This is a genomic window from Burkholderia sp. Bp8963 (assembly GCF_003854275.1).
Lineage (GTDB): Bacteria > Pseudomonadota > Gammaproteobacteria > Burkholderiales > Burkholderiaceae > Burkholderia.
This window is the reverse complement of record NZ_QTQP01000054.1, coordinates 1-49,626: the sequence shown is the minus strand read 5'-3', so window position 1 is coordinate 49,626 and position 49,626 is coordinate 1. Positions and strand designations below refer to the sequence as shown.

44 protein-coding genes and 4 pseudogenes are annotated in these 49,626 nt (G+C 62.4%); 21 read left to right on the top strand and 27 right to left on the bottom strand.

The features are described from left to right. Positions 1-123: 123 nt before the first annotated feature. From DID96_RS31020 to DID96_RS30985, 9 genes and pseudogenes are all read right to left on the bottom strand, one after another. A pseudogene (locus tag DID96_RS31020) lies at positions 124-483 on the bottom strand (RNA-guided endonuclease InsQ/TnpB family protein); the annotation flags it as partial. Then, a complete protein-coding gene (locus tag DID96_RS39440; protein ID WP_311767773.1) occupies positions 420-575 on the bottom strand; it encodes a helix-turn-helix domain-containing protein in 156 nt (51 codons plus the stop codon). The gene DID96_RS39440 and the pseudogene DID96_RS31020, both read right to left, overlap by 64 nt. 135 nt (positions 576-710) lie before the next feature. Then, a complete protein-coding gene (locus DID96_RS31015) occupies positions 711-1,247 on the bottom strand; it encodes a GNAT family N-acetyltransferase (RefSeq protein ID WP_124603039.1) in 537 nt (178 codons plus the stop codon). Positions 1,248-1,417: 170 nt separating this feature from the next. Further along, positions 1,418-2,164 carry a transporter substrate-binding domain-containing protein gene (locus DID96_RS31010; protein ID WP_124603038.1) on the bottom strand — a complete coding sequence of 249 codons (747 nt, stop codon included), beginning with the start codon at positions 2,162-2,164 and terminating at the stop codon, positions 1,418-1,420. Positions 2,165-2,460: 296 nt separating this feature from the next. Beyond that, positions 2,461-3,915 carry a DEAD/DEAH box helicase gene (locus tag DID96_RS31005; protein WP_124603037.1) on the bottom strand — a complete coding sequence of 485 codons (1,455 nt, stop codon included), beginning with the start codon at positions 3,913-3,915 and terminating at the stop codon, positions 2,461-2,463. 196 nt (positions 3,916-4,111) lie between these two features. Beyond that, positions 4,112-7,156, bottom strand: a complete 3,045-nt coding sequence (locus DID96_RS31000; RefSeq protein WP_185732421.1) for an EAL domain-containing protein — start codon at positions 7,154-7,156, stop codon at positions 4,112-4,114. A gap of 265 nt (positions 7,157-7,421) precedes the next feature. Beyond that, positions 7,422-8,243 (bottom strand): N-acyl amino acid synthase FeeM domain-containing protein, encoded by an 822-nt coding sequence (locus DID96_RS30995; protein WP_124603035.1) that lies wholly within the window; start codon positions 8,241-8,243, stop codon positions 7,422-7,424. Between the two features lie 209 nt (positions 8,244-8,452). Further along, a complete protein-coding gene (locus DID96_RS30990) occupies positions 8,453-9,205 on the bottom strand; it encodes a DUF817 domain-containing protein (protein WP_124603034.1) in 753 nt (250 codons plus the stop codon). 70 nt (positions 9,206-9,275) lie between these two features. Continuing rightward, on the bottom strand, positions 9,276-10,127 hold the full coding sequence (locus DID96_RS30985; RefSeq protein ID WP_124603033.1) for a helix-turn-helix transcriptional regulator: 852 nt from the start codon (positions 10,125-10,127) through the stop codon (positions 9,276-9,278). Positions 10,128-10,310: 183 nt separating this feature from the next. Here DID96_RS30985 and DID96_RS30980 point away from each other — a divergent pair, with 183 nt between their 5' ends. From DID96_RS30980 to DID96_RS30965, 4 genes are all read left to right on the top strand, one after another. Continuing rightward, positions 10,311-11,195, top strand: a complete 885-nt coding sequence (locus DID96_RS30980; RefSeq protein ID WP_124603032.1) for an SDR family oxidoreductase — start codon at positions 10,311-10,313, stop codon at positions 11,193-11,195. A 12-nt stretch (positions 11,196-11,207) separates the two neighbouring features. Then, positions 11,208-11,399 carry an SDR family NAD(P)-dependent oxidoreductase gene (locus DID96_RS30975; protein WP_124603031.1) on the top strand — a complete coding sequence of 64 codons (192 nt, stop codon included), beginning with the start codon at positions 11,208-11,210 and terminating at the stop codon, positions 11,397-11,399. 146 nt (positions 11,400-11,545) lie between these two features. Further along, the gene (locus DID96_RS30970) at positions 11,546-12,175 is read left to right on the top strand and encodes a LysE family translocator (RefSeq protein ID WP_124603030.1); all 630 of its coding nucleotides are present in this window, start codon (positions 11,546-11,548) and stop codon (positions 12,173-12,175) included. A 513-nt stretch (positions 12,176-12,688) separates the two neighbouring features. After that, positions 12,689-13,048, top strand: coding sequence for a septal ring lytic transglycosylase RlpA family protein (locus DID96_RS30965; protein WP_260464061.1), 360 nt, complete (start codon positions 12,689-12,691; stop codon positions 13,046-13,048). Between the two features lie 87 nt (positions 13,049-13,135). Here the strand turns inward: DID96_RS30965 and DID96_RS30960 are convergent, their stop codons facing one another. Then, positions 13,136-14,041 (bottom strand): LysR substrate-binding domain-containing protein, encoded by a 906-nt coding sequence (locus DID96_RS30960; RefSeq protein ID WP_124603029.1) that lies wholly within the window; start codon positions 14,039-14,041, stop codon positions 13,136-13,138. 166 nt (positions 14,042-14,207) lie between these two features. On the opposite strand from DID96_RS30960, the gene DID96_RS30955 reads away from it, so the two are divergent. The 3 genes from DID96_RS30955 to DID96_RS30945 are packed head-to-tail and all read left to right on the top strand — an operon-like array spanning position 14,208 to position 15,948. Then, complete coding sequence (locus DID96_RS30955) at positions 14,208-14,750, top strand: sugar ABC transporter (RefSeq protein WP_124603028.1); 543 nt, start codon at positions 14,208-14,210, stop codon at positions 14,748-14,750. Between the two features lie 7 nt (positions 14,751-14,757). Next, complete coding sequence (locus tag DID96_RS30950; RefSeq protein ID WP_124603027.1) at positions 14,758-15,084, top strand: hypothetical protein; 327 nt, start codon at positions 14,758-14,760, stop codon at positions 15,082-15,084. A gap of 18 nt (positions 15,085-15,102) precedes the next feature. Beyond that, a complete protein-coding gene (locus DID96_RS30945; RefSeq protein ID WP_124603043.1) occupies positions 15,103-15,948 on the top strand; it encodes an MBL fold metallo-hydrolase in 846 nt (281 codons plus the stop codon). 70 nt (positions 15,949-16,018) lie between these two features. Here the strand turns inward: DID96_RS30945 and DID96_RS30940 are convergent, their stop codons facing one another. Continuing rightward, positions 16,019-17,512: an MFS transporter gene (locus DID96_RS30940; protein ID WP_124603026.1), complete on the bottom strand. Its 1,494-nt coding sequence runs from the start codon at positions 17,510-17,512 to the stop codon at positions 16,019-16,021. 32 nt (positions 17,513-17,544) lie between these two features. On the opposite strand from DID96_RS30940, the pseudogene DID96_RS39635 reads away from it, so the two are divergent. From DID96_RS39635 to DID96_RS30930, 3 genes and pseudogenes are all read left to right on the top strand, one after another. Next, positions 17,545-17,742: pseudogene (locus DID96_RS39635) on the top strand (GntR family transcriptional regulator); the annotation flags it as partial. A 168-nt stretch (positions 17,743-17,910) separates the two neighbouring features. Beyond that, positions 17,911-19,053 carry a PLP-dependent aminotransferase family protein gene (locus DID96_RS30935; protein WP_260464059.1) on the top strand — a complete coding sequence of 381 codons (1,143 nt, stop codon included), beginning with the start codon at positions 17,911-17,913 and terminating at the stop codon, positions 19,051-19,053. A 370-nt stretch (positions 19,054-19,423) separates the two neighbouring features. Then, complete coding sequence (locus DID96_RS30930) at positions 19,424-19,777, top strand: BON domain-containing protein (protein ID WP_124603024.1); 354 nt, start codon at positions 19,424-19,426, stop codon at positions 19,775-19,777. Positions 19,778-20,151: 374 nt separating this feature from the next. Here DID96_RS30930 and DID96_RS30925 read toward each other — a convergent pair whose 3' ends face one another. The 5 genes from DID96_RS30925 to DID96_RS30905 all read right to left on the bottom strand — a co-directional run bounded on the left by DID96_RS30925 (position 20,152) and on the right by DID96_RS30905 (position 26,131). Further along, the gene (locus DID96_RS30925) at positions 20,152-21,165 is read right to left on the bottom strand and encodes a sulfurtransferase (RefSeq protein ID WP_124603023.1); all 1,014 of its coding nucleotides are present in this window, start codon (positions 21,163-21,165) and stop codon (positions 20,152-20,154) included. A 356-nt stretch (positions 21,166-21,521) separates the two neighbouring features. After that, a complete protein-coding gene (locus DID96_RS30920) occupies positions 21,522-23,150 on the bottom strand; it encodes a hypothetical protein (RefSeq protein WP_260464058.1) in 1,629 nt (542 codons plus the stop codon). 325 nt (positions 23,151-23,475) lie between these two features. Continuing rightward, on the bottom strand, positions 23,476-24,120 hold the full coding sequence (locus tag DID96_RS30915) for a response regulator transcription factor (RefSeq protein WP_124603041.1): 645 nt from the start codon (positions 24,118-24,120) through the stop codon (positions 23,476-23,478). A gap of 43 nt (positions 24,121-24,163) precedes the next feature. Then, positions 24,164-25,102 carry a S1C family serine protease gene (locus tag DID96_RS30910; protein WP_124603022.1) on the bottom strand — a complete coding sequence of 313 codons (939 nt, stop codon included), beginning with the start codon at positions 25,100-25,102 and terminating at the stop codon, positions 24,164-24,166. Positions 25,103-25,273: 171 nt separating this feature from the next. Then, positions 25,274-26,131 carry an oxidoreductase gene (locus tag DID96_RS30905; RefSeq protein ID WP_124603021.1) on the bottom strand — a complete coding sequence of 286 codons (858 nt, stop codon included), beginning with the start codon at positions 26,129-26,131 and terminating at the stop codon, positions 25,274-25,276. Between the two features lie 119 nt (positions 26,132-26,250). Here DID96_RS30905 and DID96_RS30900 point away from each other — a divergent pair, with 119 nt between their 5' ends. Next, positions 26,251-27,216 (top strand): LysR family transcriptional regulator, encoded by a 966-nt coding sequence (locus DID96_RS30900; RefSeq protein WP_124603020.1) that lies wholly within the window; start codon positions 26,251-26,253, stop codon positions 27,214-27,216. Between the two features lie 131 nt (positions 27,217-27,347). Then, positions 27,348-28,010: a dihydrofolate reductase family protein gene (locus DID96_RS30895; RefSeq protein WP_124603019.1), complete on the top strand. Its 663-nt coding sequence runs from the start codon at positions 27,348-27,350 to the stop codon at positions 28,008-28,010. A gap of 80 nt (positions 28,011-28,090) precedes the next feature. On the opposite strand, the gene DID96_RS30890 is transcribed toward DID96_RS30895, so the two are convergent. Continuing rightward, on the bottom strand, positions 28,091-28,891 hold the full coding sequence (locus DID96_RS30890) for a hypothetical protein (RefSeq protein ID WP_124603018.1): 801 nt from the start codon (positions 28,889-28,891) through the stop codon (positions 28,091-28,093). Between the two features lie 540 nt (positions 28,892-29,431). Here DID96_RS30890 and DID96_RS30885 point away from each other — a divergent pair. Further along, the gene (locus tag DID96_RS30885) at positions 29,432-31,780 is read left to right on the top strand and encodes an EAL domain-containing protein (RefSeq protein WP_124603017.1); all 2,349 of its coding nucleotides are present in this window, start codon (positions 29,432-29,434) and stop codon (positions 31,778-31,780) included. Between the two features lie 301 nt (positions 31,781-32,081). Then, on the top strand, positions 32,082-32,570 hold the full coding sequence (locus tag DID96_RS30880) for an NUDIX domain-containing protein (protein WP_124603016.1): 489 nt from the start codon (positions 32,082-32,084) through the stop codon (positions 32,568-32,570). Here the strand turns inward: DID96_RS30880 and DID96_RS30875 are convergent. The 8 genes and pseudogenes from DID96_RS30875 to DID96_RS30845 all read right to left on the bottom strand — a co-directional run bounded on the left by DID96_RS30875 (position 32,567) and on the right by DID96_RS30845 (position 41,701). Next, positions 32,567-32,944 (bottom strand): TetR-like C-terminal domain-containing protein, encoded by a 378-nt coding sequence (locus DID96_RS30875; RefSeq protein WP_124603015.1) that lies wholly within the window; start codon positions 32,942-32,944, stop codon positions 32,567-32,569. The two genes, DID96_RS30880 and DID96_RS30875, sit on opposite strands and share 4 nt — an antisense overlap. Before the next feature lie 330 nt (positions 32,945-33,274). Beyond that, on the bottom strand, positions 33,275-34,399 hold the full coding sequence (locus DID96_RS30870; RefSeq protein WP_124603014.1) for a DUF2827 domain-containing protein: 1,125 nt from the start codon (positions 34,397-34,399) through the stop codon (positions 33,275-33,277). Beyond that, positions 34,393-35,520 (bottom strand): DUF2827 domain-containing protein, encoded by a 1,128-nt coding sequence (locus tag DID96_RS30865; protein ID WP_260464056.1) that lies wholly within the window; start codon positions 35,518-35,520, stop codon positions 34,393-34,395. The genes DID96_RS30870 and DID96_RS30865 overlap by 7 nt, the downstream gene beginning before the upstream one ends. A gap of 47 nt (positions 35,521-35,567) precedes the next feature. Further along, on the bottom strand, positions 35,568-35,978 hold the full coding sequence (locus tag DID96_RS39140; RefSeq protein WP_260464055.1) for a YadA-like family protein: 411 nt from the start codon (positions 35,976-35,978) through the stop codon (positions 35,568-35,570). A 1,914-nt stretch (positions 35,979-37,892) separates the two neighbouring features. Next, positions 37,893-38,705, bottom strand: a pseudogene (locus DID96_RS39630) (ESPR-type extended signal peptide-containing protein); the annotation flags it as partial. Positions 38,706-38,724: 19 nt separating this feature from the next. After that, the gene (locus tag DID96_RS30855; protein ID WP_124603011.1) at positions 38,725-40,245 is read right to left on the bottom strand and encodes a tetratricopeptide repeat protein; all 1,521 of its coding nucleotides are present in this window, start codon (positions 40,243-40,245) and stop codon (positions 38,725-38,727) included. Positions 40,246-40,413: 168 nt separating this feature from the next. Beyond that, positions 40,414-40,701, bottom strand: coding sequence for a hypothetical protein (locus DID96_RS30850; protein WP_124603010.1), 288 nt, complete (start codon positions 40,699-40,701; stop codon positions 40,414-40,416). Positions 40,702-40,762: 61 nt separating this feature from the next. Next, positions 40,763-41,701, bottom strand: a complete 939-nt coding sequence (locus tag DID96_RS30845; protein WP_124603009.1) for a LysR substrate-binding domain-containing protein — start codon at positions 41,699-41,701, stop codon at positions 40,763-40,765. Positions 41,702-41,889: 188 nt separating this feature from the next. Here DID96_RS30845 and DID96_RS30840 point away from each other — a divergent pair, with 188 nt between their 5' ends. The 5 genes from DID96_RS30840 (at position 41,890) to DID96_RS30820 (ending at position 46,006) form a co-directional block, all read left to right on the top strand. After that, positions 41,890-42,549 carry an RraA family protein gene (locus DID96_RS30840; protein ID WP_124603008.1) on the top strand — a complete coding sequence of 220 codons (660 nt, stop codon included), beginning with the start codon at positions 41,890-41,892 and terminating at the stop codon, positions 42,547-42,549. A 22-nt stretch (positions 42,550-42,571) separates the two neighbouring features. Then, complete coding sequence (locus tag DID96_RS30835) at positions 42,572-43,252, top strand: RraA family protein (RefSeq protein ID WP_124603007.1); 681 nt, start codon at positions 42,572-42,574, stop codon at positions 43,250-43,252. Next, positions 43,252-43,899 (top strand): RraA family protein, encoded by a 648-nt coding sequence (locus tag DID96_RS30830; RefSeq protein WP_124603006.1) that lies wholly within the window; start codon positions 43,252-43,254, stop codon positions 43,897-43,899. The genes DID96_RS30835 and DID96_RS30830 overlap by 1 nt, the downstream gene beginning before the upstream one ends. Beyond that, the gene (locus tag DID96_RS30825) at positions 43,896-45,113 is read left to right on the top strand and encodes a pyridoxal phosphate-dependent aminotransferase (protein ID WP_124603005.1); all 1,218 of its coding nucleotides are present in this window, start codon (positions 43,896-43,898) and stop codon (positions 45,111-45,113) included. The genes DID96_RS30830 and DID96_RS30825 overlap by 4 nt, the downstream gene beginning before the upstream one ends. A gap of 68 nt (positions 45,114-45,181) precedes the next feature. Further along, positions 45,182-46,006: an alpha/beta fold hydrolase gene (locus DID96_RS30820; RefSeq protein WP_124603004.1), complete on the top strand. Its 825-nt coding sequence runs from the start codon at positions 45,182-45,184 to the stop codon at positions 46,004-46,006. On the opposite strand, the gene DID96_RS30815 is transcribed toward DID96_RS30820, so the two are convergent. Both DID96_RS30815 and DID96_RS30810 read right to left on the bottom strand, forming a co-directional pair. Then, positions 45,986-46,426, bottom strand: a complete 441-nt coding sequence (locus DID96_RS30815) for a nuclear transport factor 2 family protein (RefSeq protein WP_124603003.1) — start codon at positions 46,424-46,426, stop codon at positions 45,986-45,988. The genes DID96_RS30820 and DID96_RS30815 overlap by 21 nt on opposite strands. A 36-nt stretch (positions 46,427-46,462) precedes the next feature. Further along, complete coding sequence (locus DID96_RS30810) at positions 46,463-48,484, bottom strand: NADPH-dependent 2,4-dienoyl-CoA reductase (protein ID WP_124603002.1); 2,022 nt, start codon at positions 48,482-48,484, stop codon at positions 46,463-46,465. A 152-nt stretch (positions 48,485-48,636) separates the two neighbouring features. On the opposite strand from DID96_RS30810, the gene DID96_RS30805 reads away from it, so the two are divergent. Both DID96_RS30805 and DID96_RS39130 read left to right on the top strand, forming a co-directional pair. Next, entirely contained in the window at positions 48,637-49,173 is a 537-nt protein-coding gene (locus tag DID96_RS30805; protein ID WP_124603001.1) for a PadR family transcriptional regulator, read from the top strand. A 230-nt stretch (positions 49,174-49,403) separates the two neighbouring features. Further along, positions 49,404-49,626, top strand: a pseudogene (locus tag DID96_RS39130) (hypothetical protein); the annotation flags it as partial.

The following is a 49,626-nucleotide window of genomic DNA, read 5'->3' as shown; positions in this document are numbered from 1 at the left end:
TCTTGGCCAAATCAAGTCCGATTGCGCTAATCTTGTCCATGACGCCTCCCCCCACTCAGTGGTTGACCAACACTCCCACTTTGGCACTTCTGATGCCGCCGTGGGCGGGAGGCGTCCATTTCATTAGGCTATCCGGGCATCGTCCTGCCCTTCCAACAGCTGCAATCCTCGTGTGAGGATGTTCATTGCGCCGACCACGTCGGCGTGCGCTTTGTAGCCGCATGCAACGCAGGCGAACTGCGCCTGTGTCCGGCGATTGTCCGAGCTCACGCAACCGCATGCGGGACAGGTCCGACTCGTGTTCTGCGGCGGCACGGCGATCAGCCAGCCGCCGTTCCACGCCAGCTTGTATGCCAGTTGGCGGCGGAACTCGAACCAGCCCTGGTCGAGGATGCGCTTGTTCAAGCCGGACTTGGCCTTCACGTGCTTCCCCGGCGCTTCGACACTGCCTGCCGCTGATCTGGACAGGTTCCGCGCTCGTAGCGCGCCTTCTGCAACGCCAGTGCCTTGTTGAACACGAAGCGACACGCTCCGGCGAAGCGGCGCATGTCGCGCGCCTGTTCGCCGGTCGGCATCAGTTCGAATCGGAAGGCCTGGAGACGTTGCATACGCTGAGCGTATCACCCACCACTTTTGCGTTGTCAAGGACGCCTGCGGCGTCCGCGCCATCCTTCTCCGACCTGAAGTCCGGGGCCTGCCGCGCTTCCCGGTCAATCGGCTGCCAGCCTCGAGTAGAGAGCAAAGTCTCCAGGTGCCCCGCGCACCATGCGATAGCTGCGAAGAAGGCCTTCATATCGATATCGGCAGCGTTGGAGAACTTGCGCCGACCGCACATTGCTTTTCAACACGGTGCCCTGTACGCGAACAAGTCCGTAAGCGTCGAATGACCAGGTCGTTACGGCATCGCAAACCGCGCTGGCAATTCCTCTGCCCCAGTAGACCGGGGAAAGATCGTAGGCAATTTCTGCCGTACTATTCACATCGGAAATGGTATGGAACCCGATCGTACCGATCAGCTTATCGCCACTATTGTCCACAATGGCAAGGCGCCGTATGGACTGAGGTGAGGCCGACTCGATCGCATCAAACATCGGCAAGAGATCCTCTCGCGATTGCAGGTTCCAACTCGTATGTTCGACGACATGTGGTAACGCCAAATATGCGTACCAGGCGTCCACGTCTGAGCGTTCAAGCTGCCGAAGCGAGATGCCGGGGTACCCCGAACTGGGCGTCATGTCGATTCTCATCCTGCGGCCTCAATCTATCGCTTGATTTTCATTTTGTCCGGGTGGGACTTGATTCGTCGTAGCTGGATGAATTGTCTACGATTCAGGCGAGCACGTGACTGTCGCTTCATGACTGATTCTGGCCTTCGGGTATGCCTCGCACCCATGCCCCCGCTACACCAATTGCTTACTCATCGCGCCGGCCCACATGCATTGACAAGTGCAGGCTCCAACTCGTTGTTCGTCAGGCCGTATTTCGCCATGCGAGTTCGATGATCGTCGCTTCCCAAATACAAACGAAGCTGCTTGTTCACCGCATCAAGCAGGCGCCCATTGCCCTTATTGAACGAAAATGCCCCGACTGGCGGGCGTTGACGACCGATGCCGACGGTCTCATGCGAAACGGCCTCGAATTCCAGACCGCCAATACGAGTTGAAAGTACGCGATTCCCCACGGCTGTGCTCGCATACGCATCTATTTCACCAGAGCACAGTGCGTTGATTGCATCGGATTGCTGTTCGAATATGACGAACTGCTCCTCACGCACACCCGATGCTCGAGCCGACTCGTGTTGCACCTGTCCGGTGATGATTCCAAGGCGGGCATCGTGCCGGGCGGCCACTGCTGAATAACTGTCAAGTGATTTCGGATTCCCTGCTCGAACGAGAAATCCGTCGCTGATCGCCCAGACCGGCAGACTGAACGTGACCTGCGCGGCGCGTTCGGGTGTAACGAAAAGTGGGACATTCATATCCCACCGGCCCATCCGGACTCCGGGGAGCAACTCGTTGAATGTTGTCGGATGGTGCTTGATGCTAGTGACGCCAATCGCCGTCAGGACCTTTTCCGCCAACTCGATGTCTGCTCCCGTCGCCCCCTGACCTGATTCGGTCCAGCCGAACGGGGGTTCTTCTATGTATGCGATCGTAACTTTCATTGAGCTTCTCGCAGAAAGGGAACGGACGAGTCAGTGGGGCTGTCGGCAATTCTACTGCGGTAGACGAACGTTACGTTGCGGCCGAACCCGGACCGACAACGAAGGTCCACCGCAACGTTGGAGGCCGCGGACGCTGAGGGCGGTCGACGCCCCCGAGCGGTCTCACACGCTGGCGCGGGAACGACATCCGCTTCCGGGTGCGGATTCAACCCGTCGATGCAACACACTTGAAGCCGCCTGCCAGCGGGCCGCAAACCTCCAGCCTGCTCCAGGGCTGGCGTTACTCAACCCACGGATCAGGGCTGGCGTTTGCCGCGGCCACCAGCGGGTTTGCCAACCGGCTTGCGTGAACCCGCAGCAGGCTTGCTGGCGGGTTTGCTGCGTGGCTTTTGCACGCTGAAAGGACTACCGCTGGACAAGCTTGTGCCGCTTGTGCCCTTCCCCGCGGCCCCAGCGCGCTGCGCCGCAGGCTTGCGTTTGTTTTCGCCATTTTGCGGGCGCGTTTTTTTGCCGAGCACCTGCGTGGCGCCCGGCGCAGCTTGCGGCACTTCGGGCTTCTTGGGCTTTTTGGGTTTCTTGATGAGCTCGCCCGTCGCGCTGGTTTGCGGCACGCGGTGTTCAGCTTCGAAACCCGGCTCTTCTTCACGGGGCAGCGTTTGCCGGATCAGCGCTTCAATCGCCGCCAGTTGCGGTGCTTCATCGGCACACACAAGTGACACCGCCACCCCGCTGGCGCCTGCGCGGCCGGTACGGCCAATACGGTGCACATAGTCTTGCGCGACGATCGGCAGATCAACGTTGATCACCAGCGGCAGGTCGTCGATATCCAGCCCGCGCGCAGCCACATCGGTGGCGACCAGCATATTTACTTCGCCGGTCTTGAAGCGCTCCAGCGCACGCAGGCGCGCGGGTTGCGGTTTGTCGCCGTGGATGGTGTCGACCGCATAGCCCGCTTCATCCAGCATGGCCGCCAGGTATTCCACGCCATTGCGGGTTTTAACGAACACCAGCGCGTGTTCCCAGTTGTTCTCAGCCACAAGGTGCATGAAGAGCTCAGGCTTGTTCCTTTTATCCACCGGCACCACCCACTGCTTGATCTTGCTGGCCGTGACATTGGGCGGGCTGACGCTGATATTGACCGGGCCGCGCAGAATGCCCGCCGCCATCGCGCGGATATCATCGGTAAACGTGGCAGAGAACAGCAGGGTCTGGCGCTGAACGGGCAAGGCAGCAAAGACGGCGTTGAGTTCGCGCGCGAAGCCCAGATCCAGCATGCGGTCGGCTTCATCCAGCACCAGCGTTTGTACTTGATCGAACTGCACTGCGTTCTGGCGATTGAGATCCAGCAAACGGCCCGGCGTGGCAACGAGCACGTCCACGCCTTTGCGCAACTTCATCATCTGCGGGTTGATACTCACACCGCCGTAGGCGGCCATGAATCGCAAGTCGAGGCCTTTGCCGTAAGCGATAAAGCTTTGCAGCACTTGTTCCGCCAGTTCACGCGTGGGCACCAGCACCAGAACACGCGCGCGGTTGCTGGCAACCGCCGGGCCGTGCTGCACCAGCCGTTGCAACAGCGGCAGCGCAAACCCCGCCGTTTTGCCCGTGCCGGTCTGTGCCCCAGCCATGACGTCCTTGCCACTGAGCACAGCAGGAATCGCCTTGACCTGCACCGGCGTAGGCGTCTGGTAATTGAGGTCCTGAACATTACGCAGCAACGGATCGATCAGGCCAAGCGAGGCAAAGGACATGGACGTATTCTGGGCTAAAACCGCAATTCTAGCGGTTACCGCGCCGGCGAGCCGTACTCCACCGGTTTGCCGGGCCGAATGAACTGCAGCTTGACGCCATGTTCGTGCGCCCAGGCGTCGACTGGCCGGGCTTCTGATGACCGGAAACTCGCGAGGGAAAACCCTCGAAAGCATAGGCGCGAAACACACCATGCAACTAATGCAGCCGGTCCGGGGGACCGTCGTCGTCGGACCGATGAAATTCTCGCTTCCCGATCAATGCCAATATCGCCGGATCTTCTATGAAGTCCGCTGCCGAGGTCGCGGCAAGAATCGTCTCTGGCGATTGGGGGCGCGCGATGCCGAAACCTTGCACGAAGTCGACGCGCATGCTCTGCAGTACTTCGAGCGTGGCTGCATCTTCCACCCATTCCGCAATGCTCTGCATGCCGAGATTGCGCGCGAGGCCGATGGCTGCTTCGACGATGGCCGCGTTGGCAGACAGATGATGGATGTCACGCACGAATCCGCCGTCGATCTTCAGCGCATCCGCCGGCAGGTCACGGAGATACGGAAACGACGTGTAGCCGGAGCCGAAATCGTCGAGCGCGACGCGTGCGCCGAGCCGCTGGAGGCTGTCGATCAGCCTCCGGGTATTGTCCAGATCATGCAGCGCGACGCCTTCGGTGATCTCGATGCAGAGCATCGGCACCACGTGCCGATAGCGCCGGAAAAGCGCGCCAATCTCGGAGACGAAGTGCTCGTCGTTTAACGACGCGCCGCTCACGTTGACCGAAATGAAGCGCGTGCGCGTCAGCTTCGCACGATGGCAGTCGATCCACTCGAGTATCGTTCGGATCACCCACTGGTCGAGCGCGGAGATCGTGCCATTGGCTTCCGCGGCCGCGATGACACGCGTGGGTGGAATCGTGCTACCGTCCGGCGCGCGCATCCGCAGCAATACCTCGAAGTCGAGCGCATCGTATGGCGCTTCCATCGACATGATGGGCTGCATCGCAAGGAAGAACCCCTCGCTTGGCAAATCGCCGCTGAAAGTTTCGATCAGGCTCAAGTCGCGCGCACGCTCACCGAAGATTGTCGCATTGCTGCGATACGTGACCACGCGGCCGTTACCATTACGTTTCGCGTCGCGGCACGCGGCGTCCGCCATCGAGATGGCCTCTTCGGCGCGCAGACCTGGTGGTGATTCGATGACGCCTGCCGACGCCCTGACCTGGAATGCACGCTTGCCGATCCGGTACGGTACGCCGCCAATGGTTTCGACCATCTTCTGCGCAACCATTGCCGCGTCTTCGAGTGGCGAGGCGCCGAACAGAATGACGAACTCGTCGCCCCCAATGCGGCCGATACGGTCGGCCGGAGCGAGTTCGCCTTCCATGCGCTGCCGTACCTGGCGCAATACCTCGTCGCCGATGTGGTGCCCGTACAAGTCATTGATGAGCTTGAAGCGATCCAGGTCCAGGTAGCCGATGATGCGCTGTTCGCCAGTCAGCACCGCCTGTTCGGTGATGTCGTGCATCTCGCGCTCGATCCCGCGGCGGTTCAGCGCCCCCGTGAGCGGGTCGTGCTCGGCAAGATAGCGCAGTGTCTGGACTGCCCGCTGGCGCTCCGTGACGTCCTGAATGGAGCCTTCGAGCTGGGTGCCGGCATGAGCGGCACGCACGAGATAGTGATAACGCGTGGCGCCGGCTGCCTCGGATGGATCGTCATCGGTCGCTTCACCCCCAGGCGGCGTGGCATCCCGGGCCAACTCGCGCTCGACGGCGTCGCCACTTGCCATCGCCTGGTCATAGAGGGGCTTCCAGCTTCCCGGCGTGAAGTATTCGTCCCAATGGTGGTGCGCGTCGCTGGCCCGCATCCCGAGCATGACTTGAAGCGCGGGATTGAAACGTGCAAAGCTGCCGTCGGCGTTTAGCGTGAAGAGTCCGACTGGCGTAAGCGCGTACGTTCGATTCAACTCGGCCTGCATGCGCGCGCGCTGTTGGCGTTCCGATCGAATCTGCTCGGCGATCGCAAACGCCGCCATCAAACTCGAGATGAGCGCGGCGGTCACATTGTTCAGGCCATGAATCAGAATTCGCGTCTTGAACGCCGCCGTCGCGACTTCCGACAGGCTCGCAAGCAGCGTCACCGCGAGCGCGGCCCCATACCACATGGCCGTGCGCGACGGGGCGTAGATCAGCAACCGGCCGAGCATGAACACCACCACGCCAATCGCGAAGCTTGCCGTGACCCACATGAGCGGCAAGTACATCGGCACCGGTAGTGCGATCGATGCGGCGAGCAGCACAAAGCCAAGCCCAAGCACCGCGCGAAACAGCCGCTGATAGCCGATGCGCGGCAGGTCGTGGCGAAACAAGGTGGCAAAGAGCGTGCAGGTCAGGATGTAATAGACCGGCACGGTGATCTTTCGAACCAACGAAACCCAGCCATGGGGAATAGGCGAGCCGAGCCACAATGTGTCCCAACCCATCGAGATGGCGCCGAGACGAAGGTTGCCAAATAGCCAGGCTGCGAACAGTACATACACCCAGTCACGGTTGATGAATGCCGCGACGAGCACGAACACAGCGAGCGTGGCAAGGCCGCCTTCGAGCAGACCGGCACGGCGGTAGAAGGTATCGTTGGTTACTTTTTGTTCGGTGTCCGACAGGTAGGTTGCGCTGATGGCGGCGGGACCGCTGAAGACGGCACGGCACAAAGCTTCGGTACGCTGGCCGAGCATGAGCGAGACGCCGTTGCCGGAGCGTTCCAGATTGCCGGATATCGCGCGCTGGTCCGATACCTGACCCAGTGGCTCGAGGCTGGTTCCGTCATAGCAGGCGATCTGCTGGATATGGCGAGACGGGAATCGCAGGACGACGCGCGACGCGGGCGAACCGTCCGCGGGCGGCTGCGTGGCGCCGGCCAGGTGAGTCGGGACGTTCGCAGCAAACCAGAATGGTGTTTCGCTTAGCCGCGTGTCATATTGATCAATCGGGCGCGTGCGTTTCAGGGCAGCTGCCGCCGTTGAGGCGTCCAGACGGCCGGCCGGATCGGCAAGCACGCGCAGCGCGACCGGTGTGCCGACCGGTACATCGGCAGGGGCACCGGGATTCAGCAGCACGAGCAGGGACAGCATGCCGATCGCGACCGGAACCGCGTAATACGAAAACAGGAAAGAAAGCGTCTCAATCGTCGACGCAGTTCGGTCGACACCGCCGCCGGTGAAAGAAAGGTGTGCGCGCCTTAGCGTTATCATCCGTTGTTTTCCATGGACCGGCTTCCAAGTCCGGGATCTTTTACCGACGCCAATCAAAGTGGCGCCCATCCAGGTCGCGCGGTCACACATGAATCTCGTCACGGGTCACCGGCCGGGGCGGTTGTGCCCCCGACCAGCGACCCATCTGTGAATCGCGGCATTTCCAGCACTGCATCCCCGTGCACGCCATTGTACGACCTACCGATGGCGTGCCACCCAATCTTCATGAGATACAGCGCTAGTGTTCACCCCTTTCTCGTACTGGTCACCGTGTAGCCCAGGCAGGGCCCGCGCGCATCGCCACGGCCCCCTGCCCGAGCGCGGCCGGCACCGGCTCTGGCACCGGCTCTGACCAGGCCAGCGACGGCGCGGCAGTCAGATCGATATCCGGGTGATGTGTCATCATCATGAACGTGTAAAGCGAGTGCTGGGCGCCGCGCCAGAGCGCCTCCGCACTACCCGGCTGGAATGCCATGACACGGTGCGGGATGTTTTGCGCATGGGCGAGCGGCCGGAACTCCTTCTCACCAAAGACATCACAAAACAGCAGCCCCGCATAGATCCGGTCAAGCGGCGTGCGCGCCGCCACCACCATCCAGTCGATCTGCTCTTGCAGGCAGTACAGATAGAACGCCTTGAAAAGCGCGAGGCGCACCATCCGGCCGGGCTCGCCGGTCTCCACACCGAGGCGCGTCGCCCCAATCAGCCGCCCCGACACCCAGTCGGGCAAATCGACCGACTGTTCAAGGGATAACGGCTGGAAACGGTTGGACTGAAGTCTCATCGTCCCGACCGGGCGACCGGAGAGCTTCGATTCGGCGAGCAAGATCAGGCCGCCGGGATCGCTGTCGTAAGTCTCCGGCTGATCCATCGTGCGTGCAAAATCCGGGACGTGGCGCTGGTAAGCAGCCTGGCGCATCTGAAGGGCGCGCTTCATGCTGTCGCCGTCGGCAACGACGCGCACGGCAAACGGCAATCGTTCGACGCGGCGTCCCGGTCGGGGAGCGCCGGGCTGCATCGTGGGCACCATCGATGCTGTCAGAACCGGGCTCGGCTGGGAAATAACGTCTGCGTGGGTTTGGGACATGCTCAGTTCCTTTTTGAGTTTCGCTGTGGCCGGTTGGCCGCAGCGCCTCGGAGCTTCGCATGACATATCGCCCGGCAGCTTTGCAACGGGCATTCAGCTTCAACATCGCGTCGGGCGCTTCGTGCGTCTGCGCGAGTCAAGGCCGCTGAAAGGATCGAATTGAATGGGCGATCCCGGAACAACAATCCATGCCAGGACGTTCAGGTTCCTCATGCAGTTGGCACGTGAATCCGCGCTTTGACATGCTTCAGATTGGCCACGATCGTGAACGTCATGACAATCAACAGCGACCACGAGCTCCACTTGCCCGCACTCACCGTAGCCCACGCGCCGATCTGATTGGGATACCGCCAAATTGAAAAGAACGTACTGATGTTTTCGGCGACCCACAGAAAGAACCCGATCAACACGAAAGCCAGAAGCAACGGCATCTTTCTGCGACGATCCAACGGGCGGAAATAAACCGTCGTGCGCGCATACAGTCCGGCCAATCCACATGCCAGATACCAGCGGTAGTCACCGATGTAGCGATGTGTAAAGAAATTGATATAGATCATCACCGCCATCGCACCCGCCATCCAATACGGTGGATGATGCCGCACGCGGAGTTCCAGAATCCGCCATGCCTGAATCACATAGCTGCCGACCGCTGCGTACATGAAACCCGAAAAAAGCGGAACACCCCAAATTTTCGTATACGCAAAGTCGGGGTAACTCCATGACTGGATTCCTTTCGATGTCTTGAATACCTCGAGCCCGAACCCGATGACGTGGAACAGACTGATGGCCTTGATTTCATCGAGAGATTCGAGTCCGGCCCAAATCATGACAGCCTGCATCGCCAGAGCAATCATCTGTCTACGCTGCCCGGGGAAGTTCAGCACAGACGCAAGTGTCAGCCTGATGAAGGCGCAAGTGGTGCGAACGGACCGCGGATCGGCTGCGCAGACTGCGTTGCGCATTGCAGAGTTAGTTATATCGCTGGCGGGTACCGTCGGTTGCAACGTCCGACAGGGTTTTCCGCTGGGCCGGTCAGTGGGATGCCTTTTGATGCTTTTCGATCAGCGAGCGAACCACGTCGGTGTCTGCGGGCGTCGCCGGGGAGTAGATGACCATGCTGAGGTCGGGACGGCCATCGACGACGAAGGACGAATGCTCGAACACGAGCGGTCCGCCCTGTGGATGCAGCAGTTGTTTAGTGCCTTCACCGAAGGAGCGAACGTCATGGGTCTTCCACAGCATCGCGAACTCTGGACTGGCACGGCTAAGCTCCTCTACCAGCGCCGCCACGCTCGGAGCCGCGTCGGTCGCTGCCGCGCGTGCCGCATCGGCCCGGAAGACCGACACCAGGAGCCGCGCAACGCTGTCCCAGTCGGACTGAAAGTCTCGGACCTGCGGATCGCAGAAGATGCGCCGCAGGATGTTGCGCTGTGACGGTTCCAGCTCGTCGTAGTTGAACACAACCCCTGCGGCGTGATTCCAGGCAACGAGATCCCAGGTCAGCGTCTTCACGTAGGCCGGACTATAGACCAGCGCATCGAGCACGCGCTGAATGCGTGGCGAAATGCTTTCGGTTTCCTGATAACGGACTTCCGGCGGTCGCCCCAAGGCAAGCAGGAAAATATGCTCGCGCTCGGCATCCGTCAGCATCAGCGCGCGCGCGATCCGGTCCAGCACCGCGGCGGACGGCGGTCCGCCGCGCCCGCGTTCGAGCCAGGTGTACCAGGTCACGCTGATGTTGGCCCGCTGGGCCACTTCCTCCCGACGCAAACCGGGCGTGCGTCGCCGCCCGCCGGCAATCCCGAAGGCAGCAGGATCGAGCCTGGTGCGGCGATCCTTCAAATAGGCCCCAAGGGCGTTGTCGTTTGTGGCTGGTGTGCTCATCCGGTTAGGAACTATACCTGTATAAGTTAACTTCTTTACGCGGATAGATTATGAGCCGAGAGTGAGCCCTGGTCTACTTTCGATCGGGTGCTTTCCCTACTTTCGAGCCTCGTCCCATCTCTGTGTATCGCCGTTCTCGGCGTGGGCAACTTACTTCCGCAATTCCAGAAGGAAATTTTGATCATGCGTGTATTTGTTACTGGTGCAACCGGCTGGGTTGGCTCGGCCGTCGTGAACGACCTGATCGCCGCTGGCCATCAGGTGATCGGCCTGTGCCGTTCGGAAGAGAAGGCGGCAGCCCTTGCCGCCACAGGCGCCGAAGTCCTGCGCGGCACGCTGGTAGATCTCGACGTCCTGCGTCGCGGCGCCGCGGCTGCGGACGGCGTGATCCACACCGGCTTCAATCACGATTTCTCAAAGTTCGCAGAGAACTGCTTGGTGGACAAGCTCGCCATCGAGACGATCGGCGGCGTGCTCGAAGGTTCGGACCGTCCGTTGCTCGTGACGAGCGGCACCGGGTTGCTGGCGCGGGGTCGTCTCGTGACCGAGGACATGGTGCAGGTTTTCGATCCCACATGGCCTCGCGCTTCCGAAGAGGCCGCCATCGCACTGGCGGCGCGCGGGGTGCGCGCGTCGGCGGTGCGCCTTCCACCGTCGGTGCATGGTCATGGCGAGCACGGCTTCGTGCCGATGCTGATCGACATCGCACGGGAAAAAGGCGTCTCTGTCTATGTCGGTGATGGTTCTAATCGCTGGGCCGCAGTGCATCGCCTTGACGCGGCGCGCGTCTTCCGGCTGTCGCTCGAACACGGCGCGCAAGGGGGGCCTTTCCATGCCATCGCCGAAGAGGGCGTGCCGGTCAAGGCAATCGCCGAAGTGATCGGCCGACACCTGAACGTCCCGGTCGTTTCGAAGTCGCCTGACGAGGCGGCGGAGCATTTCGGCTGGTTCAGGTTCGCAATGATGGACATCCCGGCGTCGAGCGAGCGAACCCGGTCCCTGCTCGGCTGGAAGCCGCAACAACCAGGGCTCATCGCCGATTTTGACCACCCGGCCTATTTCTCGTAGCAGCGCACTCGCATGGTGGATGTCAACGTCAAGGGCGTGCTGTACGGCAACGCGGCCACGCTTCCAGTGACGAATCCCCAGGTATTCGGTGAGATCACCAACGTGCCGTCGATCAGCGGCCTGCAGGTCTCGCCCGCTGGCGCTGTCTATTGCGCAACGAAGTATGCGGCCGATAACAGAGAGGATACACGCGACCCAGCGTAGCGAGGCATTAACGCATCGCCGTTAGAGACTGAGCGTTCCGGTATACATGGCTGAGTTCGATTTCTCACCGTCCCCGAAAGAGGATGCAAGCCGTTCGATCTTCTGCGACACTCGGCCAGGTTGTCGCTTTGAACAGGTTACAGAGAATGCACATCTCGACGCTTGCAATGTATATGACGGCGGCGCTGGCTGGCGCTCTTATTCCAGGACCTACGTCGCTGCTGGCGCTTGCCAATGGTATCTCGGGAAACTGGCGCGTCGTGATCGCGGGTATGTTTGGCGCAGCCATTTCCGACATAATCGTTATCGCAACTGTCGGGCTTGGGCTGGGAGCCCTGCTCGCGGCTTCAGCGACACTCTTCCTGATCGTCAAATCGGTCGGCGTGCTCTACCTTGGATGGCTAGCGTTCCAACTTTGGAGGAGTCAGCCCGCAGGCTTGACGACAGCCCCGGCAGCGGCCGAGCCACGAATTGCTCGAGTTTTTCTCCGTAGCTTCGGCGTCGCTTTGACCAACCCGAAGATTCTGCTTTTTTTCTCGGCATTTCTTCCGCAGTTCGTTGATACTTCCGCGCCGCTGGGACCGCAGTATGCCATTCTGGCGATAGCTTCGGCGGGGATTGACGTTGGCGTCATGGTCCTCTACGCGACAGGGGGAGTGCACGCCGCTCGCTTGCTTACGTCTTCGGGCCTACGGCGTCTGAACCGGACGTGCGCCGTCATCATGGCGTCGTTGGCGGCATTCCTGGCTTTTTACCGTCGAGCAGGTGCCCACTGATCCTTGGATACGTTTTCGGCCGCAATTGGCGTTGCCGTCGGACCCTTTGACTGGTGTCGGAGTGGACCAGCCGTTCGAGTGTCCTGCCAGCGCGTACTCGACACTGAACGGTCCATCGCACCGCAGGTGATAATATCCGTTGAACCTTAAACAGACGCATTACTCACGACATCGCTCAATGACGGCCGCATCGCGCGCACGTAGCCGTCCGGTCCGCCTTTGCTGCTCGAGACAGGCTCCGCGCAGCATCATGTGCTTCATGCGGCCCAGCGGCCGACATATATCGCAAACCAATCGCATCGGCGACACCAGCAATGAAATGAGGGTCGGATTTACAAGCGCACTGCATGAGACCTAAAGAATTGGCAAGATTTTATGTCACCCAGGCTGACTGACATGTGGTCTATGGTGCTATCACTCCGTAATTTGGGCGTTATGGGAATCTGCGCTTTGTTCGCTGCTTGCGGGCAGATTCCGTCCGATCATGCTGCGTGCGGAGTGGATGCCTGTCGCATGCGACACGAGATATTGCAATCCGGCGAGGCGTCATGGTATTCGGCAACGTTCCAGGGGCATCTGACCGCAAACGGAGAACGCTATGATGGCGGCGCGTTAACGGCTGCCCATCGAACATTGCCGCTCGGCAGCCATGTGCGCGTCAGTTCGTTGGCAACAGGAAAGTCGGTTGTCGTGCGCATCAACGATCGCGGACCATACATCAAAAAACGAATAATCGATCTCTCTTATGCCGCGGCGAAGACCTTGGGTTTGACAGACGCACGGTCGATGCAAGTACGAATTGAACGTGTGGAGAGCACGGCGAACACACAGACGGAGTCGAACGGCGGCGGTATCTTGACGACGGGAAATTGAAGGTTGGCCGGAAGAACCCGCGCCTGAAGAACACGTCAACGACGCCAGCAGCGCCCATCTTCCTGACTGAACCACCTGAACAGGAGGTCAGGCGCTGCGATGAGGCGCTTGTCCTCGAGCTTCATTCAGCATCCATTTCGCAAATGCCTGTAGCGGCCCGTCAGCCAATTCGATCGGCTCAGGAAGGACGAGACAGAAGTTTTTGGCAATCGCCTTGCCATCTGGCCAGGGCGCGACCAAACGGCCCTGCTCGAGCTCGGCTCCGATGTAAAGGCGCGGCACCAATGCGACGCCCAGGCCGGCCAGCGCCGCTTCAATCAGCATGGAATGAAGATCGTAACGTGCGCCAATCGCCGAATTGGTCAGCATGATGCCGGACTCCAGTGCATAAATCTGCCAAGCGTCCGGATTTTGTCGCCGGTGCAGGCGTGGCAGCTCGTCCAGCGACGGGTTCGCCCCGGCGCCTGCGAGAAGCGCCGGACTACAGACCGGCACAAGCACCTCCTCCAGCAGAGGATGCAGATGCATCCCCGCCCATGCCGGATGCTCGAAATGAATGGCTGCGTCGAAACCGCTACCCGCGAGTAGGAACGGCTCCATACGTTCGGCGATATGCACCGTAATGTTCGGATGCCTGTTTTGAAAGTGTTTCAGCCGGGGGATAAGCCAGCGGGTGGCGAAGGTCGGAATGGCGGCGATATCGATGCTCGCGCCCTCGACGGGCTGCCCCATCAAGTACAGGCTGTCCCGTTCCAGCCGATCCAGAGTCTCACGAACCTGCACCGCGTATCGCGCACCGTTGGGTGCAAGCCTTACCCGGTTGCCAATTCGCTCGAACAAGGCGACGCCCAAAAACGCCTCCAACCGGCCAATCTGACGGCTGACGGCGCCCTCGGTCCGTGCCAGTTCCTCGGCGGCTCGGGCGAAGCTTCCGTGTCGGGCCGCCGCCTCGAACGCCTGAAGCGCGGAATTGCTTGGAATCTTGCGTGGCATGGGCGTCTCGCCGATCAGAACGGGTTCACTGTCAGCTTGAGCAAATATCACTGAAGCCTGACTTTATTTCGTTTTATACGCTGGAAACGCGAGCTTAGCATTACGTTACTGCAATGAACATGAAACGTTCGCAGCAGGATGTGGATCCCCCTCGAAGGACAATCTGATGATCTATACCGTGGAATGCAGCTTCGCCGACCTCGACAGCGAAGCCGAATGGAACGACTTCTACAGCCTTGAAAAGCTGCCCGCCCTTATCTCGGTGACCGGGTTTCACACGTCACAGCGGTTCAAATCGATAAGCGATGGTTGCCCCGTCTATCTGGCCATCCACACGATTGACAGCCTCGACGTGCTGACCGGAGAGGAATATCGCCAGAAAGGCGGCGGCAATTTCGCGAGGTGGCAGCAACACATCACCGACTGGCATCGAAATCTCTACAGCGACATCGGCCTCGCCCCAGCGGTAAAAGACGACGAACTCCTCGCGCTTTGTGCAAGCGGCCCTGATCCGCTGATCCGGATGGGCCTCGAACCGCTGGCCATGCAGGCCGTTGCGCTGGAGAAGTTTCCGGAGCGCCGTTGGCTCGCCATACTGCCCCGGAACAGCGCTCAGCTTGTCGAGAACCTCTCCGAAGACATTCACCTTTACTCGCCGATGACGGAGCAACTGACATGCGCCCGCTCCGTTTCGACTGCGCAGGAATAGGTCCGCGATGCCGAACGTCACGTTCCATATCGATGCGAAGCGGATGCCGTCCGCCGAAAGCCTGGCCGAGCTGTCGCGCGACTGCGTCGAACTCTGTACGAATGTTCTTGAAGCGCAGCTCAAGAACATTCACGTCATTTTTCTGGATGTCCGGCATGGGCATGGACATCCCGTCTTCGCGGAAATCCTGTATCGCGTCGAGACGTTTCGCACGCCACCGGTGATGAACCAGTTCATGGAAGCGTTGGATCACGCCATCGCTCGCCGCACCGGTCTCACGGCGCGCATTCGTTGTTTTGGTTACGGCGCGTCGAACATTCACGCCCGAAATTAGCAGGTCCGGAGAAACATGGTGTCCACCCTTACCTTTCCCGGTCAGCAAATCGGGGACTTCACGATTACCGCCATCAGCGATGGCTACCTCACCGCCAGCCTCGACTTCCTCGCGAATATCGATACGTCCGAGGCGTCCAGAATGCAGCGTGACGCGGGGCAGAAGGAGCCCGCCGCCGTGCATATCAATTGCTACGTAGTACGCGGGGCGGGCCGCACCATTCTCATCGACGGTGGCGCGGGAGGGTTCAAGCAATGGGGCGGCCGCCTGAAGACCAACCTGGCGCTTGCCGGTATCGAACCCGCCACGATTGACACCATCCTGCTCACGCACGCCCATCCCGACCATGTCGGCGGGCTGGTGAATGAAGCAGGACAGGTCGCCTTCCCGAATGCGGAGCTGGTTGCGCATCAGCGAGAGGTCCGGTTTTGGCAGGACGACGGAAACCTGAGTCGCGCCAGCGAGCGGGCACGCGGCAACTTCCTGATCGCGCGTCAGGTGTTCGACGCTTATGGCGACAAGCTCCGTACGTTCGACTACGGGCAAGTGCTCCCCGGTATCAGTGCGATGCCGCTACCGGGACACACCGACGGACACACCGGATATGTTGTCGAATCCCGCGATCAGGGCCTTCTTGTCTGGGGGGATGTGGTTCATTTCCCGCACATCCAGATTCAGCGGCCGGACGTATCGATTGCCTTCGATCAAGACGCGTCGCTGGCAGTCACCACACGATCACGGCTTCTTGATCAGGTCAGTTCGGAGGGGCTTTTGATCGCCGGCATGCATTTGGGGGAACTCGGTTTCGCACGAATCAAGCGAACGAGAGGGGAATACGGTCTGCATTACGAGACCGAAGGCTGAGGCCGACTGATGAACGTCCGACCGGGAACGCATGTGAATCGCTGCGGTCATCCCTACCCCGCTCACCGTATCAGATGCTCCGCTGGATTCCCGACGCGCGCACGCGACGCGACATCATCCAGACGCTGACACAGAAGCCTGCGGCGAGCGGCACCAACATCGCTTGCAGACCGACGCGCATCGCATGGGCGTGTGCCGCCGCGCCGCTGGCAACGCCCAGTGCGCTGAAGAACGCACCGCCGATGCACGCTACAGCGAACGAGGCGCCAATGTAGAGTGTTGCGACGATTGCACCGGCAGTCATGCCGGCATGCCGTGTGTCGACGTCCGCGAGCACGATACGCTGCAGCGTCGGAAGCGCCATCCCCTGCCCGGTGCCGGCAATCAACAATCCGATATAGAACGCCAGCCCGGGTGCACCTTGGCCTAGTTGTGCGACGCAGAGCGCGAAGCCACCCACGAGGCAACCGAATCCGAGCGGCATCAAGCCGTCGCCAATGCGGCGCGCGAGCCACGGCGTAGCGAGCGGCCCGAGCAGATAGCCTGCGCCATAAGGTGAGAGGCCGAGGCCGGACTGCAGCGGGGTCCAACCCAGTCCCTCCTGCAAGAAGATGCCATAGGTCAGAAAGAACGCCGCGATGGAATAGAACAGGAACGCGAGTAGCAGCCCCGTCGCCACGACGGGACGGCTCAACACCGACACATCGACGAGCGGATCACGCGCCTGCCGGGCTATGCGCAGTTCCAGGCAGATGAATGCTGCGAACGCCGGCACGCACAGGCCGATACTCCAGAACGTCCACGCAGGCCAATGCAGTTCACGACCGACGGTCAGCGGGTAAACGAGCAACATCAGCGCGATCGTCAGCGTGACCATTCCGGGCACGTCAATGCGTGCACCGTGCCCGGCGCGGTTCTCGGGAAGATACCGCCATGTCCCTGCCAGCGCGAGCAGGCCGAGCGGCACGTTCACGAGGAATACGAGGCGCCAGCCGAGCCCCCACAGATGCAGATCGATCAGCGCGCCACCGCCAACCTGCCCGGCCACCGACGCGAGTCCAAACACGAATCCGTAGATGCCCATCAGCCGCGCTTGCATTTGCGCCGGGAAGACGGTGCGGATCGACGCGAGAACCTGAGGTGTGATCAGCGCTGCACTGATGCCCTGCACGACACGGCCCGCGACCAGCGGCGTTGCGCTCGTCGCCATCCCGCACAGCGCGGATGCGACGACGAAGGCTGCCATCCCGATCATGAAGATCCTTCGGCGTCCGTACAGATCGCCGAGACGCCCGCCAGTGATCAGCATGACGGCGTAGGCGAGCGCGTAGGCGGACACCGTGAACTGGATCTGCGCATCGCTGGCCTTCAGGCCGGCATGGATGGCAGGCAGTGCCAGATTGACAATGAAATAGTCGAGAGGTGGCAGGAACGCGCCAGTAAGGAGCGACGCGAGCGCAAGGCGGCGCTGAACGGGTGAGGCTTCGATAGTCATGCGCGGAGTCGGAGAGCGAATGAGATAGTCCGCACGATAACAACAGGTGGCACAATTATCTAAGCCCACTTTTGCAAATTGGATCAGTCCACTTCTCGATCATGAGCAAACGCGCGACGCCCCCCGTCTGGAGTACCTTTGCCGTAGATTTCTCTGCACCATTACCCCTTCAGGAACAGATAGCCAATTACCTGCGGGATGCGGTGCTTCGCGGCCAGTTGCGCCCCGGCGCGCGCCTGCCCGCTACACGATCGTTTGCGGCGGAACTCGGTGTGTCGCGACAGACGGTCGTGCTTGCCTATGACCGTCTCGTTGCTGAGGGCTATGCGCATGGGCGGCGTGGTTCCGGCATCTACGTACCGGACGTGTTACCGGAAGATCTCGCACTGCCCGTCGTTGCTCCGCCTGCGCCGACGTCCGGCGCACGCGACAACGGACATCCGGCTCTATCCGCAAGAGGTCGCCGCTTGACAGGCCTACCGGTAACGCCGGTACCGCGTGGCCCCGGCCTGCTTGCACCAGGAACCCCCGCGCTCGACGCGTTTCCATACCACACATGGGCGCGACTGTCGGCCCGCTTCTGGCGCAGCCGACCGGCCGCCGACCAACTCGGCTATGCCGATCCGTCGGGTTTTCGTCCGCTGCGAGAGGCGATTGCCGAGCATCTGGGCGTGACGCGCGGTCTGTCGTGCGACGCGGACGATGTCGTGATCACGTCCGGTTCGCAGCATGCTATCGAGTTGACGGCGCGCCTGCTGACCGACCCGGGGGACGCCGTATGGATCGAAAACCCGGGCTTCGTTGCGGGGCATAGCGCCATCGAAAGCGCTGGCGCGCGCGTCGTGCCAGTACCGGTCGACGCGGAGGGGGTCGACGTCGATTCCGGTATGCGGCTCGCCGCCAACGCGCGTCTCGCGGTCGTCACGCCGTCGCATCAATACCCGCTCGGCGTGACGATGAGCCTGCGGCGCAGGCTCGCACTGCTGGACTGGGCCGAAACGGCAAACGCGTGGATCGTCGAGGACGACTGCGACGGCGACTACCGATACGCGGGCCGGCCATTGCACCCGCTGCGCGCGTTGGGCAGACCATCGGCCGCGAATCGCGTGGTCTACGTCGGCACATTCGCGAAGGTGCTCGCGCCCGGTTTGCGGATCGGCTTCCTGATCGCGCCGCCGGGCCTCGCTGGCGCGTTCGCTCATGCGCGTGCGCTGGTCGACCGGCAATCGCCACCGCCGCTTCAGATCGTCCTTGCGGAGTTCATCGGCGAAGGGCATTTCGCGACACACCTGCGCCGGATGCGGATGCTGTACGCGGAGCGGCGGGACGCACTGCTGGCCGCACTCGAACGCCATTGCCCGGACTTGCTCGACTGGGGAACCGTGCCCGATGCCGGGCTACATCTCGTTGCGAGGCTGCGCCGAGCGGCCACGCCGGATGCGGATCTGGCGGTGTGGGATGCCGCGACTGCGCTGGGGCTGCAGACGCCGCCCCTGTCGTCTCATTATCGGGCCGGCGGGGAAGCCGGGCTCGTGATCGGTTTCGGTGCGACCCTGGCGAGTAACATGCCGGACGCAGTTAGACGGCTGCGACGCGCGATCGTTGGCTGATGACGGGGGGCGCATTGCTTCATGCCTTGCAATGCGTAGCGCGAGTGACTGGCATCAATTTGACGGACAAGTGACCGCGACCGTTCGCCTAGGCACGCCGAACGGCGAGTCATCGAGTTCCCTTGCCGTCATTCACAAAAGGGTCGGCCCTGACCCACTAGTCGAAGGTCCGACGGAAAGCACTCTCCAGCGGTTCTAGACGTGCTTGAACGTGCGCATCCGACGAGGGAAAGTCTACAATTCGATTGCCGAACGTCGTGGCCGCTGGTCATCAACGTCGGGGTGCTCATCTTTCGCCGCACTTTGATTGACCAGCGATCTTTTCGAGTCTCTCCCACCCAGTTTTGCTAACCCACCTGAAGGAGACGAGATGAAATCCATGAAGACCTGCGTTGCCACAGCGATCGCCGTCAGTGGCATTGTTGCGATCGTGCCCATTGTTAATGCACAAGAGACGCCTGCGGCAACTTCAGCAACGGCTCCCTCTCGTTCGTCGATCAGAGCAGCAAATAGGGAGTTGGCGAAGCGAGTTCAGACGACGTTGAACAAGCAAAAAGGCTTGATGTCGACTGATGTTCACGCCATCGCTCGTAGCGGCACGATTACGCTTGTAGGAATGGTTCCAGATCAGGCGCAGATAGATCTCGCAGGGAAAGTTGCTGAGAGTGTTCCTGGAGTTACGTCGGTCAAGAACAATTTGACAGTGGAAGAAGAGGGACATTAATGCTTGAGTCCAACCGCATCCTTTGACTGCACTGGCGCGCCTTGAGAACACGAATGTTGTGTTCTCAACGGCGACGCCTTTGCTGGGGAAGGCACTATCATGGCTGAGTGATGACCGTGCTCTGCTCGATATTGGCCCGGTGTCGAATCGCGTGCAAACGGGCGGGCTCAATGATAAGCGGGTTGAATGGCTGTATTCGCGAGGATGAATGGCCGAAGGCATCCGAACGCGGTCCGACGCTGAACTTGCAACATCGAACGGCTGTCGCCTGTCCTCGATCGGCGGTTCGCGACCCAATACCGCCACGCGAAACGAAGCCATGTTAAGGGCCGCTTCGTGAGCCGAACCGTCACTCGAATGTTTTGGTTGCAGATTCAACCGGTCGATGCTACGGATTCGGCCGCGATTACTCGCTGCGGTTGCAACTCGACGCCGCAGCGCAGCCTGGTCGTCACCGGGTTGGCAGGATCACTGCTCCACTCGCACCAGCCGCCGTCGTATACGCTAATTCGCTCCCAGCGCATCAGCCACGCATAGAAGAACGCGAGCGACGCGCGCCAACCGGTGCCGCAGTAGAAGGCGATGCGGCGCCCGGGGTGGATCCCGGCCTGCCGCCAGAATGCCTGAATTTCGGCGTGCGGCTTCATCGTGCCGTCCGGGCGTTGGTAGTCGCTCATGCTGTGAACGTCGCCATCGCGGCCGGCGCGTCCCCATCGTGCACCAGGAATGTCGCCCTTGTTCGCAATATAGTCGTAGCCCGAAGTCCGCCCGACGAACTCGCTCCACGTGCGGACGCTCACCAGCATCCCATCCTGTCGTTGCAGCAGCTGACGGGCCTGTTCGGTGTCCATCAGGTAGTCCGGGCGAACGGGCAGGCGTGCGCCGAAATCGGCAAGCGCCGGGTAACGATGCGGCGCCCCCGCCTCCATCGGGCACCCTGCTGCCTGCCACGCGGCCAGCCCGCCATCGAGCAGGCGCACATCCGCCACGCCTGCGTACAGCATCAGGTGCGCGGCTCGCGCGGCCGCAAGCGTGCTGCGGCCATAGAGGATGACCGTGGTGTCGCGGCAGATGCCATGGGCAAGCAGCACACGCAGCAACTCGTGATCCGGAACCTTGTTCCACCAAGGGCCGCGCTCCAGCTCCCCGGTGTCGATGTAACCCGCTCCCGGAATGTGTCCCTGCACGAAGGCCGCTTCGCCACCGTAGCCAACCTCGAACAGACGCCAAGGCTGTGCCGGCGCGGCGCTCATCGGCAAACCCGCCACGAGCGCAACGAGCCAGTCCGGCTCGACCAACTGCCGCGCCACCTCACGGGCATCCTCCTGCGGCGACACGCCGTGTGTCATCAGATGGGAAAGCCGGACGGTCGGATTGCTACTGGACATGCAGTGATTTATCTATGATGCGGCTGCAGAAAGCGGGCACTCGGCAACGGGCCTGTCGGTGGCGATTGAATTCGGAACGGCGTTGCCAACCGTTTCGACCCCGGATGAAGGTCGGTTCGAGGAGAGCCGGCCGCGGAGAAGTGTATGGTTTTCCGGCGCGTTTGTCCTCTTTTACGTGAAAATGGAACCAGATTGGCTTGCCGGGATGCATGACGCGGACACGCGAATCGCGCGATCTCTGGAGTGCCAGAGTCCACGTTGATGTCACGCCCTTCGAGCGCGCCTTGATGCTTCGAATACGCGGCTTCAACGCTCTTCGTGTGCGGCCAACCGTCATATTCGGTTGGCCGCAATACTCAATGCTGGTCAAGATACAGCCTGGCCTGGCGGACCTCCGGCCCGACTGTGTCCGCGTCTTGCGTGAGCGCAATGAGCTTCCCGTAGTAGAGCTTCGCCTTCTGCTTGTCCTGCGCCAGACCCGCCGCTTTCGCCGCACCATACAGGCCGCGCAAGCGGTTGGGAGTCGCTTGCATGGATGCCTCATATTCCTTCAGCGCATCGGCAGGCCGCTTCAGATCGAGCAACATTTCGCCCAGCTGTTCGCGCATCGGATAAAGCCGGTTCTCCATCGCAACATTCTTTTCGCTCCCATCCTCCAGGTCGGCCGCGGCGCGCATCTGCTTCAGCGCCTCATCGTCCCTGCCCTGCGCATGAGCCAGCCACGCCGAAGCAGCCAGGATCTGTACCTGGACCTGCTCAGCCCAGTAAGGCTGGTTCGACTGTTCGAGCTTCGCGCGCAACTGCGTGAGCATGTCGATATTCGTCTGCGCCATGTCCGCCTTGCCGCTGCGAGCGCTGCCCAGCGCGCGGGCAAAGTACGTGATTGCCTCGGCCTGCGGCCAGCGACTGCCACGCGGCTCCAGCGCGGCAGCTTCTTGCCAGGCGCCGCGCTCGAGCGCATAGCGTGCCGGGATGGCTTCCAGCCCGGTGTAAGTGCCCAATCGGTCGAACGGAAACTTCGTGGCGGCATTGGCGTCGTCGCGGACCTGTTTTGCTCGTGCGTACTTGCCCTGCTGCAGATACGCGTACTCCATGAAGTCCCACGAATGAGGTGCCGACGGGTGGGTGGCACCCGGCCAGCTCCTGGCGGCTTCTTCGCGCATTACCTTCAGCGCCGCTTCGTTCGATTTGACGGACGCGGCCCACATGCCGAGCATCGAGTAGATGTGCGAGGGCATATGCACGGCGTGCGGCGCCGCCGGCGCAATCTGCGCGTATTGGTTGGCGAACGGCAGTCCACGCTGCGCGAGCGGTGGATAGTCGTAGCTGTGGATCAGGTAGTGCGCAATGCCGGGATGGTCAGGCTGCTCACGGTAGATTTTCTCCAGGATCGCGGCTGCCTTGAGTTGGTTGGCATACGTTTTGTCACTGGGCTGCGCCGCCTCGTTGAGTGCGAGCGCGTAGAAGATTGCGGCCTCCGAATCGTCGGGATATTTCTGCGTCAAGCGCGCCATGGCTTGCTCGTATGCCTGCGTGCGCTGACTTTGGGGGACCTTGTCGTAATCCTTGTAAAACGCCTCGGCTGCCAGCAGCCAGTCACGCTCCCGTTCGGTCCCGGGACCCAGCGCAAGACCTTTCTCCACTGCGTTCGAACCGTTCTTGAGTGCCGTCTCGTCGAAAGGCGGAACCAACGGATTGGGACGCTGGGCCATCGCAAGGCCCCAATATGCAATCGCACATTGCGGATCGGTCTTGATGACGGCCTCGAACGCCTTGAGCGTCGCAGGGTAAAAGAATGAATGCAGCATCGCCAATGCCTTCTCGAACTGGGCTTGTGCCGCAGCGCTGCATGAAGTCGGGAACTTCACCGTGCCGAACTTCCCGCCCCCCGGCTCGGCAGCGACGTGTTCTTCGTGTTGGGCGAGCGCTGGAGCGGCTGCGACGATCGCGAGCACGCATGCGGTAATGAGCTGCTTGTAATTCATGATGACCTCCTCCGCGGAGCGAAGGGCGTACTTCACGCACGATCGTCGAAAGTGGTGCCGGGCGGCCCGGCTGTGCTGTCCGTCACGATGCCATCGTTGTGGAAGATGTCTCGAGTCGCCGCGTGCGACTTCGATGGATGGCATTGAGGGGCGAGACTCATTTGTTTCTAGTCAACGCAGATGCCAGCCAACACGCTCGGAAACCCTGAGAAGGTTCACGCTCTCACGCACGGATCGAATGCCCAGGCAACCGTTCGTGGCCGATCATCGCCGCCTCCGCGGGTGACGGGCGACGGGTTCAGGCCAGCATCGCCCTGACGGCCGGCTACACCATGATGAGACCGTGTCGCATCCCCTGCATGACAGCCTCGGTGCGGCTGCTTGCGCCGAGCTTGCCGAAAATGGCGGACAGGTGGAACTTCACGGTGTTGTCGGAGATGTCGAGATGACGCGCGATCTCCTTGTTGCCAAGCCCTTCGGCAAGCATCGTCAGCACCTCGATCTCACGTGGGGTGAGCATTTCGACCAGCGCCGCGGATGCCATCTGGCGCGGCCCCTGGTGCGCCGCCAGCAGCCGGGCGAGGATCTCGGGGGATAGCACGCAAAGGCCCGCGGCCACGGCTTCGATCGCAGCGGTGATTTCGCCGGGCGTCGCGCCGCGCGGCAGCAGTGCCGTCGCGCCGCCCGCCAGCGCGTCATGGATCCAGTCGCTGTCCGCCTCGTCCGTGAGCAGCACGAGCGCCGGCATCGCAGGATGGCGGTCCGCTCCCGGCGCCGGCAGGTCGCCGCCCTGCGGCTCCAGTTCGGCCACGACCACATCCGGCAATTCACTGGCAAAGCGATCGGCGATCGCCGCAACATCGGCCGCGCTACCTGCGAAATCCAGCGCCGGCGTCGCATCGACAAGCGCCTGCAGGCTTGCGCGCGCTTGTGGCGACGCGGCGACGACGGCAACCCTGAGCGGGCTCATCGGTGTCATTCCGGCATTCGGCATGCGACGCCTTGCACGATTCTCAGCAGCATGAATTCCGTTGCGGGCGTTCGCCCACCGTGACCGTGCATTCGCTGCGCTCGCCGCCCCGGATCAGCCCGATCTTCAGCGACTGTCCGATGCGCTCGCCGCCAAGCGCGGCATGCACGTCGTCCATGTCGCGACACGGCCGGCCGTCCAGCTCGATCAGCACGTCCCCGATCAGCACCCCGCCCTGCTCCGCAGGCCCGCCCGCCGCAAGCGACACCACCAGCAGTCCGCGCTCGGCAGCCAGATTCAGTTTCGTCACCCACGCCTGCGGCAGGTTCACCGGCTGCGTGCCCACGCCAAGGTAGCCGTGCGAAACACGTCCTTTTCTCGACAGCTCGTCGCACACGCGCGCCACGGTCGTGGTCGGAATCAGCATGCCCGCACCCTGCGCGAGCGCCGATGTGCACAGGCCCATCACCCGCCCCTGCATATCAGCGAGGGCCGCACCGGAGAAACCGGGGCGCAGTCCGCCGTCCAGTCGCACGAACGCGTCGAACTGGCCGCCTCGCCAGGTACGCCACGGACCGCCGGCCGTGCCGACGACGCCGAAATCCGCGCTGGTGCCGAGCCGGTCCACGCGCGCCACCGCGAGCACCAGATGGCCTGCCTTGAGCGAACGCGCGTCGCCGGTCTCGACCGGGCTCGGCGCCGCATCGCCAATCCTCAGTACGGCCAGGTCGGTACCAAGGTCCCGTCCCGCCAGCACGGCCGCCACGGTACGGCCATCGGCCAGCGTGACTTCAATGCCTTCTTCGTGCCGGAGCGTATGCGCGGCCGTGACCACCACGCCCGGTTGCCAGATTACTCCACTGGATGGAAAGCGGTGCCGCCCGTGCACCGCGACGACACTCTGGCCAACGCGCTCGGCGATGGCCGCGAGATTGTCGGAAAGATCCTGCAAAGGATTTCCGCTGGAGGTTGGGGTTTCCATGTGACGACTCCTGCCATGTATCGCGTGAACCGATGCTTCGCTCGGCCAACCCGCCTGAAGATGACAGGCGGGCAAGCGCGGACGAGTGGTTTCACGATGACAGGCGCGCGACGGACGCGCACCACCCTAATGGGTAGCCTGCGCGTCATGTCGAGCCGCCGCCTTCCTCACTCAGGCAGGAAAGTCAGTCGATGCCGACAGCTCCTTCCACGCTTCCGTTTCCTGCGTCACGTAAGCGTTTTTCGCGGCAATGGCAGCCAGCGTGTCGGTGCCAAGCGGAAGGCGCAGCGGTGGGTTCGACGCGTCGACCAGCGCGATCATCGCGGCCGCAAGCTTCGTCGGGTCGCCAGGCTGGTTGTGATTCATTTGCACGGCCTTGCGGCGAACCGCGCCCGAGGTGTCGTCGTAATCGTCGATCACGTCCGGGGCAACGACCAGCGAGGACGCGTCCAGAAAGTCCGTACGAAAATACCCCGGCTCGACCACGGTCGCGTGAATGCCCAGCGGTTTCAACTCGGCATGCAACGCTTCCGTGATGCCTTCGACGGCGAACTTCGTCGACGAGTACACGCCGAAGCCCGCTGCGGCCCGATAGCCGCCAATCGATGAAACATTGATCACGTGGCCCGAGCGGTTCGCGCGCATCGCCGGCAACACGGCGCGCGTGACGTTCAGCAAGCCGAATACATTCGTGTCGTACATGCGCCGCACTTCCTTGTCGGCGGATTCCTCCACCGCACCCAGGAGGCCGAAGCCGGCGTTGTTGACCAGCACATCGACGCGGCCGAATTTCTCCACCGCGGCCTGCACGGCCGCCTTTGCCTGCGCCTCGCTGGTCACGTCCAGCGCAACCGGCAGCAACGCGGCCGACTCGCCAAGACGCTCGGTGATGGCCGCGACATTGCGTCCGGCGGCCACGACCGCGTTGCCGTCCGCGAGCGCGGCTTCGGCAATCAATGCGCCGATCCCCCTCGACGCACCGGTGATGAACCATACGCGCTTGAACCCGCCTTGTTGAACGTCAGCCATGATGTCTCTCCCGCGTGTGTGATGAAGTGATGCCATCGTAGACGTGACGATTGACGCCAACTAGCGGCCCATTACTGGAGTCATAATCAACTTTTATTTGCGAATCCGGAGTCCCGGAAATGAACGGCATTCGTTCGATCACCATTTTCGTGCGCGCCGCGACGCTCGGCAGCCTGCGTGGCGCGGCAGTCGACCAGGGCATCTCGCCGCAGGCCGCGAGCCATGCGGTAATGCAACTGGAGAAGGAACTGGGCGTGCGGCTCTTTCATCGGACCACCCGCAAGCTGAGCCTGACCGAGGAAGGCCAACGGCTGTTCGACAGCGTGAAGCCGGCGCTCGCGACGCTGTCGTCCGCGCTCGACGACGCCCGGCGCTCGAAGGAGGAAGTGGCTGGCATGCTGCGCGTGAGCGCGCCGCGCGCGCTCGGGCTCCCGGTCCTGTGGCCGTACTTCGAGGAATTCCAGAAGCGCTATCCGAACGTGCAGCTCGAAGTGCAATTCGACGATCAGTTCACGGATCTCGTGACCGAGCGCGCCGATGTGGGATTTCGCGGTGGACCTCCGCCATCGGGAGGCTCGATCGCACGCCGGCTGGTGCCGATTCAGCTGATCGTGTGCGCATCGCCGGAATATATCGAGCGCAACGGCGCGCCGCGGACCATCGAGGAACTGGCTCAGCATCGCTGCACCGGGTACCGGCGCGCAAACACGGGCAAGCTCGCGCAGTGGGCGTTCCAGATCGGCGATGAGATCGTCTATCGCGACGTGCCCGCTGCCATCTGCGTGAACGACACGGAAATGGAAACGCATGCGGTGCTATCGGGCCTCGGCATCGGGCAGTTGGGTAGCTTCAACGCAACGACTCATATCCGAAGCGGCCGCCTCGTTCCATTGCTGACGCCGCACGTTGCCGAGCACGGCATGATTTATATTTACTATGGACATCGAACCGAGCAATCGCTGCGCGTGAGAACATTCATTGACTTCATGATCGAGCGTATGGCCGACAACCGGAACTTCTTCCTCGATCCGTCGGAGCTTCGCGCGAGGAAGCCGCAGCAGGGCCGTGCGGTACATCAACCGTAATATCGACACAGCTCGGGAAAGACTCGCCTTGAAAACAAGGGGTTACGGCGAGAAAATCTGTCGCTGCTAGTATGCATGTCAGGACTCCGGCGTCCGTTGATTGCCTGCTAGCGTCTGAACGGAGGCAAACGATGGCACGAGTTCGCGTTGACGGCTTCACCATCTCGCTCGACGGATACGGAGCAGGTCCGAATCAGGACATCAACAATCCGCTCGGCGTTGGCGGGACGGACCTGCACCAGTGGCTAGTCCCAACCCGCACGTTCCAGCGAGCCTTGTTCGGCAAGGACGGCGGCACCACCGGCGTGGACGATGATTTCGCCGCCCGTGGCTTTCAGAATGTCGGGGCCTGGATTCTTGGGAGAAACATGTTCGGACCCGTTCGTGGGGACTGGCCGGACACAAACTGGAAAGGCTGGTGGGGAGATAATCCCCCGTATCACGTTCCCGTCTTCATCTTGACCCATCATGCTCGGCCCGCCATCGAGATGGAAGGTGGCACGACGTTCCACTTCATGACAGGAGGCATTCGCGAGGCGCTCGACCGTGCACGTGAGGCCGCTGCCGGAATGGACGTGCGGATCGGCGGTGGGCCGGACACGATCCGGCAGTATCTTCGTGAGGGCCTCATCGATGAACTGCACATTGCTATCGCGCCGGTCCTGCTCGGCCGGGGGGAGTCGCTGTTCGAAGGAGCTGACTTGCGGGCTCTGGGATACGAATGCGTTGAATTCGTAGCGTCTGAGAAGGCCACGCATGTTGTCCTGCGGCGCCGAGGGCACGAGGATGCCTAGACTAGGGCTGTCGGGCCGCGGCATTGGCTCAGACATCAGTGTCAGCTAAATTTGAATGACCGCTTGCGCAATCGCTACGATCAAACCTTGCCCACCAATGCATGGGCTGCAGGCTCGTCGGGATGTGCTGCTATATATCGACCAATTGCGACCCTGACAAAGTCATGTTGGGCGGCATTCGATCTGAGTCCCCAGAGCGCAGCGGCCATGTAGATAAGTTCAACCGCTTTCGCTTCCCCCCATTGCTGGCGAACCCATTTCAGATCGCCCTTCGGTCCTTTTTCGACCTCTTTTTCGATGGCAACCAGCACCTTGGCATGATTGCCCTCGTTCGCATAGGATCGAAATGCGTCAAGAATGACCAGGCAATAGCGTGCATCGCCAGTCGCAGAACTCGCCCCCCATAGCAGGTCGAAGTCGGATGGCGTCTGCGCACGTACCATGCCGAGCGATGCGGGAAGTTTGTCCAATTCGGGGGGCTTGAGCCCCGCTGCCTTCATGCGCGCCGCGACCGCCTCTACCTTCTGGGCCTGTCCGGCCAGGCGTAACCCAATTGCAACGGACCATAAAACGCGCGGATCGACATCAGTCGCGACAACTGCGTCGACGCTGCCCGGATACCTGGAAAAAAACGCCGCGAGAAAACCGGCCAACGGCAGGTAGCTCGCAGCGTTGCTGACGTATGGCGGTTTGCTGAAGTCCTTGAGAATCTTCGTTACCGCTTCTGTACTCGGCGCCCGGTAGAAATACTTCATCTCCTTGTCGAGCGTTGTGGGCAACGTTTGCGCTTGTGCGCCTCCCACTAGGCCGCCTTCGACGGCAAGGCCGCAGCATGCCGCGACGACAATTGAAGCCGCGATCCACTTGGGTATCGGAGCCATGCGTGCTCCCGGATGTTGCCTACCGTTGAGCGATATAAGCGCTCGTGCAGGCCGGTCAAATGACCGACTCTACCCACGCTCCGCCAGTCGACAATGTGTTGCGACGTTATCGACAGCGACTTCAGTCCCGCCGCCATTCACAAGGATTATTGAGGTACGTCCATTCGACATGCCAGGGCGTACTTACCCGACGTTGCCGTCAACTTACCGAGGCCTGCGGGACAACGCAGCGTGATCGCGCTGTCAAGACACAGCACCGCTTAATCGCGTGGCCCCGCGTCGCGATCGCCTGGCCGACAAGCCGCCACCCTCGAACACACACGATCGAGATCAGGGTAAAGATTTACCTGCCTCCGTCGATATATCGACGAACGCATCGCCCAAGTGGATTGGGCCAACGCACGTCATTCGCCCCTCCCGACTTTCATCATCCTGCATGTAAGATGCCATCCAATTCAGCGGGGCAGCCGGGATCGAGGCAATGAAGTGCCAGTTGGCCCTGTCGCTTACACCCGGCTTTCTCGAGCTTTCCGGAAGACCATGATTCGATTTGCAAGCTCCCTGTTCACCAGACCGTCGCTGTTCATCTACGTCGGAATCGGAATCACGCTCGCGACCACGGGTGTCACGGTCGCCTCGCTTTACGAAATGAGGCTCGACGCGATGTCGCAGGCGCGCGATGCCGCCGAGAATCTCGTGATCTCGCTGCAGAAGGAGATCGAGCGCAATCTCGACATCTACCAGGTCGGCATGCGCGACGTCGCGACAAGTGTCGAGACACCCAGCATCGCGCGGCTTCCCCCGGAAGTCCGGCAGCTCATCGCATTCAGTTCGGCCACCCATGCGACGGAACTGGGTGCGCTGTTTGCGACGGACGCAACCGGCAAGCTCGTGCTCGACTCGCGTTCGATTCAGCCACGCGCGCTCAGTGTGAGCGAGCGCGACTACTTCCAGGTTCAGCAGCAGCAGAAAAATGCCGGCATCTACATCAGCGCGCCTTATCAGTCGTACACTGCCGGCCCCGGACTGCCGCATATCGCGTTAAGCCGGCGGCGCGAGGACAAGGACGGCCATTTCGCGGGCATCGTCGCCGGCACGCTGGGGCTCAGCTATTTCCGGAAACTCTTCGAAGGCTCGATACTCGGCCGGCATGGCACGATTACCCTGCTGCGCACGGACGGAACGGTCATCATGCGGCAACCGTTCCACGAGGGCGACATCGGCAAGTCGCTCGCGGGCGGCCACTCGTTCCCGCCGCTCGTGCAATCCAGTCACGGAACCTATATCGACATCGCCGTGCTCGACCACACCGAGCGCCTGTACAGCTTCCGGCGGATCGGCGGTTATCCGCTCGTCGTCGTCGTGGGCTTTGCGACGGACGACATCTTCGCAGGATGGCGCAAGCGAGCGATCGCAATCGGTATCGTCAGTGTCATTCTCGATGCGCTTCTCATCCTGTTGTCACTGATGTTCAGCAGACAATTGCGCAAGAGACTGGCGATGGAGCGCCGCTTGCAGCGACTTGCGTGGTTCGATTCGCTAACGGGCCTGCCCAACCGGGAACAGCTTCAGATGGAAGCCGCCCGGATCCTTTCGAACGCCAACCGGCATGCGTCGACGTTTGCGGTGTTGTTCATCGATCTGGACCGTTTCAAGCGCGTGAACGACACCCAGGGTCATGCCGCCGGCGATGAGGTCCTGAGCGAAATCGCACGACGCCTGCGCAGCCAGATCCAGACCGAGGACGTGATCGGCCGCCTCGGCGGAGACGAGTTTCTCGCGATTCTGCCGGACTGCGACGTGCTGAAGGCCAAGCAAGTCGCTGGGCGCATTCTGCAGGCCGTGTACCAGCCCATCGTCATCAACTCGAAGCAGGACACCCGCATCACGATCAGCGCCAGCATCGGCATTGCGCTCTCACCGCACGACGGAGAAGAAACCGGCATCCTGCTGCGCAACGCAGATCTGGCGATGTATCAGGCCAAGAGTGCGGGCCGCAACCAGATGCGGTTCTATGCGCCCGAGTACGAGCGTCAGGCGAAAGAGCAACTCGAGCTGGAAATCGAGCTGCAGCGGGCATTACGAGGGAACGCCCTGAGCGTCGCCTACCAGCCCAAGGTCGACGCCACCGGTGTGCTTTGCGGTGTCGAGGCGCTCGTGCGCTGGGAAAATGACGGGCAAAGCAGTGACGGGCAAAGCAGCATTGCGCCGGATCGCTTCATCGCCATCGCGGAGGAAAGCGGCCTGATCGCGGAGATGGATGCCTGGGTGATGGACGAAGCCTGCAGGCAACTTGCCGAGTGGCGAGCCGAGGGGCTTCACATACCCAACATGTCGGTGAACGTCTGCGCCGCCGACTTCAAGCGTCCGGATTACCCGGGCTTCGTCACCGATACGCTTCGGTCTCACGGTCTGGTTGCTGCAGATCTGACGCTCGAATTGACCGAGCGGGTCCTGTTCGATGAATCGGCCGACGACATTCGCGCGTCGCTCGATGCCATCCATGCCCTTGGCATCGCACTGTCGATCGACGATTTCGGCACGGGCTACTCGTCCCTGAGCTACCTCCACCGGTTCGCCGTCAAGGAACTGAAAATCGACAAAAGCTTCGTGCAGGGCATCGGCAGCGACGAAATGGCGGAATCGCTCGCGCAATCGCTGATCCACATCGGCAAGATCCTGAAACTGACCGTGACCGCCGAAGGCGTTGAAACACATGCCCAGCGCGACTTTCTGGGCATGCACGGCTGCCATCAGTATCAAGGGTTTCTGTTCTCGCGGCCGCTGGCCCCTCGCGACTTCGCACGCTGGGTGCGAGCGCATCGGCCGTGCGCATCGCCTGGCGATCCGGACGCTCGAGCCACCCAGCTCGGCGCCACCCTCGCGTAAAACGCAACGCCAGATGCCCTCCTGTTCACGGCACGGCGTCCACGTCCCCGCCCTCCCGAAACAACATCAAACCGACGAAACTCGCCGCGCTGCATCCAAGCACATACCATGCTGGCGCGTAGAAGCTGCCCGTCGTGCGCCACATCGCGCCGACGTCTCGTAGAAACGTGGAAGGGACGTTCGAGCGGCCATTTCAAAGCAGGGGCGAACGGCTGCAAGCAACTTACGCCATATTGCCCAAGCGACACGAACGCGTATGATCCTGCAGATTCTTGGATCATGAATGGAAAGGAGAGACCTCATGCCCAGCCTTGAGCGAGCGCGATCGACCATGCTTGTCGACGCGGTCTGGCGCACGGTGCTTCGCATCGGATTCGGGCTGGCGCGCGTCTGGTGGCGCATTCGACGGCCTCGCCACGAGGGTGCGCTAGTCGCAATCCATGTCGGGCGGGCGCTGTTGCTTGTCAAGTCATCGTACCGGCCCGAGTGGAATTTTCCCGGCGGTGGCGTCCAGCCGGGTGAGACGCCTTATGCGGCGGCGCAGCGCGAAATGGATGAGGAGATTGGTCTCTCGTCGTACCCATTGATCCCCGCAGGCAGCGCCTCCGGCATCTGGGACGGGCGAAGAGACCACGTGCATTTCTTTGAACTGCACCTCGATTGCATGCCAGAACTGCGGCTTGATAATCGCGAGATTATCGCCGCGCATCTGGCATCGCCGGAGGAATTGGGCAGCCTCGCGCTGACAGACGCGGTCGCTGCGTATCTCGACAGAAATCGCAGTAGTTAGTCGGCTCTTTTCGGGCTCGACGCAGCCTTCCGCTGAAGACGATCCATGTCGGGAAACGCGTGCATCGAGAATTCGAAAGCGGATTCCGCCAGGGCTTCGATATCCGATTCGCTGCTTTCCAGATGGCTGTCGATCCACAGCACGGCGAAACCGTGCACGAAGCTGCGCACAGCGACGCTGAATGCAAGGATCTGCTTCTCGTCGACGGCGGATCCGATCATTCTCCGGATCGCTTCCGTCGTCACCTCGCTGTTCTCGCGTCTGGCCTGGACGAGTTCGGCGTTGTCCTTGTGCTGGACCGCAAAACCACCGTACATCAGCCGGAACAATTCGGCATACGCGTGCGCGAACTTTACGTAGGCCAACCCGTTCACGGAAACGGGTCAGCCTCAGTTCGACGATGGCCGCGCCAACTTACGCTTCGCAAGTACTCCAGCGACGAACGCTCAACCGCCGCTCAATAGCGCACGCAGAACGTAGCCTGCTATGCGCGGATTCTCCTTGATACGCCGCGTGCTGTATCCATACCTCGGCAACGTAGCCAATTGCCCCGCCTGGTCTGACGCCCGGTGTCTCCTCGTGGACGTCCGGTATCAATTCCCGCGCAACGCCAGCGCGCTCATGACGAGTTGTGTTCATCGAGGCAGTTTATCGTATGTGAGCCGTGTACGATTCTGCCCGCTGTGCTCTGGTTTCGACACCACTCACAGATAGAGTTCCGTGATCGCCCCGCTGTATTGCTCGACGTTGCGCTCGGCATGCGGATCGAGCGTATTCAGGAATTCACGCGCCGCGCGCCGGTAATCGTCGAGCCGCGCGTCGTGCCCCGCAAACGCCTGGCGCAGCGCCAAAGCGCCGTCCTGGGGATCGAAGTCCGCATAGCGGTATCCGCAGCCCCCGAGCAGCGTCGAGTTGTGGATCAGCGGGTAGCCGCCATGCAGCGCTTCGTAATACAGGTAATTCTGTGCGTTCTCCCAATGGTGGGAAACGATCGCGTCAGCGTGCTGTCCCATGATTTCGTACGTCGGAAAGCGCGCCTCGAACGAAGCGAGTCCGTGGCGCACGAGATCGAGGCTGGTCGCGAATCCGACGAATAGCGGATCGTTTTTCAGGTGGAACGTGTTGTAGACGCGCAGCACGTCGATGAAGCCTGGCGACTGACGATAGGCGACATCTGCAAGCAGCATCGAAACATGGCTGGTCTTCACCATGCAGAGATTGGGCTCGAGGATCGCGAGGCGCCAGCGCGAGTGACCGGGCATGTAGCCGAACGGCTGGGCCGACGCACTCCGGCCAACGGCGCGCTCGAGGAGCAGCGGGCTCCACAGATGCTGTATGGTTCGCACCGGCGCGCGCAGCGCTGCCTCGTAATAGGCGGCACACGTCTTTTCAAAGGCAGGCAAGGTCCAGATCATGTCGTATTCGGTGCCGGAAACAAGCGTGCCATGAGGGCGGCCGAAGATCATGCGTTCGACGTCGATTGCGTAATCGTTGGCCACGCGCATGCCGACGATACGCCCGCCGCGGGACTGGAAGTCTCGCGCCCACTGCGGGTCGAGTTGCGCGCTCAGCTCGATGATCACGTCAAGCTGGGTGCGTGCCGTTTGCAGGTCGATCACCTGCGCCGGCGCGTCGGCCAGGAATTCCTGCGCATCCTCGACGCGGCCATCGCCGCCGTTGACCAGAAATACCGATTCCACGAGCGGCGATTTCGCAAGCAGCATGACCAGAAAGAAGCAGTTCTGAAAAATGCCGTTTTCCCAAAGGGATTGCTCACCCGCGCGCACGAAGATCGTCACCCCTACCTTGAGCCGCCTTCCGTTCAGCATGTCGTCCCCCGATCGCGTACGGATGTCAATCGCAACAAGCTGCGCGCATACGCATCCAGATTCATCGCGTGAAGCGGGCTCAACCTGGCCAGAAAAGCCGTTGCCGAGCGCCGATAGCAATCGAAATTCTCGTCATGGTTTCGCGACGCTTCAACGAGCCGACATGCGCCGCTCGGTATGTCGGAGTCCGGATAGTAGTACCCCACCGACTCCAGCCACGCCGAGTTATGGATCAGCGGGTATCCCCCGTGAAGCGCATCCAGATAGAGCGTGTTCTGATCGTGCTGCCACTGATGCGTAACGACCGCGTCGCCGAACTGGCTCATGTAGCCGGCGAAATCGTGCCGTTGCTCGAAGCGCACTTTCCCCTGCTTCGTCAGATCCAGCGAATTGGCCAGATGCACGAACGTCGGATGATCTTTTATCTGAATCGTGTTGAGCAGATGCAGTTCGGCAACGGCATCCTCGTTCGCCCGGAAAGCCGAATCGCAGATCAGCATTGGAATGCTGCATACCTTGGTCACGGAGATATTCGGCTCCAGTACCGCGACCCTGAGCGAACGAAACGTATATTCCTTTCGCAGCCGGGGGCGATATCCGAACTCGATCGCATGGTCCCTGCGCAACGATGCGGCTCGCCGCTCGAGGAATTCCGGCTCCCACAAACAGGGCACGTCGTACACCGGGCATCGGTAAAGGGATTCGAGCATCCGGCGAAAGCACCGGTCTCTCGGCAAGGTCCAGATTTCGTCGCAGCGCTCGGATCGGGAAAAATAGCCTGACGTGCCGAAGATCGTGGGCTCGATCAGGGCGGTATAGGGCTGTCCGCAGCAGTGGTAGACCACCTTCTTTCCCTTCGCGCGCAAATGGTCAAGCCAGCCGACATCGAGCCCTCCCGCCATTTCGATTGCCACGTCGATCAGGTCGGTGGCGTCGCGCGGCGCGATCAGCCGAAAGCCGGTGCCGTCAGCCTCGACGTCACCGGGCAGGCTCGACTGATCTCCACAATTGAGCAGCAGCACTTCGTCGACGAACGGCAACGCGCGCAACAACCGGGCCAGATAGACGACGTTCTGGCCCACGCCGTTTTCCCAGATGTTCTGGCCGGCGTGCGTGAGCATCGAAATTCCGATTCGCATGGCTGTTTACCTCGGTGAGTATCTGTTGCCTACCACTGGTACGCTGCGCCACCACCATACGTATTGCCGCCCGCGCCGTTGATCGCCACCCCTCCCTTGATCTTCAGGTTGTTGGTGATTCGGGCCGTGAAGCCGAGGGCCACTGCCTGATAGCCCTGGTAGCTGGCCGTTCCGAAGCCGACCGAGAGTGTCTTTCCGGGATCGACTTCGGGAATCATCGTCAGTGCGGCGGCACCGGCTATGCCGGAATAGGCGAGCCTTGCCACCTGGTTCATGTTCGACTGTACGGCACTCAGTTGCGACATGTTGACCGCGTCCGTCGGGTTCATGCCAGGCGCCAGGTTCGTGATCCTGCGCTCGTTGCCTGGCGAACCCACCGACACCGTGTTCGCATCGGTCGCGATCGAGTTCGCGCCCAGCGCGACCGAATTCGGCGCCATGGCTATCGCTCCCGCACCGATCGCAGCCGAGTTGTTCCCGGACGCGACCGCGTTCGCGCCCACTGCCGTGGCGGAGTCGGCGCTGGCCTGTGCGCCGGTGCCTGTCGCAACCGGGCTCGCCAGCGCGCTCGGCACGAGTTGCGCGGAATCGACCGCCTTCGCGCCGTTCGATTGTGAGCCCGAACCGGTAGACGAAGCGCTCGACGCCGTCGACGTGGAGCTTTGCACGGTGCTGGTGCTCGTTGTGGTCGATGTCGAGAGTGTGGCAGCAGTGGATGTACTCGCACTTTGCGATGATCCTTTCCCGAACCCTGGGGAGTTGACCTGCGTGGACAGGGAGGCCAGCCCCGTCGACAGCGACGTAACCGCGGTGCTCAACGTCGCCACGCGGCCGTTTGTCGTGTTCAAACCGGTCGAGAGAGACGTGACGCCCGTGGTGAGCAGAGCCACGCTGGTCGATGTGGAAACGCTCAACGTCGAAAGGTTGTTGTTGACCGTGCTCAGGCTGTTGAGCCAGGAGGCAATCGAACCGGAATACGAGGTCGACAACGACGCCAGATTGCTGTTCGTCGTGTTCAGGCTCGTGGAGAGCGAGCTCACGCCGCTCCCCGCCGTGCTGATTCCGGTCGATGCCGACGTCGACAGGCTCGTGAGGTTGCTGTTCGTCGTGTTCAAGCTCGTCGACAGCGAAGTGACTCGGCTGGTCGTCGTGGTCAGGCTCGTTGATAGTGAGGTCACGCCGCTTTGTGCCGTGCTGATGCCGGCTGCGGCCGAGGTCGACAGGCTTGTTACGGTGCTGTTGGTCGTGTTCAGGCCCGTCGACAACGAACCCACGCCGCTTTGCGCCGTGCTGATGCCGGCTGCGGCCGACGTCGACAGGCTTGTTACGGTGCTGTTGGTCGTGTTCAAGCCCGTCGACAGCGAAACCACGTCGCTCGATTCCAGCGTCGACAGTGCACCGAGGCTGTTGTTGGTGGTGGTCAGGCTCGTCGACAGCGAACCCACGCCGCTCTGCGCGGTGCTGATCCCCGCCGCCGCCGACGTCGACAGGCTTGTTACGGTGCTGTTGGTCGTATTCAAGCCGGTCGACAGCGAAACCACATCGCTCGATTCCAGCGTCGACAGTGCGCCGAGGCTGTTGTTGGTGGTGGTCAGGCTGGTCGACAGCGAACCCACGCCGCTTTGCGCGGTGCTGATCCCGGCCGCCGCTGAGGTCGACAGGCTTGTTACGGTGCTGTTGGTCGTATTCAAGCCCGTCGACAATGAAACCACGTCGTTCGACTCCAGCGTCGACAGTGCACCGAGGCTGCTGTTGGTGGTGGTCAGGCTGGTCGACAGCGAGCCCACGCCGCTTTGCGCCGTGCTGATCCCGGCTGCGGCCGAGGTCGACAGGCTCGTCACGGTGCTATTGGTCGTATTCAAGCCCGTCGACAGTGAACCCACGCCGCTCTGCGCCGTGCTGATGCCGGCTGCGGCCGACGTCGACAGGCTTGTTACGGTGCTGTTGGTCGTGTTCAAGCCCGTCGACAGTGAACCCACGCCGCTCTGCGCCGTGCTGATGCCGGCTGCGGCCGACGTCGACAGGCTCGTTACGGTGCTGTTGGTCGCGTTCAAGCCGGTCGACAGCGAACCCACGCCGCTTTGCGCCGTGCTGATGCCGGCTGCGGCCGAGGTCGACAGGCTCGTCACGGTGCTGTTGGTCGTGTTCAAGCCGGTCGACAGTGAACCCACGCCGCTTTGTGCCGTGCTGATGCCGGCCGCCGCCGACGTCGACAGGCTTGTCACGGTGCTGTTGGTCGTATTCAAGCCAGTCGACAACGACCCCACACCGCTCTGCGCCGTGCCGATCCCCGCCGCGGCCGACGTCGACAGGCTCGTCACGGTGCTGTTCGTCGAATTCAGGCTGGTGGAGAGCGAGAAAAGCTGCCCGCCATTAACCGCATCCGTCGAGCCCGACGCGACGTTCCCGCTCGACACATTGATGATCTTGCGCGTCGCCGCGCTGCTGCCCACGCTCACCACGCCAGCCGCGCCCCCGTCGGTGCTGTTGGCACCCAGCGCGACGGAGTTTGCCCCCGTGGCCGTGGCGCCGTAGCCGATCGCCGTGGTGTTGGTGATATTGAGCGGGCTGCCGGGCACACCCGATCCCGCAGATGCGCCCAACGCCACATTCCCACTGCCGTTGACGTACTGACCAGCGCTCGCTCCGATTGCCGTGTTGTAGCTGCCGGAAACGGCATAGCTGGAATTGGCCCCGCTGCCGGTGTTGTTGCTGCCCGTGACGGCATAGCTCGAATTGGCCCCGCTCCCGGTGTTGTTGCTGCCCGTGACGTTGTAGCTCGAATAGGCTCCGCTCCCCGTATTCGAGTCCCCCGTGACGTTGTAGCTCGAATTAGCCCCATTCCCGGTGTCCGAACTGCCAGTCAAGCCTGTGCCGCTCACATATCCGTAGAACGTGTTGTTGGTCCCGCTCCCCGCGTACGACGCCGACGTTTTTCCACAGGTATCACTGGCGGGAGCTTTGCTGTTATTACAGACATCGTCCGCCCAAGCGAACTGCGCCAGAGCCATGCACGTGCCGGCCGCCAAAGCGGCGGCAGCCACCGCCCGCACTCGCCGCACCGCACGAGACCGCCCCCCCGACTTCCCCTGTCCCGCCACGCTCTCCGCAACAACAACCATCTGATTCAGCCTGCGGCTGAAAATGCACTTGTGGATCTTGTTCATCTTTCCCCCCCTGTTCTTCTCAGCGCCAGTTCGCGGAGAGCGCTTGCAGACAGGTGCCCCAGTCCGCGCGCGCCTTTTGCCTGTATGTCACGACATCGGGATACCAGGCGGTGTCCCCATACCACCGCCAGTCCGCATGCTTTTGCAACAACACATGCGTTTTCAGTCCGAGCGCCCCGGAAAGATTGGCGCTCGACGTACACACCGACACGACTTCATCCAGACACTGCATCGCTGCCGCAGTCCGGCTGAAGTCGGTCAAGAAGAAAGAAAGATCGGTAACGGGCAGATCGGGCACACCGGCCAGAACCGCGCGGTGTTCAGCGGGCATCAGCGAATAGAAACGCACGCCCCCAATGTCCTTCAGCCATGCGTTCACCAACTCCGACGGCACGCTGCGCGCACGCCGGTTCGACGCGGTCGAGACTGGATTGGCTGACCACACAATGCCGATATGCCGGCAGCCATCGTCCGAGCGCGACGATGCAATCAACTGCCGCGCGGCGCTCCGATCTTCCGGTGCAGGCTTCAGATAAGCCGCCGGCTCAGGCTTGTCCAGCCATAACGGCAAATCGCCGATCGGGATGTTCCAGATACGTGAGGACTGTTTAACGATCCCGCTAAGGTCCGGCTCCTGGTTGACCATCCCCCCCAACACCCATGCCGACGGAAAACTCTCGCGAAACAGCCGCACCAGGGCGGGCCGGCACACCACCACCACGCGCATGTCGGCTGACTGTGCCCGCTGCACCAGTGAAGGCAGAAACGCGGCGAACAGGATCTCGTCGCCGGCGCCCTGTTCGCCAGACACGATCAATGTCGAGCCGGCTTCGAACTGGCCACGCCACGACGGATACGAAAAGTCCATGCCCTTGAGGCCGATCTTTTCGCCCGCATCGAAACGCCTCGCATAATGTGGCCACGCATCAGCGAACCGCCCCCTGCCAAGCAGAAAATGCGCGTATTCCCAATGCGTGAGCGGATCATCGTCTTCGGAGATCTGCTGCTCGAACAGGGCTTGCGCACGCTCATCCAGTCCCAGACAGGCACAGCACACGGCCATCCGGTGTGCAGCCTTGTCGCGCAATCCGCTTTCGACGCGAACCAGCCGGTCGAAGCATTCGAGCGCCTTGTCGAAATGCTCCCGGAGTCGGAGAAGCTCGCCGTAATTCCATAACGCATGGGTACAATCCGGATCGATTTCCAGGCAGGCGCGATACTCGACCATCGCGAGTTCCTGCTGTCCGGACTCCTGCAAAGCGACCGCCAGGTTATAGCGAACCTGCGGATCATGAGGCGCGAGTATGGCTGCCCGCGTGAGTTCATCGAGCGCCTCGCGTCGTCGGCCACCTTGACTCAATGCCACGCCCAGCAGCAGACGATGGAAGCTGCTCCCGGGATCAATGGAAACGGCCTGCCTCGCGCACGCGGCACTCTGCTCGAAGTCCCCGCCATTCAGAAGTTGCCACGCGCGCTTCGAAAGCGCGTCGGCGCTCGCCGGCACGACAGGCGCCAAATGCAGACCGTTTCTGCTTTTCATACTCACCCCGAACACGTCATTGATTGAATGCTCATCGCGCGCGTGAGCGCGGGTCAGTCAACGTGTGCGGAGAGGTGATGCGAGAAAGCAACCGCATGGCGGCCCGAAGCGTACCTGGACATGATTTCCCCGACCTGCGCGTTAGTTGTTCATCGCCGACATTGGCCATTACGGCCATGCGGCTTGGATCTGTGCGAAGGTCGTGAGCAAGGAATGGGCCAGAACGCGGCAGCGCAATGAGCAGAAGGCTGCGCGAGCGATAGCCAGTGTGATGTAACGTTCGGCACGAAGCGTTGTTTCAGTTCTGAAACGCCGGGGGATCGTGCCGATTCTCCAAGCCCCGCGCGTGGCAAGGAAACGCAGCAATGGCGCGGCTTTGCGTCGGGCGGCAAGCAATCGATTCAGCGCGCGCCGTTGTTGTGATGAATCGAAAAATGTTTCAACCATGTAACGCACAGCCGTTTCCGCCGGCGTATGCGTGCGCGTGCCCCGCCCGTTCGTGCCGAAGCACCGGGTGTCACCCGCCAGCGCCGAGCGATGATGCCGGCCGCTTTCCACCGCGGTTCTTCAGCCACGACACCACGGCATCGACCATCGGGTGGTAGCGATCCGCATTCCACGCGAGCGCCGCCGTGACCACCATCACCCGCTCCTTCAGCGGCCGGACCACGACGTTCTCCGGCGCGAGCCTGCGCATCGATGCCGGCACCAGCGCGACGCCCTGCCCGCACCCGACATACGCGATCTGCGATGCCACCGACCGCACTTCATGCAGCACGCGCGGCGCGAACCCGTGCGCGCGGCACACGCCCGTCAGCATGTCGAAGTAAGCGGGACTCACCTGCCGCGCCGACATCACCAGCGACTCGTTCGCGAGCGCCCCGATCCGTACCCTCGACAATGCGGCCAGCGCATGATCGCGTGGCAGTGCGACGGCGAGCCGGTCCTCCGCGAGCGGCATCGAGGCGATGCCGTGGCCGACCTCGCGGTCGAGCCGAACGAACGCAAGATCGAGCTCGCCCGCCTCCAGCGCCGGCACCGCTTCCGCGCTGTCGATCTCGCGCACGAACACGGTCAGATGCGGATGCGTGCGCTTCAGCGTATCGAGCACCGCGGGCACCGTCTCGAGCATCGCGGACGTGATGGCCCCGACATGCAACACCCCCGACTGGCCGGCCGCGACCTCGCGCACGACGCGCTCGAGCCGCTCGACCTGATCGGCGAACTGCCGCACGGCCGGCAGGATCGCGGCCCCGGCCGCGCTGAGCTGGGTGCCACGCCGCGACCGCTCGAACAGCTGTAGCTTCAGCGACTGTTCGAGCACCTTGATCTGTTCGGTCAGCGGCGGCTGCGACATGTTCAGGCGCTGCGCCGCGCGGCCGAAGTGCTTTTCCTCGGCCACCGCGAGAAACATCCATAGCTGCCTGATCAGCCTGAAGTCGATCGTATTGCTCATGTCACCCCGCCTCCGCGTCGAACCGGAACATGCAGCCCCGCCCCCGTCACCGCGACGATCGATCGCCGGACCGGAAACGCCTGCACGCGCCTGATCCGAAAATCATATCAGTCAGATACGAAATCGCGAATTTACATATCAGGCGCCGGGCCCGACGATGAGAGCCTCAGCCAACGGAACCCGTCGCCATGACCCAAGCCTCTCATCTCGACCGCCTCGCGGCGCTCGACACGAATACCGTGTCCGACGCGCTCGATTTTCTCGGCCTGCCGGGCGCCACCGTCGGCCTACGCCCGTTGTGGGACTGCCCGAAGATCGCCGGACGCGCGAGCACGATCCAGCTCGGCCACAAGACCGACGCTGCGCCCACCGTGCACCTGATCACGCCGGTCGTCGACGCTGTGACCACCGACGACCGCGTACTCGTGATCGCCGGCGGACTCGACGGCATCTCGTGCTGGGGTGACATCCTCGCGAATGCCGCGAGCGCGAAGCGGATCCGCGGCTCGATCATCGACGGTGCCAGCCGCGACATCGACGGCAGCGAAGCGATCGGCTACCCCGTCTACGGCCGCGGCGTCACGATGATCAGCGCGCGCAATCGCGTGGTGCAGGTCGATGCCGGCCAGCCCGTGCAGATGGCGGGCGTGACCGTGCGCGAGGACGACTACGTGATCGCCGACCGCTGCGGCACCGTGTTCGTGCCGGCCGCACGCATCGACGACGTGCTCGATCTCGGCGAGCGTATCGCGCGCCGCCAGGACGGGATGGTCGCGGCCGTGCGAACCGGCCGCTCCGTCGCGGAAGTCATGCACGACAAGGAATTCGAAGCAATTCGCGCGCAGTAAGCCTTTTCCCGGAGCATTGCCCATGACGAATCCCCTTAAAGCCAGCGCCGAAGACCAGGAACTGGTCGTGCTGTTCGCCGGCCTCGACACGCCCGGCGTGTCCGACGCGCTGGACAAGCTCGGCCTGCACGGCCAGGCGCTCGGCATCGCGCCGCTCGCCGACTATCCGCATCCCGTCGTCGGCCCGGCGTATACGGTCAGGTACGTGCCGTCGAGCGTGCCCGCGGGCACCGTCGGCGATTTCATCGACGGCGTCGCCGAGGGCGACGTGATCGTGATCGACAACGACGGCCGCACCGACTGCACGGTGTGGGGCGACATCATGACCCAGTACGCGGGCCTGCGCGGCATCGCCGCCACGGTGATCGACGGCGTCTGCCGCGACGTGAACAAGGCGCTCGGCGACGGCTATCCGCTGTTCACGGCCGGCCGCTTCATGCGCACCGGCAAGGACCGCGTGCAGGTCGAGTCGGTCAACACGACCGTTTCGATCGGCACGGTGCGCGTCGCGTCGCGCGACATCGTGGTGGCCGATGCGAACGGCGTCGTGATCGTGCCGCGGGCGCGCGCCCGCGAAGTTGCGGAAACCGCCCGACAGATCGAAGCAATCGAATCGTCGATCCGCGAACGCATCGCGGCCGGCGCCACCCTCCGAGACGCGCGGTCCGCACTCGGCTATCACACCCTTCAACGGAAAGCATGATGTCCGACGCCATCCTCTCCTACGACGCCGCGACGCTCGAGCAGGCGCGCAAGCTCGGCACGTCGACGCTCTACGAAGCGTCCGGGCTGCCGACCAGTTCCGTCGATCCGGCGATCCGCACGATCTGGCCCGGCGCGTCGGTTGCCGGCCCCGCATATCCGGTCGAATGCGCGCCGGGCGACAATCTCGCGATCCATCTCGCGATGGAGCAGGCGCTGCGCGGCAGCGTGCTCGTCGTGTCGACGGGCGGGTTCGTCGCCGGATACTGGGGCGAAGTGCTCGCCGCCGCGGCCGAAGCGGCCGGCATCGCGGGCCTCGTGATCGACGGCGGCGTGCGCGACATCGCGGCGCTCACCGCGCGCCGCTTCCCGGTGTTCACGCGCGGCGTGTCGGTACGCGGCACGCTGAAGGACAGCGCGCCGTCGGTCGGTGCGCCGCTCAGCTTCGCGGGCACGCCGGTTGCAGCCGGCGACCTCGTGGTGGCCGACGACGACGGCGTCGTGATCATCCCGGCAGCGCATGCGCAGGCGACGCTCGCGAACGGCCAGGCACGCGCGGACAAGGAAGCGCAGATCATGGCAGCGCTGGCCACCGGCCGCACGACGCTCGACCTGCTCGGCCTGACGCAATGGAGGTCCGCACGATGAATGCACGCGCCCATCCGTTGAACCGCTTCCTCGCGGCCGCGCAGCCGTCGGCGACCTACCGCGTGATGGACCGCGTGGCCGCGCGGCGCGCGAGTGGCGCGAAGGTGATTTCGCTGAGTGCCGGCGAACCGGATTTCGACACGCCCGGGCATGTGCGCGAGGCCGGCATCGCGGCGATCCGCGCGGGCCACACGCGCTACACGCAGGTCGCGGGGCTGCGTGCGCTGCGCGAAGCGATCGCCGGAAAATTCAAGCGCGAGAACGGCCTCGACGTCGACTGGCGCAACACGATCGTATGCAACGGCGGCAAGCAGGTGATCTTCAATGCGCTGGCCGCGACGCTCAACGAGCGCGACGAGGTCATCGTGCCCGCGCCATACTGGGTCAGCTACCCCGAGATCGTCCAGCTCTGCGGCGGCACGTCCGTCACCGTCGCGTGCGGTGCTGAAAGCGGCTTCAAGCTCACGCCCGGCGCACTGCAAGCCGCGATCACGCCGCGCACGCGCTGGCTGATCCTGAACTCGCCGTCGAACCCGACGGGCGCGGTGTACAGCCGCGCGGAACTGCAGGCGCTCGCCGACGTGCTGCTCGCGCATCCGCAAGTGCTCGTGCTGTCCGACGACATCTACGAGCACCTGATCTTCGACGGCGTCGACTTCCGCACGATCGCCCAGGTCGAACCACGGCTGAGCGAACGCGTGCTGACGATGAACGGCGTGTCGAAGGCGTACGCGATGACGGGCTGGCGCATCGGCTTCGGCACGGGCCCCGGCTGGCTGATCGACGCGATGGAAAAATTGCAGGGCCAGCAGACGTCGGGCGCATCGACGATCTCACAGCACGCGGCTCTGGCCGCGCTGTCAGGGCCGCAGGGCTTCATTTTTCATTCGCGCGTCGCGTTCCAGCGTCGACGCGATCTCGTCGTCGAACAGTTGAACCAGGCCCCGGGCTTGCACTGCGCGATGCCGCAAGGCGCGTTCTATGCGTTCGCGTCGTGCGCGGGCCTGATCGGCAAGACGACGCCGGCCGGCACGCGCCTTCGCAGCGACGAGGACGTGGTCAACGCATTGCTCGACGAAGCCGGCGTCGCCACCGTGCATGGCAGTGCATTCGGGCTCGGGCCGTATATCCGTATCGCCTACGCGCTGGACGATGCGTCGCTGCAGCACGCATGCGACGCCATTCAGGGATTCTGCCGGTCGCTCGTCGATTGAACATGTTTCTGCCGGCTGCTGCGCCAACGGTACGTCGCAATGCCGGCCCAACCAGGGAGCGAGGTTCGATGCCTCACGAATTTATCCAGTCGCGGTTCCCGTTCACGATCGAGGGCACGGCCGTCGACATCTCCGCGATCCATCGTGCCGGCGAGCGCGCGCCGATTGTGTTCCTGCATGGCTTCGGCTCCACAAAGGAAGACTACGCGGACATCGTGCGCCATACGGAATTCGCGGGCCGGCCGTTCATCGCGTACGACGCGCCGGGCTGCGGTGAGACGCAGTGCGCGGATCTGTCGAAGGTCGGCATTCCATTCCTCGTCGAAGCGGCGCTGACCGTGCTCGACCGTCCCGGCTTCGAGCGATTCCATCTCGTCGGGCATTCGATGGGCGGGCTGACGGCGCTGATGCTCGCGCATCGGCATCCGGAGCGCGTGCTCAGCTTCGTCGACATCGAAGGCAACATCGCGCCCGAAGACTGTTTCCTGAGCCGGCAGATCGTCGACTATCCGCGGGACAGCGCCGAACGCTTCTTCGACGATTTCATCGAGCGCGCGCGGCACGCACCTGCCCACGCGAGCGCGCTGTATGCGGCGAGCCTGCGCCACAAGGTGCGGGCGGAAGCGGTCGGCGGCATCTTCCGCTCGATGGTCGATCTGTCCGACAACGGCGATTTGATGGACAAGTTCCTCGGCCTGCCGTGCCCGAAAATGTTCATGTACGGCGAGCAGAACGCGTCGCTGTCGTATCTCGCGGATATCGCGGCTCGTGGCGTCACGCTCGCCGAGATTCCCGAGTGTGGCCACTTCCCGATGTATTCGAATCCGCCCGCGATGTGGGCCCGCATCGCGGCGTTTCATCGGCTTCCATCTTCAGCCGTTGACCTTGTATGAAGGAAGATACTGGCCCAGACGCGCCCCCATTTCGGCACCCAGCGTTTGCAGCGCATTGAGCGGACGGATCATGACCTCGAACTCGACGATTCGGCCTTCCTCGTCGAAACGGATCATGTCGATACCCTTGAGCTGCTTGTCTCCGACGGTTGCACTGAATTCCAGCACCACGCTCAGGCCATCGTCGCCGCCAAACTGGCGGTGATAGGTAAACTCCTTGAAGATCGTCACCACTGTCTGTAGCGCCAGGATCAAAGCGGGTGCCGGGCTGTACGGCTTGAAGGCCATTGGCGAACGAAAGACTGCGTCCGGATGAACGATGGTGTCGAGCGCGCTCAAATCGTTGCGTTCGACGAACGAATGCCAGATCGCAAGGGATTTCTCGACGGCGGGATGGAGGTGGGTCAGGGCTTTCGTCATGAAGAACTCCGGTAGCAAACGGAAAACGCACACTCATCAAAGTGTGGCTGCGAGCGTCGTGCCTTGGTGAATGGCGCGCTTGGCATCGAGTTCGGCCGCCTCGCAGGCGCCGCCGATCAGGTGGACTGTGCATCCCGCTGCCTCCAGCTGTTTTTCCAGCTCGCGCAACGGCTGTTGTCCGGCGCAGATCACCACGTTATCGACCGGCAGCGTCTGTGCGATGCCGTCGATTGTCACGTGGAGGCCGTCGTCATCGATGCGCTGGTACTCGACCGACGATGCCATCCCCACACCTCGCGCTTTCAGCGCCGTGCGGTGAATCCAGCCGGTAGTCTTGCCGAGCCCGTCGCCAACTTTGGATTTTTTCCGCTGAAGCAGGTGAACCTGCCGAGGCGCGGGTTCAAGTTGCCGCTCACGCAGGCCGCCGGCGTTCGTATACGCGGGATCGACGCCCCATTCCGCAAAAAACTTGTCCGGGTTCAGACTCGCACGCTCGCCACGATGGGTCAGGTATTCGGCCACATCAAAACCGATCCCGCCGGCGCCCACGATGGCGACGCTGCGTCCCACGGCTTTTTCGTCCCGAAGCACGTCGAGATAGCCCAGCACCTTCGGATGATCCACGCCTTCGATCGACGGGGTCCGTGGCACGATGCCGGTCGCCAACACCACGTCGTCGAAACCGCCTTGCATCAGCATCTCCGCGGTTGCGCGCGTATTGAGTCGAAGCTCCACGCCGCGCAGCGCGATCTGTTTCCGAAAATAGCGGAGCGTCTCGTTGAATTCCTCTTTGCCGGGCACCTTTCTGGCTATGTTGAACTGCCCGCCGATCTCCGTGCCGGCTTCGTAAAGCGTCACCGCATGGCCACGTTCGGCCGCCGTCACTGCGCAGCTCAGCCCCGCGGGCCCTGCTCCGACCACGGCGATTCGCTTGCGCCGTTCGGCTGGGCGAATCATGATTTCGGTTTCGTGGCACGCGCGCGGATTCACGAGGCACGACGTAATCTTGCCGGCGAACGTGTGGTCCAGACACGCCTGATTGCAGCCAATACAGGTATTGATTTCGTCCGCGCGCCCTTCACGGGCCTTGCGGACGAACTCGGCATCGGCCAGGAATGGCCGCGCCATCGACACCATGTCACACGCGCCGTCGGCCAGCAGCTTCTCGGCGATTTCGGGCGTATTGATGCGATTGGTCGCGACTAACGGAACGGACACCTTGCCCATCAGTCGTTGCGTCACCCATGCATAGGCGCCGCGGGGAACTTTGGTCGCGATCGTCGGAACTCGGGCTTCATGCCAGCCGATCCCGGTATTGATGATCGTCGCGCCTGCGCGCTCGACGGCCTGTGCAAGCTGAATCACTTCGTCGAGCGTCGATCCCCCTTCGACCAGGTCGAGCATCGACAATCGATACACGATGATGAAATTGCGTCCGACGCGCTCGCGTACGCGGCGCACCGTCTCTACCGGGAAACGAATGCGGTTTTCATATTCGCCGCCCCAACGATCGGTACGCTGATTGGTGCGTGACGCAATGAACTCGTTGATGAGATAGCCTTCCGAGCCCATGATCTCGACGCCGTCATAGCCCGCGTATTGCGCCAGCGCGGCGCAATTCACGAAATCGGCAATGGTCTGCTCCACCTCGTCGTCACTCAGCTCGTGCGGGACAAATGGATTGATGGGTGCACGCAGCGGACTCGGTGCAACCAGATTGGGCTGATAGGAATACCGGCCGAAATGCAGGATCTGCATCGCGATCTTGCCGCCGTGCGCGTGCACGGCCCCGGTAATTGCGCGATGGTGCTCGGCCTCCTCCTCCGTGGTCAGCATCGCGCCGCCATGCATCGGACGCGCACGCTCATTCGGCGCGATCCCTCCCGTTACGATCAGGCCGACCTCGCCACGCGCACGTTCAGCGTAAAACGCTGCCATCCTCTCGAAGCCATTCGGCGCCTCTTCCAGGCCGACGTGCATCGAGCCCATCAGAACGCGATTTCTGAGCGACGTGAAGCCAAGTTCAAGCGGAGCCATCAAATGCGGATATCGGATCATCGAAGCGTCACCATTTATGCAACTTGTTGCACAGATAGTAGTCCGAGACCCTCGTTTGTGCAACAAGTTGCGCAAACATATCCTGCTGCGGTTAACCCTATGACCCCAATATGGCAAGATGCAGCTAATCTCGCGGATTCCTTCGATTCACCATGTCACTGCCCCACGCACTGCTCACCGCCCTTGCCGAACGTCCCGGTTCCGGCTCGGAACTCGCCGGCCGCTTCGATCGCTCGATCGGCTATTTCTGGCAGGCGACCCACCAGCAAATCTATCGCGAGCTGGGCCGCCTCGAGGAGTCGGGGTGGATCGAATCGCTGCCGGAAGAGTCGGGGCGTGGCCGCAAGCGCGCGTACCGGATCCTGCCAGCCGGCAAGAAGGAATTGCGACGCTGGATCGCCGAGCAGGAAAACCCGACGCCGCTGCGCGAAGCGCTGATGGTCCGGCTGCGCGCGGAAGCGGTGCTCGGCCCCGCCGGCCTCGAGGAGGAAATCCGGCGACGCATGACGCTGCACCAGGAAAAGCTCGACCTGTACCGGCAGATCGACGCACACGATTTTCCGGCTGACGCAGGATCGCGTGCGCAGCGCCTTCAGCGTCTGGTGCTGAAAGCGGGCATCGCGCACGAGCAGTTCTGGGTCGAGTTCTCGAAAGAGGCACTCGACGTTTTGTGTCTGCCGAAGGACTGACTCGCTTCAGAACGCGAGCGGGATGCGCGCCACCGATTGCGGCATTCTGGCTGACTGCTGGCGCTTGCTTGTCGTACTGCTAGATGATTGAGAGAAACCAATAACCAGTCGGAGTAGGAATGACGGTCGCCCATCACCCCCTCCACAGATCCGTACGTGCGGAATTACCGCATACGGCTCCTGCCTTGGGTCGTAACGATCAGACGTTGGTTCGGATAGGGGTGGCATATATGGACGAGGGGCAACCAGTGCGCGGCGAGACGACTCATACGTTGCCCCGTCAGGCGATGCTTCTGACTGCGACGGCGCAGAGTGCGGTACCACACGAGCCTGTCAGTTTTTTCGTGTGCCGAGGTCATGAGACGATAACGGAAATAACGTCTATGACCGATGCAACCGTGACCAAGAAGAGCAAGAACCCGAAGGCGCCGAAGCTGTTCCCCGATGAGCTGA

What these genes read in the sequence shown, in the direction of transcription:
- DID96_RS31010 (WP_124603038.1), bottom strand. Translation starts at nt 2,164, where the DNA reads ATGAAAGTTACGATCGCATACATAGAAGAACCCCCGTTCGGCTGGACC.
- DID96_RS30885 (WP_124603017.1), top strand. Translation starts at nt 29,432, where the DNA reads ATGATTCGATTTGCAAGCTCCCTGTTCACCAGACCGTCGCTGTTCATC.
- DID96_RS31005 (WP_124603037.1), bottom strand. Translation starts at nt 3,915, where the DNA reads ATGTCCTTTGCCTCGCTTGGCCTGATCGATCCGTTGCTGCGTAATGTT.
- DID96_RS31000 (WP_185732421.1), bottom strand. Translation starts at nt 7,156, where the DNA reads ATGATAACGCTAAGGCGCGCACACCTTTCTTTCACCGGCGGCGGTGTC.
- DID96_RS30825 (WP_124603005.1), top strand. Translation starts at nt 43,896, where the DNA reads ATGAATGCACGCGCCCATCCGTTGAACCGCTTCCTCGCGGCCGCGCAG.
- DID96_RS30965 (WP_260464061.1), top strand. Translation starts at nt 12,689, where the DNA reads ATGCGACACGAGATATTGCAATCCGGCGAGGCGTCATGGTATTCGGCA.
- DID96_RS30995 (WP_124603035.1), bottom strand. Translation starts at nt 8,243, where the DNA reads ATGTCCCAAACCCACGCAGACGTTATTTCCCAGCCGAGCCCGGTTCTG.
- DID96_RS30900 (WP_124603020.1), top strand. Translation starts at nt 26,251, where the DNA reads ATGAACGGCATTCGTTCGATCACCATTTTCGTGCGCGCCGCGACGCTC.
- DID96_RS30920 (WP_260464058.1), bottom strand. Translation starts at nt 23,150, where the DNA reads ATGAATTACAAGCAGCTCATTACCGCATGCGTGCTCGCGATCGTCGCA.
- DID96_RS30975 (WP_124603031.1), top strand. Translation starts at nt 11,208, where the DNA reads ATGGTGGATGTCAACGTCAAGGGCGTGCTGTACGGCAACGCGGCCACG.
- DID96_RS30895 (WP_124603019.1), top strand. Translation starts at nt 27,348, where the DNA reads ATGGCACGAGTTCGCGTTGACGGCTTCACCATCTCGCTCGACGGATAC.
- DID96_RS30890 (WP_124603018.1), bottom strand. Translation starts at nt 28,891, where the DNA reads ATGGCTCCGATACCCAAGTGGATCGCGGCTTCAATTGTCGTCGCGGCA.
- DID96_RS30960 (WP_124603029.1), bottom strand. Translation starts at nt 14,041, where the DNA reads ATGCCACGCAAGATTCCAAGCAATTCCGCGCTTCAGGCGTTCGAGGCG.
- DID96_RS30990 (WP_124603034.1), bottom strand. Translation starts at nt 9,205, where the DNA reads ATGCGCAACGCAGTCTGCGCAGCCGATCCGCGGTCCGTTCGCACCACT.
- DID96_RS30820 (WP_124603004.1), top strand. Translation starts at nt 45,182, where the DNA reads ATGCCTCACGAATTTATCCAGTCGCGGTTCCCGTTCACGATCGAGGGC.
- DID96_RS30980 (WP_124603032.1), top strand. Translation starts at nt 10,311, where the DNA reads ATGCGTGTATTTGTTACTGGTGCAACCGGCTGGGTTGGCTCGGCCGTC.
- DID96_RS30855 (WP_124603011.1), bottom strand. Translation starts at nt 40,245, where the DNA reads ATGAAAAGCAGAAACGGTCTGCATTTGGCGCCTGTCGTGCCGGCGAGC.
- DID96_RS39440 (WP_311767773.1), bottom strand. Translation starts at nt 575, where the DNA reads ATGCCGACCGGCGAACAGGCGCGCGACATGCGCCGCTTCGCCGGAGCG.
- DID96_RS30865 (WP_260464056.1), bottom strand. Translation starts at nt 35,520, where the DNA reads ATGCTCACGCACGCCGGCCAGAACATCTGGGAAAACGGCGTGGGCCAG.
- DID96_RS30970 (WP_124603030.1), top strand. Translation starts at nt 11,546, where the DNA reads ATGCACATCTCGACGCTTGCAATGTATATGACGGCGGCGCTGGCTGGC.
- DID96_RS30915 (WP_124603041.1), bottom strand. Translation starts at nt 24,120, where the DNA reads ATGAGCCCGCTCAGGGTTGCCGTCGTCGCCGCGTCGCCACAAGCGCGC.
- DID96_RS30830 (WP_124603006.1), top strand. Translation starts at nt 43,252, where the DNA reads ATGTCCGACGCCATCCTCTCCTACGACGCCGCGACGCTCGAGCAGGCG.
- DID96_RS30805 (WP_124603001.1), top strand. Translation starts at nt 48,637, where the DNA reads ATGTCACTGCCCCACGCACTGCTCACCGCCCTTGCCGAACGTCCCGGT.
- DID96_RS30950 (WP_124603027.1), top strand. Translation starts at nt 14,758, where the DNA reads ATGCCGAACGTCACGTTCCATATCGATGCGAAGCGGATGCCGTCCGCC.
- DID96_RS30955 (WP_124603028.1), top strand. Translation starts at nt 14,208, where the DNA reads ATGATCTATACCGTGGAATGCAGCTTCGCCGACCTCGACAGCGAAGCC.
- DID96_RS31015 (WP_124603039.1), bottom strand. Translation starts at nt 1,247, where the DNA reads ATGAGAATCGACATGACGCCCAGTTCGGGGTACCCCGGCATCTCGCTT.
- DID96_RS30880 (WP_124603016.1), top strand. Translation starts at nt 32,082, where the DNA reads ATGCCCAGCCTTGAGCGAGCGCGATCGACCATGCTTGTCGACGCGGTC.
- DID96_RS30930 (WP_124603024.1), top strand. Translation starts at nt 19,424, where the DNA reads ATGAAATCCATGAAGACCTGCGTTGCCACAGCGATCGCCGTCAGTGGC.
- DID96_RS30905 (WP_124603021.1), bottom strand. Translation starts at nt 26,131, where the DNA reads ATGGCTGACGTTCAACAAGGCGGGTTCAAGCGCGTATGGTTCATCACC.
- DID96_RS30870 (WP_124603014.1), bottom strand. Translation starts at nt 34,399, where the DNA reads ATGCTGAACGGAAGGCGGCTCAAGGTAGGGGTGACGATCTTCGTGCGC.
- DID96_RS30840 (WP_124603008.1), top strand. Translation starts at nt 41,890, where the DNA reads ATGACCCAAGCCTCTCATCTCGACCGCCTCGCGGCGCTCGACACGAAT.
- DID96_RS30810 (WP_124603002.1), bottom strand. Translation starts at nt 48,484, where the DNA reads ATGATCCGATATCCGCATTTGATGGCTCCGCTTGAACTTGGCTTCACG.
- DID96_RS30845 (WP_124603009.1), bottom strand. Translation starts at nt 41,701, where the DNA reads ATGAGCAATACGATCGACTTCAGGCTGATCAGGCAGCTATGGATGTTT.
- DID96_RS30835 (WP_124603007.1), top strand. Translation starts at nt 42,572, where the DNA reads ATGACGAATCCCCTTAAAGCCAGCGCCGAAGACCAGGAACTGGTCGTG.
- DID96_RS39140 (WP_260464055.1), bottom strand. Translation starts at nt 35,978, where the DNA reads ATGGCGCCGAATTCGGTCGCGCTGGGCGCGAACTCGATCGCGACCGAT.
- DID96_RS30985 (WP_124603033.1), bottom strand. Translation starts at nt 10,127, where the DNA reads ATGAGCACACCAGCCACAAACGACAACGCCCTTGGGGCCTATTTGAAG.
- DID96_RS30925 (WP_124603023.1), bottom strand. Translation starts at nt 21,165, where the DNA reads ATGTCCAGTAGCAATCCGACCGTCCGGCTTTCCCATCTGATGACACAC.
- DID96_RS30910 (WP_124603022.1), bottom strand. Translation starts at nt 25,102, where the DNA reads ATGGAAACCCCAACCTCCAGCGGAAATCCTTTGCAGGATCTTTCCGAC.
- DID96_RS30815 (WP_124603003.1), bottom strand. Translation starts at nt 46,426, where the DNA reads ATGACGAAAGCCCTGACCCACCTCCATCCCGCCGTCGAGAAATCCCTT.